The organism is Nitrobacter sp. 62-23 (assembly GCF_001897285.1).
GTDB lineage: Bacteria > Pseudomonadota > Alphaproteobacteria > Rhizobiales > Xanthobacteraceae > Nitrobacter.
The window spans coordinates 1-57,233 of record NZ_MKSM01000129.1 but is presented as its reverse complement, the minus strand read 5'-3'; the positions used below and the strand labels follow the sequence as shown (position 1 = coordinate 57,233).

The window sequence follows — 57,233 nt, the reverse complement described above, 5'->3', positions numbered from 1 at the left end:
ATATAGAAAGGAATACCGACAAGCGCCGCTTCACCCTCGACGCGAGAGTCCTTTTCGGTAAAGGCCGCCCCGGGCGTCCGGCGGTCGTCTTCGATCTCAAGGAGAGTGGGGTAAAGCCCGTCCATTCGCTCCTTGATCTTCTCATCGCTTGCAAGCACGGAAATCGCCGCTCTGTCGAAACCTGAAACCTCAAGTTCGTCAACCGCGGCTTCCAAGGCGTCGAAATCGGGAAAAACTCCCACGGCTTCGCGCACACTATAATTCACCGTTCCGCTTGTGTCGGACATTTCGGAAACTCCTATCGATTTTGTCATTTTCAGCAGCGCTGTCCCGACAACGCGCTCAGCTAATCGATAGAACTCAATGTCAGACGACAATGTTCCGCGCCGCGGCGGCAAGGAAACAGCAGGATGAACACAAGATCGTTCCCGACACCTATGGGCCATACCTGTGATCGGGACGATATGTGCTTCTATTTGATCGAGGTCGCCGGTCGCTGCCCAGCACGACAGGACCGGCTTCCATTCGTCGAACAGGAGCGCGTCAATGCCGGTATGGCGTTCCGCGCTGTCCATCCTGGTTGCGCGCGTTGCGCGAGAATCTCATGGCTGGCCTTTGCGTGGTCGAGACAGACTGTCACCGGGCCTGGCGGATCGGAAAACGCCTTTACATGACGTCATTACGCCGGCCTGCCCCGCTCATCGGGTGCACAGCCACCGCAGCAACGGAACGCATCTTAAGATTTCTGGCACGCCCTTCCCCGACAAGGTTGCGGGGCAACCCCGCATCGGCATAGGGCATTTTCGGGCCAAGCATGTCCTCGGGCTTGACCCGAGGATGAAATCCGGTTCGCGTGAAGAAAACGCGTCAAATCAAGGAACCTAATGTCTTTCACCGTTTTCATGAAACGGTGAAGGACATTAGCGACCCTGGGCGCTGTCCAGGTCGGCCAGATTTTTTCGCGATTGCGCCACATCGGGGTGATCGGGAGGGAGCGCCTTCTCCCGGATCGCCAGCGCCTGCTTGTAGAGCGGCTCGGCCTCGGCGTAGCGGCCCTCGTCCTTGTAAACCGAGGCCAGATTGTCCAGCGCCGAGGCGACGGAGGGATGCTCGAGGCCGCGTCCCTACGCGCGACGTGACCACCCGGTGCGCACTTGCGGGCGTGACTGTGGTGCCGGCATGACTGTGGCACGAGTTCTAAGTAATTAAAGCTTCACGTCTGGCAGTTCCTCTTTATTTGAGTCTGCCGGAGATGCGCTTGCTGCTTCAACCGCATCCGCGTGAGCCTTATGGTCCATAAGTATTGTTATCAACAGAGGATCGTCCGCTTCAGGGATGCGCTCGCCCGCCCGGTTCAGGGTCATTCCGGAGTATCGCGCCCGAATGGTCGGGCCGCATCGCGAAATATCGCCTTCCTGCGGCATAAAAGACCAGGGGATGAAATCGATGCGGCGTGTTGTTCGGAATTCTGCGGCGATGGCATCGTTCTGCGCCAGAACCGCACTGTCGGCACGATTTGGCCCCAGTGGCTCGCCTCGGATCACTTTAGCTGACAGCCAGGGATGCGTGTTGCTGTATCGCGGCTCGGCGCAAGGAAAGATGTCGGCGGTTTTTCCCCATACAAGATCATTCGGTGTGACCGAAGGTCCATATTTCTGGGTAAAGCTGTTGGTAAGAGCTTGCAGCGAGGGCTCCTCTTTCTTGAGATAGAGATAGCGAGCCGCGTTAAGCAGTCTATGATCCTTGCCGGGCCCGTAGACCACCTCGATCAGTTCTCGACCGTCCTGCCGTACATAAAGCCTGGAGACAGTGTCGATCCTGGCGACCGGATCAACCCGGCCTTGCAATTCGAGGATTCTGCCGACCGGCATATGTTTTGCTAGCAAATCCTCGCCCTGCTCCATTCTCATCCCGATCGTCAAACCGGCCATATCGAGCACAGGATCAGTCAACGCCGTCCGCGGCGTTGAGGGAGCGACGGGCAGCGTTGCCAACAGTTGGCGCGGCCTTACCGCCGTTTTGTCTCCCCACCAGCGGACCTCGGTCGGCAATGCATCGATCGCAACAAGAGGCAAACCCTGGGGGCCGGGTTCGGATACAATTCGAGCGTCGAAATCAACATACATCTCGTACTCGCCTTGGGCCATGTCGGGCGCGGGCAAGTCGGGCATATGCAGATAGGCGTCCGGAGCGCTGGTTGCAGGCCCGCGATTGAGCGAAAGTACGCCACCGACGAAGACCTTCCGGCCGTTTCGGTCGACGACCTGCATAGACGCACCGGATTTTGCCATCTCACTACGGGAGATGCCGATCTTCTCCAGGACCGGCGCATGAGCCCTGAGCCTCTGGCCGAAATTTCCGTCCTGCATTATTCGATTATGCCAGTAGAAAATGGCCTTGCTCGGAAGCGCGGCGATACGCAGTGCCGTCCATTTGCGGAAGGCCGGCGTGAAACGCTGAACATCAGCGTCCGTCAGTTGACGATACCCCTTGGGAAAGAACGCTCCCCACGCATTGCGGATGCCATTGTCGCCTGTGCCATGGTTACCGCCGTTGTTGTAGGGGTCGTGCTCCGCCTCGAAGCGGCGAAGGAGAAGCCAACGCAGCGTCGCGTCCGTCGGTTCTTTCCCCGATTCCTTCACGACATAGAGCATCATCGTCTCGTCGTTGAGGGGCACGCGGTCCGGCTTGATTGCCAGGGCGACCGTCTCGGGCGGCTGAAGAGCGGGAATAGATCCTTGCCCAGCCATGGTCGCCACTCCGGCCGCCGCCGCGTCGAAACGGACAATGGCCTGATCTGCGTTCTTTGGATGCAAGAGGATAACTTCTTCGATCCTGACGACGAGATTGGCCTGAACCTCATCGCGCGTCCGTGGAATCGAAGTAGCTTTGACCGGTATGATCCGGAAGAGAGCCGCGAAGGATCGATTCGGGACTCTCTCCACCATCAAACGGCCGGTGTCGGCGTTCACAGGTAAGCGGGCCAGCACCTCCGGATTTTCAATGGTTAAGACCACGGCCTTATCCGCCGGCTGTAAAGTCGCTGCACTGACCTCAACCGCGAGGTCCGATCTGGCGACGGCAAAGGAGCCCTTCCCGTCGTGCTGCCCCAGGGTGAGACTGCCGGGAAGATAAAATGCCTGCCCCGCTTTGGGTGTTGCCTGGCGGGCCACCTGCATCAGCGAGTTCTCGACTGAGGCCCGGTCGAATTCGTTGGCGGAGAGATAGGCCGGCGACCTGCGGATAACCCGGGCAACGAAATCGTCCCCCGCTCCCAGCGATTGCGCCAAATTGATCAGGGTCCAGTTCGTCAGTTTTTCCAGCCCGGAGACCGGTTGTCCGCCCAACGGATCGGGTGGCTCCGGTGCCGCAACCTTGGGACTATAGCGTTCGACCGGCAGGCGCGTGACGAATCGCGTCAGGTCAGCGTCCTCGTAAATCTGGATGGCGGAAACCCGTGCTTGCAACTGCGGGACGCGGATGTCGGCTCCCCAGCCGAGAACATGCCCAAAATTGGATCCTTGCCCTTTGTATCCGCCGCTGGCTCCAACGATCTCCATATCGATGGCCATAAACAACTTGAAGTTCATCACTTGCAGTTTTTCATTGAACGAGCGCGCTGCTCCGTCAGCCATCGGAAGGGCCTTCGGCAGGGCCGAAAGGTCGGTGACAATGGAGGAGCCTTCACCACTATTAACAAAATAAAAGTGAATCCGGTCTCCGCGTTCGCCTTGTTGGATGAAGTGGCTACTCGTAGCGCTACCCGGAGCAATTGGAAACGACTGCGTCGCGAAATTATAATTTGCGAGTTGGATACTGTTGCGGACACGCAGTTTTACTGGAAATTGAGGTGATTGAGCCACGATCCGCGGCAGGAACTTCTCCTTGAATGCGCGAACGATGTCTCGCTGCCGGAAGGGGTCCCGACGAAGGGCTTCCATTGCTCGGACACTGACCCTTGACGCACTGTCGATGAGCGCGCTGCCGAAGAGCGAGATACGCTCAGCAGATGTGAGCAGCTCGCTCAGCCTATAAACATTGGAAACTGAGTCAGCGGTACTCGGATCGCGTGCGAGTTGCAAAGCCAGCAAAGCGCGAGATATGCCTGAAAAATCAGGAGAGATAGTTCGGCCGAAATCCTCTGGGTCGCGGTAGATCAGGCGGTCGTCAACTGCACGAGCCCCGAACCCGGTCCAGCTTTGAAGCGTATTGCTCGGTGGGGTGGCTCCTGTCCGGGAACCGACCTCCGCCTGGGCCATGACCGGGCCGTTGGACTGCGCCTGCTTCTGTCGCAGCCCATCGATAGATTCAATAGATAACGTCGCCTGAGTGACTGGCGCTGCTGAAGGGCGCGCGCTCGCTGCTTCCTTGGCAACACCGAAATCAGCACGAGCGATACCGAGACTACAAAGAAACAAAACCGGTAAAGATACGATGACAACACGCGCAATACTTAGCAAACCTGACATCGTGCATGCACCTTAAGTCCGAAAATACAAGCTTAAACAATTTTTTCTCTTCCAATACGCTTTTCTCCTAATCAGCCAGCCCGTAAATCCAGCCAGAATATCTTTGGGATCTGGACTATCCCAATTTTTGAGAGCGAGAAGGGTCGACTTAGGAACTGCCGGTGCTGTCCTTCTGGGCGCTGTCCAGGTCGGCCAGATTTTTTCGCGACTGCGCGACATCGGGGTGATCGGGAGGAAGCGCCTTTTCCCGGATCGCCAGCGCTTGCTTGTAGAGCGGCTCTGCCTCGGCGTAGCGGCCCTCGTCCTTGTAAACCGAGGCCAGATTGTCCAGCGCCGAGGCGACGGAGGGATGGTGAGCGCCGAGCGATTTCTCGAAGATAGCAACCCCGCGCTTGTAGAGCGGCTCGGCCTCGGCATAGCGGCCCTGGGCCTTGTACACGTAGGCCAGGCTGTTCAGGGATTGCACGAGATCCGGGTGATCGGGCCCGAGCGCCTTTCTCCAGGTCGCCAGCGCCCGCTTGCAGAGTGGCTCGGCGTCGGCATAACGGCCCTGGAGGCTGTAGAGTTCGGCCAGATCGGTCAGCCCGAGCGCAACCGAGGGATGCTCGAGCCCGCGCGTCTTCGCGCAGATGGCCAACGCCTGCCTGTACAGCGGCTCGGCTTCGGCGTAGCGCCCCTCGGCTTTAAAGATCTCGGCCTGATCGTTCAGCCTCGCCGCAAGCATGATTTCTGATACTGCCATAACACTGGACTCCTGACTTACGGCCGGGTTTAGCAAAATAAAGGGGCGCCGGTAGCCCCTATTTCGTCACGGATTCTTCGATTCCCGGCATTTAGACACCCCAGTTTGACACGGCTAGAGCTATTTCGGCTTTGATGGAATCAAAGCCGGGCTCACTTCGCTTGAAAATATAGGGGGCAAACCAGGAATTCGAGCCAGAATCGCCCGGACGGCGCGAGCGTGCGGTTACTCCCGAACGCGGGACAACAGCGCAAGCCCGGCGACAAAAAACAGCACCAGCACCGCCATGCCGGCCTTCTGGCTCGCGGTGACGAAGGTGACGAAGCCGACCAGCAACGGGCCGACGAACGATGTCACCTTTCCGGTCAGCGCGAACAATCCGAAGAATTGCGCAATGCGATCCTTCGGCGCAAGCCGGATCAGCAGCGTCCGCGACGCCGCCTGCAACGGACCGCCGGCGCCGCCGATCAGGCAGCCGAGGATGAGATAGGCCTTCTCCGCGGGCGCGGCGAACAGCCCGCCGCCGGGCACGGGCGGCGCGACCTCCACGAACAGGATGGAATTCTTCTCGACCAGCAGGATCGCCACGATCGACAGCAACAGGACGGTCATGCTCGCGGCGATGACGAACTTCGGACCCAGGCGGTCGTCGAGCTTGCCGCCGATCCACGCGCCGAGCGCGCCGGCCACGGCGAGCAGAATGCCGAATGTTCCGATCTGGATGGTATGCCAGCCGAAGGTGCCGGCGGCATAGATGCCGCCGAAAGCGAACAGCGACACCAGCCCGTCGGTGTAGATCATGTTGGCGAGCAGGAAAGTCGCCAACGACTTGCGCTTCGGCAGTTCACCGAGCGTCCCGCGCAGTTCGCGCAACCCTTCACGCAACGCCATTCGCACCGGGCGCTTCGCCGGGAAGTCGGGCGCCAGCAGGAACATCGGCAGCACGAAGACGATGAACCAGATGCCGGTCAAGGGACCGGTGATGCGATCGCCCTGGTGGGTCACGGGATCGAGCCCGAACAGCGGCGACAGGCCGAACAGCGTCTTGCCGGTTGCGGGATCGGCGGCGAGGAAGCCAAGCACCAGGACAAGGCTGAGAATGCCGCCGACATAGCCGGTGGCCCATCCTGTTCCTGACAGACGCCCGATCTTATGGGGCGGCACCAGCGAGGGCATCATCGCGTTGTTGAATACGGTGGCGAATTCGACGCCGATGGTGGCGATGCTATATGCGATCAAGAGCGGCAGGATCACGCTGGGGTCGCCCGGCTTGCCGATCCACATCAGGCTGGAGCCGATCACCAGCAGCGCGCCGAACGCCGCGATCCAGGGCTTGCGCCGGCCGCTGGCATCGGCGATGGCGCCCAGCACCGGCGACGCGAATGCGATCACGATGCCGGCCGCGCCCGTGGCAAATCCCCACAGCGATTGTCCCTCTGCCGGCGTCGCCGCCACGAAGGTCGCGAAATAGGGCGCGAAAACGAAGGTCGTGATCAGCGTGAAGTAGGGCTGCGCCGCCCAATCGAACATGATCCAGCTCGCCACCGCGGCGCGCGACGCATAGCGCACCTCAAGATCACCGGCGTTGCCTGCGGGCATGGCTGTGGTCATCGTCATGATCGATATGTCCCACCGAGTCACAGGGCGGCTGATCGCGCGCCCAAATCCCTGTAGCATCCCTTCGATAACGAATGACAACCATCATGGCCGGACCAGATATGACACGCCGCCCATTGCCGTCCCGGCGCGTCTTTTCCGTGATCAGCTTTTCCCTGATCGCCGCATTGCTGGTTTTCCGGACGCCGGTGTCCGCGCAGGATGCGCGCGGTTCCGCGCCCGCTGCGATCCGTCCCGTGGACGCGAAACATGGCATGGTGGTGGCGCAGGAGAAGCGGGCCGCCGCAATCGGCGCGGAAATTCTGGCGCGTGGCGGCAATGCGGTCGATGCGGCGGTGGCAACCGGCTTCGCCATGGCGGTCACCTATCCCCGCGCAGGCAATCTCGGCGGCGGCGGCTTCATGGTGATTCACCTTGCGGACCGGGATCGCGACGTCGCCATCGACTATCGCGAGACCGCGCCGGGCGCGACCATGCGCGACATTTTCCTCGGCGCCGACGGCAAGCCGGATCCTGCCAAGTCACGCGATTCGGCGCTCGGCATCGGTGTGCCCGGCACCGTCGCCGGGCTCGCGCTGGCGCTCGGCCAATATGGTTCGGGCAAATTCACGCTCGCCGACCTGCTCAAGCCGGCGATCACGCTGGCGCGCGACGGATTCAGGATCAGCGACGACACCGCCGACACCTTGCCGCAATGGCACCGACGGCTCGCGCGCTGGGCTTCGTCCGTGAAAATTTTTTCGCGCCCGGACGGCAGTTCGCTGCGCGAAGGCGACCGTCTGGTTCAGACCGATCTGGCGGCGACGCTGACCGCGATCGCAGAGCGCGGACCGCGTGGCTTTTACGAAGGGCCGGTGGCGGAACGACTGGTGGCGGCGATCCGCGCCGCCGGCGGCATCATGACACTGGACGATCTCAAGTCGTATCGACCGCTCGTCCGCGAGCCGGTGCGCGGCAGCTATCGTGGCTATGACATCGTTTCGATGCCGCTGTCCTCGTCCGGCGGCACCGTACTGATCGAATCGCTGAACATCCTCGAGGGATTCCCGATGCGCGATCTGCATCAGGGGTCGGCGGATTCACTGCACCTTCTGATCGAGGCGATGAAGCGCGCTTACGCCGACCGCGCGCGCTATCTCGGCGATCCCGCCTTCGTGCACGCACCGATCGCAACGCTGCTCGCCAAGGACTACGCCGCCAAACAGCGCGCTTCGATCGACATGGTGCGCGCAACGCCCGCCGCCGCAGTTCCCTTGCCGCCACCGCACGAGGGCGACAACACCACTCATTTTTCCGTGACCGACGCCTTCGGCAATGCCGTCAGCAACACCTATACGCTGAACTTCAGCTACGGCGTCGGGCTGGTGGCGGAAGGGACCGGCGTTCTGCTCAACAACGAGCTCGACGATTTCACCGCAGCGCCCGGCGCGTCGAATGCGTTCGGGCTGGTCGGTTTCGAGGCCAACCTGCCCGGCCCCGGCAAGCGGCCGTTGTCCTCGATGACGCCGACCATCGTGCTGAAGGACGGCAAACCGGTGCTGGTGACGGGCTCGCCCGGCGGCAGCCGCATCGTTTCCACGGTGCTGCAGATCATCATCAACGTGCTCGATTACGGGACGAACGTTGCCGACGCCGTGGCCGCGCCGCGGCTGCACCACCAATGGCTGCCCGACGAGGTTCGCGCCGAGCACGGATTTCCTGAAAACGTCATCGCGGAATTGCGGGCGCGGGGCCATACCGTGGTCATGCCGATGGGACAGACGTCAGCCAACTCCATCGCCGTCTCACCGGATGGCTTCCACGGGGCAGCCGATCCGCGAACGCGCGGGTCGGAGGCGGCGGGGTATTGAGGCGGCAGACCTTAATCCGTCAAAACACAGCCGAGCTCCATAATATTACCCGGATAATATTGACGCGTAAATTATATCCGGGTAATAATGATCGGCGTAACCCATAACGGATGTTGCCGATGATCCCCGACCAGACCCCCTCTTTCACCGCGTTCGAGGGCCAGCGGCGCATCGCCTCCGGGCCGCTCGCCGATGTCGCGCTCGCGGTCAAGCACGCGGAGACGCGCGCGATGGCTCCGATCGCGATCTACAGCGACGCGACCGGGCGGCCGGTCGACCTCGATTTGCGGGGGTCCGACAACGAGATCACCGCCCGCCTGCAGCGAACCTCGCCGGTGGAAGCGACCGGACCACGCGGTCGCGGCCGGCCGAAACTCGGCGTGGTCGCGCGCGAGGTGACACTGCTGCCGCGGCACTGGGAATGGCTGAACGCCCAGCCCGGTGGCGCGTCTGTCGCCTTGCGCAGGCTGGTCGACGAGGCGCGCCGCGCCAATGGCGAGCGGGATCGCAACCGCGCGGCGCGCGACGCGGCCTATCACTTCATGTCCGCGATGGCGGGCAACCTTGCGAACTTCGAGGAAGCCGCGCGTGCGCTATTCGCAGACGACCGACGGCGGCTGGCTGGCCTGATCGCTCCCTGGCCGGACGACATCCGCGATCACATCATCAAGCTGGTGGAGCGGATTTGACATTGGCTGCGACCTGCGGTCTCGCAATGCCAAGTCAAATTCAAAGCTCCACCGGAAATCTATATAGCTGGTGGTGATGTCGTGGTTCCAACCTTCGCAAAAGCGCCCTGCTGAAACGGGATGCGAATGTTAGAACCACCGGACCACTCGATTATGTCTTGACGCATTTTTTTACGCAAAGCGGCATCCACTCCGCTTGAAATCGCTATAGCCATCGGCGGTGCCGTCAGAATTCCTGCAAGGATCCGATCATGACCATCGCGCGGCCGCTATGGCAGGCGTATCTCGCCTTCCTGATGCCGATGATGCTGAGCAACATCCTGCAGGCGTTGTTCGGTACCATCAACGGCATCTATCTCGGCCAAATGATCGGCGTCGATGCGCTCGCCGCCGCCTCGATCTTCTTTCCGGTGATGTTCTTCTTCATCTCGTTCATCATCGGCCTCGGCGCGGGCTCGTCGGTGCTGATCGGCCAGGCCTGGGGCGCGGGCGCGACAGGCAAGGCGAAGGCAATCGCCGGGGCCACGCTAACGCTGACCTTGCTCGGCGGCGGCGTGATCGCGATAGGCGGCGGCGTGTTCGCGCGCGATCTGATGATTGCACTGGCGACGCCGCCCAACATTCTCGACGCCGCGACCGACTACGCCCGCATCATGATGGTCGCGATGCCGGCAACGTTCACCTTCCTGCTCGCCACGGCGATGATGCGCGGCGTCGGCGACACTGTCACGCCGTTGTGGGGGCTTGCGATCTCGACCGTGATCGGACTCGTTGTCACCCCGGCGCTGATCCGGGGCTGGCTCGGACTGCCGCAGCTCGGCGTCGCCAGCGCCGCGGTCGCATCAGCGATCTCGTCGGTCGTGACGCTGTTGTGGCTCGGGCTGCACATGCTGCGGATGGATCATCCGCTGGCGCCAGATGCGGTGTTTTTCCGCGCCATGCGGCTGGACCGCGACCTGCTCGGCAAGGTGCTGCGCATCGGCGTTCCCACCGCGGTCCAGCTCGTGGTGATGTCGCTCGCGGAAATCGTCCTGCTCGGCATCGTCAACGGATTCGGCTCAAGCGCCACCGCAGCCTATGGCGCCGTCAACCAGGTGCTGAGCTACGTCCAATTCCCGGCGATCTCGATCGCCATCACCGCGTCGATCTTCGCGGCGCAGGCGATCGGCGCAGGCCAGACCGCGCGGATCGGATCGATCGTGCGCACCGGAATGTGGCTCAACCTGCTTTTGACCGGCGGCCTCGTCGCACTCGGCTACCTGCTGTCGCGGACCATCATCGGGTTCTTCATCACCAGTCCCGAGGTGCTCGACCTGGCGCAGACGCTGCTGTTCATCGTGCTATGGAGCACGGTCCCGTTCGGCATGGCCACCGTGTACTCGGCCACCATGCGCGCGAGCGGCACGGTGCTGGTGCCGACGCTGCTGTCGATTCTCGCCATCGTGGCCGTGGAGGTGCCGGTCGCGGTCGTGCTCAGCCGCCGGATCGGGGTCGAAGGCGTCTGGATCGCCTATCCGGCCGCGTTCTGCGCCATGATGGCGCTGCAGATGGCCTTCTACCTGTTGGTCTGGCGCAAGCGCGAGATCAAGCGTCTGATCTGAGGGAACAGCAGCACGGGCGCGGGTCAACAAATCGGTTATGACACATATGGAGTAAATCGATGCGCATTCTCGTGGTCGGAGCCGGCGCTACCGGCGGCTATTTCGGCGGCAGATTGCTCCAGGCGAATCGGGATGTGACCTTTCTGGTGCGTCCCAAACGCGCCACTGAGCTCGCAAGCACCGGTCTCGTCATCAAGAGCCCGCATGGCGACGTGACGCTGAAAAATCCTCCGACCGTGCAGGCCGACAGTTTGCGCGAGACGTTCGACACCGTGCTGCTTACCTGCAAGGCGTTCGATCTCGATGACGCCATCGCCTCTTTCGCGCCCGCCGCCGGCTCTCATACGGCGATCATTCCGCTGCTCAACGGAATGCGGCACCTGGAGACGCTCGACGCCGAATTCGGTCACGATCGCGTGCTCGGCGGCCTGTGCTCGCTCGCGGTCACGCTCAACGCAAGACGCGAGGTCGTTCACCTCGCGCCGATGCAGATGCTTCGCTTCGGCGAGCGCGACGGCGGCATGAGCGACCGGGTCAAGGCCATCGCCGATGTCTTCGCCGACGCCGATTGCGGATCGCAGGCGTCCGACGACATCATCCAGGACATGTGGGAGAAGTGGGTGTTTCTGGCGACACTGGCGGGCGCCACCTGCGTGATGCGCGCATCCATCGGCCAGATCGTCACCGCACCCGGCGGCCGCGATTTCATCCTCGGCGCACGCGACGAGATTGCCGCGATCGCCAGGGCGGCCGGGCACGCACCGCGCGGGGAAATTCTGACCTCCGCCACCGGGATCCTGACTGCGGAAGGCTCGCCGCTCACCGCCTCGATGTTTCGCGACATCGAGGCGGGCGCGCGGATCGAGGCCGACCATATCATCGGCGATCTGATCACCCGCGCCGAGGCCGCCAAGCTGCCGGTGCCGAAACTACGCACGATCTATACGCATCTGAAGGCTTACGAGAGCCGGCGGGGATGATCGGCGCTGGAGCCTTTCCGCTTCTTGATTTGACGCGTTTTCTTCACGCGAACCGGTTCTCACTTTGCTCGAAAACGCTCTAATCGGCACGACGCTTCCCATCGCCGTCGTTCGTGCGAACACGGAGACGACCGCGAGAGCTGGATTATCCGGCATTCATGGAAGACGGGCGACAATCCTCAGAAATCCAGATCGACATAGGTGCGCGACGCCGGCACGCCCGCCAGCCACTCGCTCAGCAGCGGCCGGAACGAGGGCCGCGACTTGATCCGCGCATACCACGCCTTCGCTGCTTCGTCCTCGGCCCAGGGCACGTCGCCGAGATAGTCGATCGCGGATAAATGCGCCGCGGCTGCGAGATCGGCATAGGTCAACTTCTCGCCGGCCAAATAATTCCGCGTCCGCGCCAGCCAGCCGATATAGGCCAGATGATAGCGCACATTTGCCTTCGCCGCGCGGATGACGTCGGTCTCCGGCGGGCCGCCGCCGTTCTCCTCGCGCATGAAACGTTTGTAGATGCGCTCCGTCACCAGCGGGCCGGACGCCTCCTCGAAGAATTTCTCGTTGAACCACGCCATCAGGCGGCGCACCTCGATGCGCTCGGACGTCGACGGCGGCAGCAGCCGCCGCTCGCCGGCCCGTTCGCCATAGGTCTCGTCGAGATACTCCGCGATGATGGCGGCTCCGGGGACCGCCGGGACTCCTTCGGCGATCAGCACCGGCGTGGTGCCGGCCGGATTGAGCGCGAGAAATGCTTCGCGCCGTTCCCACACCCGTTCCTCCACCGGCCGCACATCAAGGCCATGCTCACCGAGAACGAGGCGAATGAAGCGCGATTGCGGACAGAACGGATGGTGAAACAGCGTGAACATGACGCCCTTGATAGATTTACGATGCTTAAAAAAGTATCTCTATGGCATTTTCGAGCAAAGCATGGCCTCGGGCTCGAATCGGGGGTGGATATCGGTTCGCGTGAAGACGCGTTAAATCAAAATCCTGGAGCCCGCTTCCATCAGAAACGAGAACGTCTCCCACCATTATGAGGCGCGGTTTTCCCGCAGGTTCCCTGCGAGCTGGACGATCGCGGTTGTCGAACCGGATGCGTTCCGGTAGGTTCCGCGCGCATCGATCCTTGCCCGATACCACGAAGCCCGCATGTCAGGCCGCATCAAACTCGTTCTCGCCTCCGGCTCGCCGCGGCGGCTCAGCCTGCTCAATCAGGCGGGTTTAGAGCCCGATGCGCTGCGTCCTGTCGACATCGACGAGACGCCGACGCGGGGCGAACTGCCGCGCGCCTGCGCCAACCGTCTCGCACGCGCCAAGGCCGAGGCGGCGCTGAGGGCGGTGCAGCTCGACGACGAACTGCGCGGTTCGTTCATTCTGGCCGCCGACACCGTGGTCGCGGTGGGCCGCCGCATCCTGCCCAAGGCCGATCTGGCCGATGAGGCCTCGCAGTGCCTGCGGCTGCTCTCGGGGCGCAATCATCGCGTCTACACCGCGGTCTGTCTCGTGACGCCGAAGGAAAACTTTCGCCAGCGTCTGATTGAGACCCGCGTACGTTTCAAGCGGCTGACGGAGGATGACATAAAGGCCTACACCGGCTCCGGCGAATGGCGCGGCAAGGCCGGCGGCTACGCGGTTCAGGGCATCGCCGGCTCGTTCGTGGTCAAGCTGGTTGGCTCCTACACCAATGTAGTCGGCCTGCCGCTTTACGAAACGGTCTCGCTGCTCGGCGGCGAGGGATTTCCGATCCGCTCCGGCTGGTTGAATGCCGGCTAAAAAAGCCAAAGCGCCCCCGAAGAAGCGCTGTCCGATCTGCGGCAAGCCCGCCGTCTCAGCGTCATTTCCGTTTTGTTCGGAGCGTTGCCGCGATGTCGACCTCAACAGATGGCTTTCAGGCGCCTACGCCATCCCTGGTGGCAGGACCGATGGCGAGAACGAGGAATAGGCCGCGCCTCCGTGTCGGCGACTCGCCGCCCGATCAAGGATTTGAGGCCGCCGTCGCGCGGGTTCGGTCTGCCGCGGGGATGGGTGGACAGCGCCATCTGGCCTGACTATAAACCGGCGCGTCCCGGCTCAAGCCGGGACGGCGCCCAGGTAGCTCAGTTGGTAGAGCATGCGACTGAAAATCGCAGTGTCGGTGGTTCGATCCCGCCCCTGGGCACCATAACTTCCTCCGCAGCCCTGCGCCACCGTCCGAACGATGTGGGTTTTCCCCGGTAAATCGGACACTTCTTCACCGCGACGACCCGTCATCATCCGCTGACATCTGCGCGATTTGTTGGTATGATTGCTGGTAGCTGGTTGGGCGCAAGCTGTCGGATGCAAAAGGCCTATTTCTTCTGATTCAGCCCGGAGGGTTCCAAGCTGTGGCGTCAGGCTTATCGGTTCGACGGCAAACAAAAGTTGCTTTCGTTGGGCTCCTATCCAGAGGTCTCGCTTGCGGCGGCCCGCGATACTCGCGCTGCAAACAAGTCGCTCTTGAGCAACGGTATTGATCCATCGATCCAGCGACGGCTCGCCCGGACTGCCGAGCGGACTGCCGAGCGAATACCTTCAGATTGGTCGCCGAGGAACTGCTCAAGAAATTTGAACTGGACGGCGACGATCCAAAAACGCTCGACAAGAAGCGATGGATGACCAAAGTCCGATGGTCTTGAACATCTGGCATTTGCCGGCGTCGCCCAGGACGATCGCGGCATCAAGAGCGCCGGACATCACGCCCGCCGCAATGTCTGCGAGCGGCAGTTCGACCAGTTCAATATCAATATCCGGATATTGTTTTCGGAAGCCGCTCACCGCCGCACGGAAAGCTCTCGCCGACAGCGACTTGTAGAACCCGACGACGACGTGCCCGAGCGTTCCCTCACGGCTGGCCTTCGCGTGCCGGGCCATCTGCTCCGTCTCATCGAGCACCCGACGCGCATCGACAACAAAATCTTCATCAAAAGCTCCGCTTTTGAATCTTGTTTTGACGCGTTTTCTTCACGCGAAGCGATAATCCGCTTAGCTTGAAAACGCTATGGCGGTGTCAGCCGCGCTCCGGCGGTGGAGCGTTCGAACAAGCGCACGCCGAGTTCTTCCTCGACCTCCTTGATGCGCTTGCTGACGATTGGCTGCCGGACATTGAACTCGTTCGCGGCCGCGCTGAAGCTGCCGTTGCGGGCTGCGGCAACGATATAACGAAGGTGGCGCAGGTCCATCCTTCGTCTCCTTGATGCGTGGCGATGGTTAGCCGGCTCTCACGGTCTTATGTACGCCACCTCCGATATTGGAGGCGGCACAAGCGAAGTCGGCGTAGTAGCCGACACCATCCCTAGAACTGGAACGTGGTCGACAGCAGGAATGTGCGTGGCTCGCTCAAATTCATGTACCAGGTGTTTGAAGTCGCCCAGTAGTTTCTGTTCAGAACGTTGCGGATGCTTGCCCGGACGATGATCGGCTTCCAGCCCGGCTGCCTGATCGTGTAGTGCGCGTTCAAATCGATCCGGTACCAGCCATCGACCTTCTGGGTATTCGGCGCATCCCGGTATGTGAAGGATTGCCACTGTCCTGTCGCACCCAACGTAAGGCCGTCGATGAACGGCGTATCCCAATCCACGCCGAGCGTGGCGCGATACCTTGGCAAGCCGGGAAGCCATTTACCGACGTTGGTTCCGTCAGGAGTTTCGACCAGAGTCGTATCGAGGAAAGTAAAACCGCCGAGGAAACGAACCGTCTCGGTCGCTTCGCCGAAGGCCGACAACTCGATCCCCTGATAGCGCGTCTTCCCGGTCTCGCCGAAGATGAAAGTGGCGGGATCCCGGGCGTAGCTGGGGCGCGTCGTGGTGAAAGCGGCGAGCGTCGCCGCAATGCGACCGAAATCGACCTTGGTGCCGACCTCGTATTGTGTCGTCTTGTAAGGCGCAAAGATTTCGCCGGCATTCCGCGCATCGCTCGGCGCGATCTCACCGGCCTCCAGCGCCTCCATGTAGTTGGCGTAGACTGAAACGTTGTCCAGCGGCTTGACAATCAGCGCGGCCGCCGGCGACAAGGCGTCCGCATTGTATTGAGAACCACCGCTATAATAAGCTGTTTGCTTCACCTTCTGGTGCCGGATGCCCAGCATCAACTGGACGCGCTCGTCCAGGATCGACATGGTGTCGGCGAGCGCGAAGCCGAGGTTCTCGTTGCGGCTTGACCGGGGCGCTTCCGCGGGCGGAGCAAACACGCCGAAATCAGGCCCGGGGATGAAGACAGGATTGTACAGATTTGAGTCTGGAAGAAGGACCGGCGGGTACCGGTATTCACTCCCGACCTCCATGGCTCCCCATCCCGCCGCCAGCGCCACGGCATGATTCACGGGACCGGTCTGCGCGCGCGCTCGCAACCCGGTCTCCGCAACACTGCTCTGCGTGTAATAAGTGAACGCGTTAGGACCATAGGGACTCGACAACGTGCCCGCAGCATCCTGAATCGTCATGGAATTCCACGCCCCCCTCTCTCCCGCAGTGCTGCGCCCGACCGCGGCATAGGCGGTCACGTTTTCGGTGATGTCCCACTCGGCGCGCGTCGTGGCATACTTGCTCTCGACTTTGCTGAACTCCCACGGCTGCGACCAGTTGATGTGGCTGTCCGGCGGTCGTGGAACCGGAATATTGCCGGCAACCGACAACGAAGTCCGAAGTCCCTTCACGTGCTGGTAGTGATAGCCGACGTCGGCGGACAACCGGAAGGTCTCTCCCCGATAGTCCAGGCCAAGGGTCGTCAGTCGCGTCTCGCGTGACTGATGGTCGATAGGCGTATCGCCATTTCGATAGACGCCGTTGAAACGGATGCCGAACTCCTTGTTGTCGCCGAAACGTTGACCTGCATCCAGGTGCCCGCCGAACTGGCTGTTCATGGCGTATTCCGGCGTGAAGGCGATCAGCGGCTCGTCGCCCGCGCGCTTCGGCACCAGGTTGACGGTGCCAAGGCTCGCGCCCTGGCTGGGCGGGATACCGTTGAGCAGAGCGCTCGCGCCCTTCAGCACCTCGACCCGCTCCAGCGACTCCACAGCTATGGCGCCGGTCCCTGTGCCCATGATGCCAAACAGGCCGCCAAAGGATGTACTCCCAGCGTTGGCTCCGATTCCCCGGATGAACCATTGATCGCGACTGAACCCGCCGCTCGATTCATATAATTTGGCCACAGACGGGTCGTTGTTGAGCACATCGCCGATGCTTTTGGCCTGCTGATCCTCGATCAGCTTGCGCGTGTAGACGGTTTGATTGAACGGCGTGTTCATCATGTCCCGGTTGCCGAGCATGCCGAGTTGGCCGCCGCGCGCAATTTGCCCGCCGGCATAGGCCGGAGGCAGCGACATCGTGGAGTTGGGATTCCCTGCTCCCTGCACATCGATGGTATCGAGCGAGATCGCGCCCGCGACATTTGCGCCGCCAGCTTGTGCGCCGGGTGTCCCGATCACAACCGTGGACGCTCCGGTGAACCGATAGGACAGGCCGGTCCCGGCCAACAGGCGATGGAGCGCAACGGCGGGCGTCATGGTGCCCGTCGCACCCGGAGATGTCAGGCCGCGCGCAGCCGCAGCATCGACGGAAACCTGCAAGCCTGTCTGCTGGCCAAAAACAGTGAGAGCGCTCGGGAGAGGCTGCGGTCGGATTGCGAATGTCCGTTGCTGCGCAGTCTGCGCTTGCGCGGGGGCCGGCACCATGACGGTTATCGCTCCAAGTGCGGTGCCCATCAGCAGCGCAGCGACAACCTTGCTCCCCAGAGCCATGTCCGTTCCGATGAAATCGGAACGGGGCTCTGGATTCTTGACTTGACGCGTTTTCTTCACGCGAACCGGATTCCACTTCGCTCGAAAACGCTTGAAACGCCCGCCTGCCGTCTGCCCCTTCAATTCCCCTTGCATCCCCAACCCCTTCAATCCTCAGCACAAGGGGCTGCGCGGTTGCGCAGCAATCAACCCTCGCTGAAGGAACGAAGCCGAGCAGGCGCTTTTCAGAGAAAAATCGACAGATTAGAGACGTTGTAAGAAACGACAGTTGCCGCCGTCATGACCCCGAGACGACGATCAGCCAGGGGCTGACCTGACGGACGTGCACGCCAAGCGCTTGCGCGACGGCATGGACGGCCTCGACGGGCTTTTTGAGATCGTAGACGCCCGTGACCCGCCTCTCGCCAAGCCCACCACCGGCGATGATGATCTTGCCGCGGTAGTGCCGCCCGATTTCGTCGAGGACGTCGGTGATAGCTTCGTCCTTGACGGCGAGCGTGCCCGAGCGCCAGCCGCCGGCCAACTCGGGCGCGTCGGTGCCGCGCCGGACCGCGCCGCCCCATTCGACCCGGACCCAATCGCCCGCAACCAAGGGCGTCGCAAGAGCTTGGCTCGCGACCGGCGATGTCACGGCGACACTGCCCTGATTGACGGCGACCGAGACGCCATCCGGCCGCAGCCGGACATCGAAGGCCGTGCCAAGGTCCACCGTATCGACCGAGCCGGTCTCGACATGGAACGGCCGGGCGCTGTCCTTCTCAACCTCGAAATAAGCCTGACCGGACAGGAGCCGGATGCGACGACGGCTCGCGTCATAGGCGACCTCGATCGCGCTGTCGGCACCGAGGAAGGCGATGCTGCCGTCCTGCAACCGGATCTGCCGAGTCTCGGCGACGCCCGTGCTGTAATCGGCACGGAGCCAGACATTGATTGCCGGCTGAAGGATCACGACGGCCAGGGCGGCGGCGAGGCCGGCAGTCGCCATGACGAGGTGGCAGGGCCGGACGCGTGATGGCGAATGCGTCCCGGCGGGCGACCGGCGAGCGGGCCGGGTTAACGACGGTGATGTCGATTGGATTGTCTGCCTGACCGGTCCCCGCGCGTCGCCGAGCACGCCCCAGAGATGCTGCGCCTCCTCCCACGCCCGCGCATTCTCCGGATCGCTCGCACGCCAGACTTCAAAACGCGACCGGAGGCTGGCATCATCAGATTCTTCCTGAAGTGCGATCAGCCAATGAAGCGCCTCCTGGCTCGGCTTGTTATGGTCGTCGTCCGGTTTAATCAGATATCTCCCAGAACAGGTCTTACGCCGAGCCGCTTGCGGGTCGAACCGCCCGATCGGCTAGTGTGGTGGTTCAGACGTTCGCTCCCAGCATCTCGGCGAGTCCGTCAAGCGAACTTCTGAACCCAAACCACACTAGAATCATAAAGTTGCCAGTGTCCCTTTGATTCCGAAGTTCGCATCAAAGGTTGCTGCGAGGGCATGCGAACTTCGGAATCGGGGCACTCGCTCAATTATAGAACGAACGGCATCGGCGGATTTTCAGAAAACGCGTCACGACTTCCGCGCCAGCCGCTTGCGGCAGTGCTCCAGCCCCTCATAGACGAGGGAGTGTGCGCGCGCGACCGAGATGCCAAGATGATCCGCGATATCCTTGAGCTTCAGCCCCTCGAAACGATGTAGTTCCAGCGCGGTGCGCGTCCGCTCCGGCAATTCTGCCATCGCTTCCATCACGATCTGCAACTCGTCGCGATTGATGATGGCATCTTCCTGCGACGGCCGATCTTCAGCGATCGCGTCACTCGCCACCGATGTCGCCAGCAGTTTGCCCTCGGACGCGAGTCGCCGCACCCAGTCGATCGCGAGGTTGCGCACGATCCGCCGGAGATAACCGAGCGGTTCATCCAGCGGTCTGTCCGGCGAGGATGACCGAAGGCGGAGGAAAGCCTCCTGAACGACATCCTCGCCACGCCCACGGTCGCCGACGATCGCCGTGGCATAATCGACGAGTTCGCCGCGGTGGATCAGATAAAGGCTCAAATGTTTATCGGCGTACCCCAACGCGTGCGACCTTCCGAGCGGGCGTTCCCGATCTGCGTTTTAGAACTAATCTAAATTTTACAATGACTTGGCATCGCTCCGTCTGCGTCTTCCCTTATTGGAAACGCGAGCGAACGGCAACGCTGCAGATAACGCGAGGGTCGTGAGCCGGGCTTTCCTGCCTCAAGCAGATGGCGCGGCGAGCAGTACGGTGGCGGGCGGCGCTGCGATACGCGGGGTCTCCGCGCCGCCCGCCATCGGTCAGATCCGATCCTGCTACGGCAGCGACCTGTCGCGGGAGTTCGCTAGGCGATCCGCTTCGAGCGCCATCTGTCCGAGTTTCGTCCAGACGCCGCGCGCGCGTTCGCCGTCCTTACTGTTGAGCTTTTCGGCGATCCAGAATAGCGCGCCATAGATGGTGGCGCGGTTGTCGCCGGTCAGGTCCTCAAGCCCGGCCTTGACGACGAGGCCGCCAAGTTCAATCAGGTGCCGCGTGCGCTTGCGGCGCTCGACCTGCCAGCTTCGCCGTGCGCGTGCTGCCTGATGGCGGTTGTATTCTGTGCGGTTGCGCCGGAGCGCCGCCGCTCACCACCGGCAAGAGCCGGCATCGCCGCGAGGCAATCATTCCGCTCTACAGTGCACTGCGCGGCGTGCTCGACCGCATTCCGAAGCGCGCCACCACGATCCTGACCAGTAGTAAGCGACGGCCGTGGACCGCGGATGGCTTCGGCAGCTCATTCAACAAGGCGAAGATCGACGCCGGCATGTCCGAGCAGGATCTGCACTTCAATGACCTGCGCGGCACGGCGGCCACCAAGTTCTACATCGCCGGCCACAGCATGCGCGAGATCGCGGAGACGCTCGCGTGGGAAAGAGGAATCTGTCGAGAAAATCATCCGCCGCTATGTCGGCCGGGCTGCTGCCATCAAGGCGCGGATCAAGAAGCTGGAGGCCAAAGAATGAACAAACCTGCAAAACCGATGACAAAACTGCCATGTTAAATTCGGCTAAGCCTTGGAGCGGGCGAAGGGAATCGAACCCTCGTATGCAGCTTGGGAAGCTGCCGTTCTACCATTGAACTACGCCCGCCTTTTTCGTTTCTCGTCCTCTGATGTAGCTGAGACCGGGCGATCCGCCAAGACGGTTAGTCCGGACTGCGAACCATGGCTGCGGAGAGACAGCGGTAATATTCTGATGTCATCACAAGCGGGTCTCCGGCGGCCATTGGGCCGTACCGCCGAGGGCGCTGATGACCGCCAGCGGGACCAGCAGGAGCACCGCCAGCGAGACCAGCAGAGAATCTATCGGGACCATGTCGGAATCCGTCAGGTATGCGATCGCGACCGCAATCCAGCAGACGCCGATGCCCCATAACGAGACTGACAGCGAATTCGGAAGTCTGGTCATAAGCGCCCTTTCTCGGGCGCAGCGGGGAAGGAAACAGCTCCTACCGACGCGCAAGCGCCCGGTAGGAGTCATTAGCCTCGCGGCGGTTGTCGGGGGACCCCATCCCCATCGATTTCGGTCATGCTAGCCGGATCGGCGAGCTGGTCAAGCCCGCACGCGTCAATCTCACACCCGGAAATGCTTCGACAGCTTAAGGCCCTGGGCCTGATAGTTGGAGCCGATGCGCTGGCCGTACATCGCGTCAGGCCGCGTCAGCATCTTTTCGTAGACGAGACGCCCGACGATCTGGCCATGCTCTAGAATGAACGGCACCTCGCGCGAGCGCACCTCCAGCACCGCGCGCGAACCCTGTCCGCCCGCGCCGGCATAGCCGAAGCCGGGATCGAAAAAGCCGGCATAGTGTACGCGGAACTCGCCGACCAGCGGATCGAACGGCACCATCTCCGCGGCATAATCGGGCGGCACCTGCACGGCTTCTTTTGATGCGAGAATGTAGAACTCGCCAGGATCGAGGATCAGACTGCGATCCGGCCGCGCCGCGATCGGCTCCCAGAATTCGCCGACCGCATAGCGGCCGCGGCGATCGATATCGATCACGCCGGTATGACGCTTGGCGCGATAGCCGACGAAGCCGTGGGCATGCTCGCCGGAGAGATCGACGCTGAGCGCCACGCCGCTGGCAAAATCGGGATCGTCGACATCGACCAGCCGCTCCCGCGCATGCAGCGCGTCGAGTTCGTCGGCATCGAGAACAGCGTCGCCGGTGCGGAAACGAACCTGTGACAGCCGTGAACCCTCGCGCAACAGCACAGGAAACGTCTTGGGGCTGATCTCGGCATAGAGTGGGCCGTGATAGCCGGCGCCGATCATGTCGAAGCTCCGGGTGCCATCGGCGATCACGCGCGTGAACACGTCGAGCCGTCCGGTCGAGCTTTTCGGATTGGCCGAGGCGACGATTTCGGGCGGCAGCGCCAGGCTTTCCAGCAGCGGCACGATGTAGACGCAGTTGGTCTCCAGCACCGCGCCGTCGGAGAGATCGATTTCGTGCAGCTTCAATTCGTCGATGCGTTCAGCGACGGTCGCGCCCGGTCCCGGCAGAAAACTGGCGCGCACCCGATAGGCGACGGCCCCGAGCCGCAGGTCGAGACTGGCCGGCTGGATCTGGCTCTCGACGAAGGGATACTCGGGAAGGATCAGGCCGGCGTCCGCCATCGCCGCGATCATGCGGTCGGGCAGGATGCCGTTGGCGTCGGGCGGAAGCGTGAATGGCACGATGGCGTCCTGGCGGCGTGGGCGATGTTGGCCCGAAAGGAGCTTCAATCGGTTATCCGACGGCCGCAACGCGAATGTCAATTGATTGGCTTGACGGACAGGACGTGCCCGACTAGGCATGAGGCGTTCCGTGGTGATTTGAGCCGGCCGGCTTGCAGCCACGTTAAATAAGTCGCTAAACAGGCCGGGGACAATGTGATCCCGGCCTGTGGATTTTTTCCAGGCCGGTTTTTTGTGGCCGTTTCCAAGCGGCCGCGCAGGAGGTCACATGTCGCAGTCTTCACCCACCGCCCGATATCGCCCGGAGACCCGGCTGGTTCATTCCGGAACATTGCGCTCGCAGTTTGCCGAGACGTCCGAGGCGCTGTTTCTGACGCAGGGCTATGTCTACGATACCGCCGAGCAGTGCGAGGCGCGGTTCAAGGGCGACGACCCCGGCTTCATCTACTCGCGCTACTCCAATCCGACCGTCGCCATGTTCGAGCAGCGCATGGCCGAGCTTGAAGGCGCGGAGGCCGCGCGCGCCACCGCCACGGGCATGGCGGCGGTGACGACCGCGATGCTCGCCCCGCTGAAGGCAGGCGACCACGTCGTCGCGGCCAAAGCCCTGTTCGGCTCCTGCCGCTACGTGGTCGAGGACCTGCTGCCGCGCTACGGCATCGAGTCGACGCTGGTCGACGGCCTCGATCTCGATCAGTGGCGCAAGGCGATGCGGCCGAACACCAAAAGCTGCTTCATCGAAAGCCCCACCAACCCGACGCTCGACGTGCTCGACATCGGCGGTATTGCTGACATCGCGCATCAGGCCGGCGCGCGGCTGATCGTCGACAACGTATTCGCAACGCCCATCTGGCAAAGCCCGCTGGCGCTCGGCGCCGACGTCGTGGTGTATTCGGCGACCAAGCACATCGACGGCCAGGGACGAACGCTTGGCGGCGTCATTCTGGCATCTAACGCGTTCGTGCAGGATCACCTGCAAACCTTCATCCGCCAGACCGGGCCGTCGATCTCGCCGTTCAACGCCTGGGTTCTGCTGAAAGGGTTGGAGACGCTCGGCGTCCGCGTGCGCCAGCAGACCGAGAGTGCGGCGGCGATCGCGGATGCGCTGGCGCCGCACCCGAAAGTGTCCCGCCTCATCTATCCCGGACGGCCCGACCATCCGCAAGCGGCGCTGGTGAAGAAGCAGATGCGCGCCGGATCGACGCTGATCGGCTTCGAGGTCAAGGGCGGCAAGGCGGGCGCCTTCCGCTGCCTCAACGCGCTGAAGCTCGCGCGCATCTCGAACAACCTCGGCGACGCCAAGAGCCTCGTGACCCACCCGGCGACCACGACCCACCAGCGGCTCGCGCCGGAGGTCCGCGCCAGCCTCGGCATCGGCGAAGGCTTCATCCGCTATTCGGTTGGCCTCGAACACAAGGACGACCTGATCGAGGATCTCATCGCCGCGCTGGAGCAGGTGTGAACCCGCACTTCGCAACCATCGTCATCGTGAGGTCATCGGTTCGGCAACGACCACTTTCGTTTTGCTCGTCATGCCCGGCACTCGGGTCCGGCTTCGCCGGCCCGAGCACCGGCCCATTGTGCCACGCATCCACGTCTTGTGGGATTCGGTCGGAAAAGGCGTGAATGGCCGGGACGAACCGGGCCAAACCCTCAGAACGTGCGGTGCAATCTCACAACGGCCGATTGACCGCAGTGGCCGCCGGCAGCCTGACGCCCGCCTGCATCTGGTCCACCGACCTGATGATGTCGTCGCCGAGCAACTGGGCGAAACAGGCATAGCCCCAGTCGTTCATGTGCAAGCCGTCCTTGGTGACGAAGGCGTCGAACGGTAGCGACTGCCGGTCGTGCCAGTCGCGCATGACCTCGAAACGCGGGAAAATTCCGACGTGCCTGACGTGCGCGACCTTGCTCAGCAGACTGACCATCCTGCCGGCATTCTCGCCCCTCGCATTGACGGCGGGGGCGTATTGCGGATCGACCAGAACCAGATCGGCGCCGGAGGCCTGAATGGTCGCGACGCCGTCTTCGACGGTTTTCACCGTGCTCGCGGGATCGAGATTGCGCAGCACCGCGTTGGTGCCGACCTGCCAGATCACCATGTCCGGCTTGGCATCGATCACCTCCGATCGCAGCCTCTTCATCATCTCGGGGGCGTCCTCGCCGCCCTTGCCGCGATTGATCACGGTGATGGCGGCCGCTGGATACTTGCGATGCAGCTGAGCCGCCAGCCGGTTCGGATAGGTGAATTCGGGCGACGTCGCGCCGTACCCTTGCGTCGACGACGAGCCAAAGGCGACGATGACAATCGGCTTGTTGGCGGCAAGCTTGGCCGCGACGTGCGGCAGCGAGCCCATCGATTGCGAGATTCCCTTGGGCGGCAGGCAGGGGACGCGGTTGAAGATGTCGCGGACGCGGGCGGCAACCGCCTTTGTCTTGTCGATCGGGGTTTCGGTCAGGTTCTGCGTCGGCGCGCCGGGGACTGCTGCCGCAGTGCCGGTCGAGGGTGGTGCGGACAGGCCGGAGCTGCCCATCGGCAGCACGGCCGCATTAGCCGGCGCAGTTTGCGCGGTGACGCCCGAGGTCGCTGCACCCGTCAACATCAACACCATCGCCAGCACAGCCGGGCCGGCAATTCTGGAGAAACGACCCGTCATCGGCGCCGTGTCCCGAGTTCGGCAGGATTGACATGGGCGGTATCGATGACGAATGCCGACAAGGCGCGGCCAAGGCAATCGTGGACGCGTTTGGCCAGACCAACCCCCCGCACCGCGCTGAAAAGATCGAATTCGCCGGTCTCATTCCATCGATTCATGATCGCAAACCGGTCGAACAAAGGAACGTCGTGCTGCTGCGCCACCACCCGCATGTTGTCGATGTAGGAAGTCGGTGAAACCATGGTTTCGGTGCGCGGGCTGTACTGCATGTTCATCAGCACGACGTCGGCACCTGCATTTTGCAATGCAGTAACGCCCTGGTCGAGGGCATCGTGAAAGCTGTCGACGTCGACGGACCGGATGGCATCGACAGTGCCGGTCTGCCATACCACCAGCGTCGGCTTTTTCGCCTGCGCGAGCTTGCCGAGGCCGGGAGCGACATCCGCGGCGGTTTTCCGGGGTGCCAGTTCCATGGAAACGGATACGGCGATTCCCGGCAATTTCTCGCGAAGCATGGCCTGCAACCGTGCCGGATAGGCCTCACCCTCCGCCCCCGCGATGGTCGAGGAACGGCTCCCCACGACCAGGATAGCGAGCGGGCCCCCGGCCTTGATCGCCGCGGAGACACGGGGCAACGGGCTGTCGCTGGTCAGCAGATAGGCTGGAACGTCACAGCTTTGGGGCGGGTCGTCGGCGCGCGCGAGGGCGCTGGCCGACAAACCGGCCATCACGAACAAGACCGACATCCAGCCGGCCCTCATGCTCCTCCTCCTGCGAGATCCGCGTCGCCGTCGGCGGATTTAGCGCGGCCTCCGCCCTTGCCGGCGATCTTTTTGTACCACGAAAATACCCAGGCGGCTGCGGACATGATGAGGATTCCGCAAACACTGATAACGAAATGAAGCCCGGCGCCACCGGACGCCTCGGCCAGGATGAACTGTCCGGCAAAGGCCAGGAAGATGCCGATGCAGAAAATCTCCAGCGAGTGCTGGCCGCACAGGATCAGCGGCCGCAGCCACGGCGACGTCAGCCCCGGCCAGTTCCTGGGCAGGAAACGGACGGTCAGCGCCGCCAGCGCCAGAAAATGGACGAAGCGCAGCATGTCGAGATTGGTCTTGTCGATCGGATACATCCACTGTTCGGCGACGCGCGGCATGAAATGGTTGAGCTGCGGCACATGCCAGGTCAGCGTCGTGTAAAAGGCGAACAGCAGATAGGCGACGCAGATCCACAGCGTGACCCGAGACGACAGGATCCGCGACATCCGCTTCGCGCCTCCGAGCGCGCACCACGCGCCGAACAGAAACAGCAGTTGCCAGGCGAATGGATTGAAGAACCAGACCCCGTTGGGATAGGCCGGCAGCGCAAGATCGAATTGCCTGGTGAGGATATAAAGACCCACCGACAGTCCCAGCCCGAGGTCCGCCTTGCGCCGCATCAGCCACAGCATCGGCGGGAAAAAAAGCATCAGCGCGATATAGAGCGGCAGCACGTCCATGTTGACGGGCCGGAATTTCAGAAGCATCGCCTGGACGATGGTGACGTCGGGGTGCTTGAGGAAATCGAGGATGCCCATTTCCTCGGCGTAAAGCGGATTGTCGAAACTGCTCGCGACGTAGGAGATTTCCGCCAGAAAGATCGTGAACAGAAAGATGTGCGCCACGTAAATCTGCCAGACGCGCTTGAGAATGCGCGCGGCGGCGACGACGAATCCCCGCTGCAGCATGACGCGTCCGTAGACGAAGGCCGCCGTATAGCCCGAGATGAAGATGAAAATCTCGGTGGCGTCGCTGAAGCCGTAATTGCGAATGGTGAGCCAGGTCAGAAGGTTCTGCGGCAGATGGTCGATGAAGATCAGCCACAGCGCCAGCCCGCGGAACAGATCAAGCCGCAGCTCGCGTTCGAGATGCGCGGCCGGAATCGCAACGCCTGCCGCGCGCGTAACGCCATCGGCCGCCACCTTGGCGCGGGCTGCGACAACCTGATCGGCAACCGACGGCATGCGCTCTGCTTCGAGACGTCTCGATCGCCCCCGACCGAGACTGATTTACGGGACCACAGCTTCACGCTAACGGTGACAAAAAAGCAATATTGCGGCCGGACTTCTGGCCCGGAACTGCATGGTTTCACAACTAAGTGGGGGCTGGTTCCTGCGCCTGTTTTCGCTATGATTGCCTCTGTCGACTAGTGGCTTTCCGCTTCCGGTGGAATCAGGAGCGGGTGCTATGTTTTTGGTTTGATGCGTTTTCTTCACGCGAACCGGTAGCCAATTCGCGCGAAGACGCTATGAAGACGCTACAGAGAGCTTCAGATGTACCGCGCCGTTACCCGCCAGATCGAAGTCACCGTGGAGCCGAACTTCATGCCCGAGCGGTCGTCCGCCGAGCGCGGCCATTTTTTCTGGTCCTATACGGTGGTCATCACCAATGCGGGGCAGGATACCGTCCAGCTGCGCACGCGGCACTGGGTCATCACCGATGCCTCCGGGCGTAAGCAGGAAGTCCGCGGCGAGGGCGTGGTCGGCGAGCAGCCGGTGCTCGCGCCCGGCGAGCGCTTCGAATACACCAGCGGCGTTCCGCTGCCGACCGCCAACGGCTTCATGAGCGGCCGCTATCAGATGATCTCGATCCGGAGCGGCGAGCCATTCGAAATCGATGTCCCGACCTTCTCGCTCGACAGCCCCGACAGCAAGCGCGTACTGAATTAGAGCGTTTTCGAGCGAAGTGGGGACCGGGTCGCGTGAAGAAAACGCGTCCAATCAAAATCATAGAGCCCGCTTCTGATTCCACCAAAAGGCTCTGAACCGGCGGCACCTATTCCACGCCGGCTTCCTCCGGCGTGAATTCGTACACCGAGCTGCAGAACTCACAGGTCACCGCGACCTTGCCGTCCTGCACCATCCCGGAGCGGTCCTGCGGCGCAAAACTCTTCAGCATCGCCGCCACCGCGTCGCGCGAGCAGGAACATTGTGCGTGCAGGGCCTGCGATGGAAATACCCGAACCCCGCGCTCATGGAACAGCCGGTACAGCAGGCGTTCGCCCGATAGATCGGGATCGATCAGTTCGAGATCCTCGACGGTTGCGATCAGCGACTGGCCCTCGACCCAGGCATCGTCCTCCGCAACCGTATGCACCGCGCTGCCCTCCGGCGCGTCGCCGGGATCGAGATCGGCCTGACGCGCGCGCTCCGGCGCCTTGGGCAGGAATTGCAGCAGCATGCCGCCGCCACGCCAGCCGCGCTTCGGACCATTGCCGTCCCGGCGCCACTCCTCGCCGACCGCGAGGCGGACCCGCGTCGGAATCTGTTCGGAGCGCAGGAAATATTCATGCGCGGCATCTTCGAGGCTGCCGCCTTCCAGCGCCACCAGCCCCTGATAGCGGCTCATGTCCGGCCCCTGATCGATGGTCATGGCGAGATGGCCGCGTCCGAGCAGCGCACCGGAATCCTGCGCATCGTCGATCCGCGTCCTGTCGAAACGGGCATAGGCCCGCAGCCGCGCCGGCGCGCGAAAGTCGACGATCAGGAACGACACCGGTCCGTCGGTCTGGGTCTGCAGGATGAAGCGACCCTCGAACTTGAGCGAGGAGCCGAGCAGCGTCGTCAGCACGATCGCCTCGCCGAGCAGCTTGGCGACCGGAGCGGGATAGTCATGCCTGACCAGCAGTTCGTCGAGCGCGGGTCCGAGCCGGGTCAGCCGTCCGCGCAGATCGAGCGCGCTGACCTCGAACGGAATCACGGCATCGTCGACCGGAACAGCCGAAGGCGCGCGCACCGGGGTTTCAGGTGAAATGGCGGAGTCGGACGATTGTGAGGTCATGCCGCTTTATCTGGGGTCGGGGGCGCGGGATCGAAACCCCTCGAAAGCCGGATTCGGCCGGCTTCCTCTCGTTTCGCTCCAGCAATGAACACTCCAGGATCCGCGTACAGGGCCTTTCTCACACCCTTTTTATCTCGACAGACACTTTCGGTCCATTTTTGATGGTCTGATAGACGACGCAATAGCGCTCGGTCAGCTTGAGCAGGAGATCGAGCTTGTCCTGCGGCGCATCGGTCTCGACATCGAACCGCAGGCGGATCGATTCGAAGCCGACCGGCGTTTCCTTGTCGACGCCGAGCGTGCCGCGAAAATCGAGATCGCCCTCGGCGCTGACATGACCGGATGTCAGAGGCACCTCGATCGCGGTCGCAACCGACTTCAGCGTGACGCCGGCGCAGGCGACCAGCGCCTCCAGCAGCATGTCGCCGGAGCACAATTCGAGGCCGGAGCCGCCGGTGGCCGGATGAAGCCCCGCGACCGCAAGCGCGCGTCCGGTCTCCACCTTGCAGGCGATGCCTTCGTTGTCGATCGACCCCCGCGCCTTCAGCGTGATCAGCGCTGATTTCGGATCGCTCTTGTAGCGTTCCTTGATCGGGGCTTGCGTGGCGCGAAGCTCGGCGGCATCCATCAACGTCTCCTTTTCTTCTTTCTGAAATCGTTTGGCGAACGTAATCGCGGCGCGCCGGGTTCACCACCACAACGCATCACCGGCCTCGGCTGCGGCGGCCGGATCGGGCGCGGCCTGGTCGAGCGAGCGGTCAAGCGCTGTCAGGATGCGCCGCTTGGTGGTCTCGAACAACTCCGAATTGCGGTCGCGCGGCCGCGTCAGGCTGATGTCGACGCCCTCAAACAGCCGCCCCGGCCGCGGTCGCATCACCAGTATCCGGTCCGCCAGCACCACGGCCTCGTCGACATCGTGGGTCACGAGCACCAGGGTCGGGCGCGTCTCCGACCACAGATCGAGCAGGTGATCCTGCAGATCGCGACGCGTGAAGGCGTCGAGGGCGGAGAACGGCTCATCGAGCAGGAGCACTTCGGGCCGCACCACCAGAGCGCGCGCGATCGCGACGCGCTGCGCCTGGCCGCCCGACAATTCGCGCGGCCAGGCTTTCGCCTTGTCGGACAGGCCGACCTTGGCCAGCGCGGCGGCAACGCGGTCGCGACGTTCGGGCGCGGAGAGGTCGGACAGGCCGAAGCCGATATTGTCGGCGACGCTCAGCCACGGCAGCAGCCGTGGCTCCTGGAAGATGATGCCGACTTTTGGATGCGGCGCGGTAAGGGCTTCGCCGTCGAGGGTGATGGCGCCGTAGCTGGCGCGGTCGAGGCCGGCGATGGCGCGCAGCAGCGTCGATTTTCCGCAACCGGAGCCGCCGATCACGGCGACGATCTCGCCGAGCCTGATCTCGATCGAAAACCGTTCAAGCGCGTTGACGCCGTTGGGATAGGTCTTGCCGACACGGTCGAGCACCAGCATCAGAACGCCCCGCGGCTCGGCGCGAACGCATCCTGCCAGCGCAGGAACGGCATCGCCGCGATCTCGATCAGCCAGTCGGTGGTCTTGCCGAGGATCGCGAAGATCACGATGGCGGCGAGGATCTGCGCCGGCTTGCCGAGCTGCTGGCCGTCGATCAGGAGATAGCCGAGCCCTTCGGACGCGCCCATGAATTCCGCCGCCACCACAAACATCCAGCCGAGACCGAGGCCGACCCGCAATGAGACCACATAGGCCGGCAGCACCGCGGGCAGCAGAATGCGCCGGATCATCGCCGGCCCACTGAGACGAAAGGTGCGGCCGACCTCGACGATCTTGCGATCGACGGACAGGATCGCGCCCATCACGCCGAGATAGATCGGGAAAAACACGCCGACGGCGATCAGCGCGACCTTGGACAGCTCGAAAATGCCGAGCCACAGGATGAACAGCGGCACCCAGGCGATCGAGGGAATCGCACGCAGCGCCTGGACGGTCGGATCGAGTAACCGCCGCGCCAGCTCCCAATAGCCCGAGATCGCGCCGAGCACGGTGCCGGCCGCGACGCCGAGCGCGAACCCGGCGCCGACGCGCTCAAGCGTTATCGCCATGTGGCGGACCAACTCGCCGCTGCGGGCGAGTTCGTTGATCGTTGACATCACCGTCGACGGCGGCGGCACCAGCCGTCCGTTGGACCAGCCGGCAGCCACCGCCCACTCCCAGGCGGCTGCCACGGTGAGCGGCAGCAGCAGGCCGAGCGCCGGACGCGTCCAGCGTCGCCACCGCGCCGCAGACTGCGGCGCAAGCGACTGTATGCTCTCGACAGGGGTGTCCAACGTCATCGTCATTGCCAAACCCTGTCCGGCCGCCGATTGCAAGACAGAAAAACGGCGAGGTCCGGCGGTCCGGTTCTCGCCATTCGGGACGAGCCGACTGACTAGAGCCTGTCCGCTTCCGATGGAGTCAGAAGCGGAGCTCTATGGTTTTGATTCGACGCGTTTTCTTTGCGCGAACCGGCAGCCATTTCGCTTGAAAACGCTCTAGTTGGCCGGCAGCGGAATCTGGTCGTCGATCAGGCCGTCGAGCGCGGCCTTGACGTCAACCTTGGCGTCGAGGACGCCAGCCTGCTGGAGCGCCAGGCCGGCCGCGAGAATGGTGTCGCGCTGGGCCTTGCCGATCTTGCCGTTCGAGATGTCGGTGCGCTCGCGCAACTGCTTCTCGACCACGTCTTTCGGCAGCTTGGTGGCGGCGATGAAGCTCGCCTCCAGCTCCTCAGGATGGGCGACCGCATATTTTCGCGCGGTCTCATACACCGCCAGCACGCGCTGCGTGATCTCGGGGTATTTTTTCAGGAACTCTTCCCGCACGTTGAGAATGCCGTAGGTGTTGGCGTCGGCGTCGCGGTAGAACAGCCGCGCGCCGTCCTGCAATTCCGCCTGCGCCATCATCGGATCGAGGCCGGCCCACGCATCAACGTCACCCCGGATCAGCGCGGTCTTGCCATCGGGATGCTGCAGCAGCACCGGCACGATGTCCTTTTCAGACATGCCGAACTTCTGCAACGCGCGCACGAGGAAGATATGCGGATCAGTGCCGCGGGTGACCGCCACGTTCTTACCCTTGAGATCGGTTACCGCCTTGATCGGCGTATCCTTGCGGGTGACGAGCGCGGTCCATTCCGGCTTCGAATAGACGTAGATCGATTTGAGCGGATTGCCGTTGATCCTCGCCACCAGCGCCGCGGAGCCGGCGGTGGAGCCGAAATCGATCGAGCCGGCGTTCAGGAACTCGAGCGCCTTGTTGGACCCGAGCGTCTGCACCCAGCGCACGGTTATGCCGTCCTTGGCGAATTCCTTTTCGACCAGGCCCTTGTCCTTCATCAGCATCGACACCGGGTTGTAGGTTGCCCAGTCGATATGAATTTCCTTCGGCGCGTCGGCGGCGAGCGCCGCTGCGGGCAAAAACGCGGCCGCAGCGATGGCGGCGAGCACGGCGCGGCGTGCGGGCTTGAACATGATAATGTCTCCTGGGGCGGTTAAATGAGGCGAGCCGTTCGGGGCAAAAAAAGCTTTCTTATGTCAAATAGTTATGATCCGCAGTCAACGAGAAAATAGATTTTCGCGAAGCTCGCGCCGGAGTACATCCTTGCTCAAAGCCGCTGGCGCGAAGGATGGATCCATCGCGTGCGGGCGACAATCTCCGATGACAGCCCTCGTGGCGTCCGTTATCCGGGTAGACGATGGACCTTGCGACGACAAATGATGCGGCCGCAGCCGCCGACGGCTTCGACACCGCCAGGATCACCGGCGACATCGATGTGCTGGCCGAAAAACACGCCGGACACGAGGATGCCTTCCGCTCTGCGGTCGCCAGGCTGTTGAAGGCCGAATTCGCCAAGGTGCTCGATGCGGCGCAGGCAAGACTCCTGCGCGATCGTCACGGGCGGCACTGCGCCGAGCGGCTTTGCTTCGTTCAGGACGAGATCATTCGACTGGCATTTTCGGCCGCGACGCGCCACCTCTACCATTCCCCGATCCCTTCCGACGGCGAGCGCATGGCGGTGGTCGCGACCGGCGGCTACGGCCGCGGCCTGATGGCGCCGGAGTCCGATCTCGATCTGCTGTTCATCCTGCCCTACAAGCAGACCGCGTGGGGGGAACAGGTCGCCGAGGCGATCCTGTATTGCCTGTGGGACATGGGCTTGAGCGTCGGTCACGCGACGCGCTCGGTCGGCGAATCGATCCGGCAGGCGCGGCGCGATATGACGATCCGCACCGGGATTCTGGAAACCCGGTTCCTCACCGGCGACCGGGCGCTTTACGACGAACTGGTCACCCGTTTCGACAGGGAAGTGATGCAGGGCACGGCGGCGGAATTCGTCACCGCCAAACTCGCCGAGCGCGAGGAACGCCATCGCCGCGCCGGCCAGTCGCGCTACCTGGTCGAGCCCAACGTCAAGGACGGCAAGGGCGGCTTGCGCGACCTGCACACGTTGTTCTGGATCGCAAAGTATGTCTACCGGGTCCACGACAGCCACGAATTGCTGGGGTGCGGGGTGTTCGATGCCCGCGAATACCGGACCTTCCGCCGCTGCGCCGATTTCCTGTGGTCGGTACGTTGCAACCTGCACTTCGCGACCGGGAGAGCCGAGGAGCGGCTGTCGTTCGACCTGCAGCGCGAGATCGCGGTGCGGCTCGGCTACACATCCCACCCCGGGATGCAGGATGTCGAACGCTTCATGAAGCACTACTTCCTGACCGCCAAGGATGTCGGCGACCTCACCGCGATCCTGTGCGCCAAGCTCGAGGACCAGCAGGCCAAGCCGGCGCCGGTTCTCAGCCGCCTGACGTCGAGACCGCCAGGCGCGGAGCTACGGCGGGTTCCGGACAACGACGACTTCATCATCGACAACAACCGCATCAATCTCGCGGCGCCCGACGTCTTCAAGCATGATCCGGTCAACCTGATCCGCATGTTCCGCCTGGCGCAGAAGCACAACCTCGCCTTCCATCCCGACGCCTTACGGACCGTGACGCGGTCGCGGCGGCTGATCAATGCGCCGCTTCGCGAGAATCCGGACGCCAACCGGTTGTTCATGGATATCCTGACGTCGCGCGACGCCGAGACCGTGCTGCGCCGGATGAACGAGACCGGGGTGCTCGGTCGTTTCATTCCCGCCTTCGGCAAGATCGTCGCGATGATGCAGTTCAACATGTACCATCACTACACGGTGGACGAGCATCTGATCCGCTGCATCGGCATCCTCCAGGACATCGAGCACGGCAACAACGACGAATTGTCGCTCGCCAGCGAGCTGATGCGCAAGATCCGGCCCGAGCACCGGCCCGTCATCTACATCACCACCCTGCTTCACGACATCGCGAAAGGCCGACCCGAGGATCATTCGATCGCGGGCGCCAGGGTGGCGCGGCGGCTGTGTCCGCGCCTCGGCTTCAACGCCACCGACACCGAGCTGGTCGCGTGGCTGATCGAACAGCATCTTGTGATGTCCAAGGTGGCGCAGTCGCGCGACCTCTCCGACCGCAAGACCATCGAGAATTTCGCCGCCGTGGTGCAGTCGGTCGAGCAGATGAAGCTCTTGACGATCCTGACCACCGCCGACATCCGCGGCGTCGGCCCCGGCGTCTGGAACGGCTGGAAGGCGCAGCTTTTGCGCACGCTTTATTATGAAACCGAGCCGGTGCTGACCGGCGGCTTCTCCGAGGTCAATCGCGCCGAGCGCATCGCGGCCGCCGAGGCCGAGTTCCGCGCCGCTTTCACCGAATGGCCCGAGCCCGAACTCGACGCCTACATCGCGCGGCATTACCCGGCCTACTGGCTCAAGGTCGATCTCGCGCACAAGATCCGGCACGCCCGTTTTCTGCGCGCCAGCGAGGGCAGCGGCCACAAGCTCAACATCGATGTCGGCTTCGATGAGGCGCGCGGCGTCACCGAGCTGACGATCCGCGCCGTCGACCATCCCTGGCTGCTGTCGATCATTGCCGGCGCATGCGCCTCGGCCGGCGCCAACATCGTCGATGCGCAGATCTATACGACCACCGACGGGCAGGCGCTCGACACCATCGCGATCTCGCGCGAATACGATCGCGACGAGGACGAGGGCCGCCGCGTCGCCCGCATCGGCGAGATCATCGAGCAGGTGCTGGAGGGCCGGCTGCGGCTGCCTGACGTGGTGCCGAGCCGCGCCGGCGGAAAGCGGCTGCGGCCGTTCGTGGTCGAGCCCCAGGTCACCATCAACAACCAGTGGTCGGACCGCCACACCATGATCGAGGTTTCGGGGCTGGACCGCCCCGGCCTCTTGTTCCAGCTCACCGCGGCAATCTCCAAGCTCGACCTCAACATCGCCTCGGCCCATGTGGCGACATTCGGCGAGCGCGCGCGCGATGTGTTCTACGTCACCGACCTGCTCGGCGCCCGGATCACGGCCCCGACGCGGCAGGCCGCTATCAAGCGCGCGCTGGTCCATCTGCTCGCCACCGGCAATACGGCGGAACATCCCGCAGTCTGAGAGCCTGGCCGGGCGCAACCCCTCAATATTGCGTTAATTTTCGGGTAACCGTCTCTTAAACCCGGAACGCTATAGCGTTTTCGAGCGAAGTGGAATCCGGTTCGCGTGAAGAAAACGCGTCAATCAAGAATCGAGAGTTTTTCACCGTTTCCATGAAACGGTGAAAGACTCTAGTACGACGGGATCGGCGTGAGCGTTGTTGCGTATGGGATGGGGACGAAAAAAGCGCGGCGGACGCAAGGAGCCGGTCTTCAGCGGATTTGCTGCGTCGCTCGCGGAACTGCGCCTCAACCCGCTTGATCGCGTCACAGTTGCCGACGATGCGCCGGCCAAACGCGCGACGCCACGCAAAGCCACCGGTGCGAATGGCGGCTCGCACAAGCCGTCGCCTGACCGGAACAGCAAAGGGCGGACGAAGAAGCGCAGGCGCGCTCGTCTGTCCCGGGTGTTCTATTGGGGCGCGGTGCTTTCTTTATGGGCGGCCATCGCCGTGATCGGCGTGGTGGTCTATGTCGGCGCGCATCTGCCGCCGATCCAGTCACTCGAAATTCCGAAACGCCCGCCGACCATCCAGATCGTCGGCGCGGACGGCAGCGTGCTGGCGACGCGCGGGGAAATGGCAGGCAGCAACGTCTCGCTCAAGGACCTGCCGCCCTATCTGCCCAAGGCCTTCATCGCGATCGAGGACCGCCGCTTCTATTCGCATTACGGCGTTGATCCGATCGGCATCCTGCGAGCGGCCGTTGCAAACATTATGCACCGGGGCGTATCGCAAGGCGGTTCGACCTTGACTCAGCAACTCGCCAAGAACCTGTTCCTGACCCAGGAGCGGACGCTTGAGCGAAAACTTCAGGAGGTCGAACTCGCGCTCTGGCTGGAGCGCAAGCACACCAAGGCGCAGATTCTCGAACTTTATCTCAACCGGGTCTATTTCGGCTCCGGCGCTTATGGCGTCGAGGCGGCCGCGCAGAAATATTTCGGCAAGCCGGCGAAGGACGTCACGCTCGCCGAGGCCGCCATGCTGGCCGGTCTGGTCAAGTCGCCGTCGCGGCTCGCGCCCGACCGCAACCCGGAAGGCGCCGAGGCCCGCGCGAAGATCGTGCTCGCAGCCATGGCCGACGCCCGTTTCATCACCGCACAACAGGCGCAGGCCGCCGCAACCCGCCCGTCCTATGCCGTGAAGCCGGCCAGCGCCGGCACGATCAATTACGTCGCCGATTGGGTCGGCGAGGTGCTGGACGATCTCGTGGGCCAGGTCGACCAAAGCATCGTCGTCGAAACCACCATCGATCCGAAACTGCAGAGCGCGGCGGAAGCCGCCGTGATCGACGAACTGGCCGCGAAAAGCGTCAAGTTCAATGTCAGCCAGGGCGCATTGGTGGCGATGACGCCCGACGGGGCGGTGCGCGCCATGGTCGGCGGGCGCAACTACGCCGACAGTCAGTTCAACCGTGCAGTGACGGCGAAGCGCCAGCCCGGCTCCGCATTCAAGCCGTTCGTGTATCTCACCGCGATCGAGGCCGGACTGACGCCCGAGACGATCCGGCAGGACGCTCCGCTCGACGTCAAGGGATGGCGGCCGGAGAACTACAGTCACGAATATTTCGGCGCGGTGACGCTGACGCAGGCGCTAGCGATGTCATTGAACACCGTCGCGGTCCGGCTCGGACTGGAGGTCGGGGCCGCGAATGTGGTGCGCACCGCGCACCGGCTCGGCATCACGTCGAAACTGGAGTCGAACGCCTCGATCGCGCTCGGCACCTCCGAGGTGTCGCCGCTGGAACTGGTCGGCGCCTACGCGCCGTTCGCCAACGGCGGATATGCCGCCAACGCCCACATCGTCGATCGCATCCGCACCGTCGAGGGCAACAAGCTGCTCTACGCGCGCGGGCAGGACGCGCCCGACCGCGTGGTCGATCCGCGCGCCGTCGCCATGATGAACACCATGATGGAGCAGACGATCATCAGCGGCACCGCGCGCAAGGCCGAGATTCCCGGCTGGACCGCCGCCGGCAAGACCGGCACCAGCCAGGATTTTCGCGATGCGTGGTTCGTCGGCTACACGGCGAAGCTCGTGACCGGGGTATGGCTCGGCAACGACGACAACACACCGACCCGCAAGGCTACCGGCGGCGGCCTGCCGGTGGAGATCTGGACGCGCTTCATGCGCGCCGCGCATCAGGGCCTGCGGCCCGAGCCGATCCCCGGCACACAGCGCAGCCCGCTTCCCGACATCGCGCAGCTCGGCCGACAGGTCGTCGCGCCGCCGGCTCCTGTCCCCGCCGCGGCTCCGGCGCCGCTCGGCAGCCGGCCTCAGCCGGGCCGATCCGACGTCCGGCCGGAAGCCGCCAGCGGACTGGACGGCTGGCTCGTCGATCGGCTGTTCGGCGGGCGATAACGACAGCGTTTTCAAGCGAAACATGTCCTCGCTCGACGCGGGGGTGGAGACCGGCTCTCATTGAAGCGGCATCGTGCTTGCTTCAGGGTTGAGCAGCGCGCTTGAGCCTGCGGTACAAGGACATCAAGGAATTTCGCGCGGGAAACGTCAAGACTGCCAATACAGGTGGCGAGGCGGATGAAGCATTCGTCAGTGCAAAGGTGCGCCGGACGCGAGCCCTTGCAGGGCGAAACCCTCAACGATACGATTCCGGCCGAAGGTATCACTGGGAGCGGAGGTCACGATGCTGGCGGAGATCAAGGAGCAGATGCCTTCCCTGGCGGCGGCAGTGGTTGTGTCAATTCTGGCGGGAATAATAATGTACGCGCTGGGCTATTCGGCGCTGATGTACACCGAAGTGCTCCTCCTCCTCGAGACGCTGATGTACGTGGTACAGGCGGGCTATTCGGCGCTGAAAGCGATCTTCCTCGGGATCGTGGTCTTCGGACTTCTTCTCGCCTTTCTTCTGCCAATCTTGATGGTGCTATGGCGGCAAATCCAGAAGAGGAAGCGAACCGTGCTCTCGGACGCCTCAGGCCCGACACCTCAGCCCTCATCCAGCGCTACGGACGCAACAACAGACGCATACACCTTCGCGCCCCAATCACCGCAGGACAGCGGGTCTCCTCCCCTGACAGAAGCTCCAGACCACCAAGCAGACGCCAGCGTGGATAAACGACCTCATCAGCGACCAGACTGACGACATCAATGCGCGGCGTGACGGCAAGACGAGAACCAAGGCTCCATTGGGCAACAGCCGTTGACGAGTGGTCCCTGGCTTGCCTCAAGGCCGTTCGGCTCTAGCGTTTTCGAGCGAAGCATATCCTCGAGCTTGACCCGGGCGATGGATGCCTGTTCGCATAAATAAAACGCGTTAAATCAAAATCCTAAAGCTCGCTTCTGATTCATCAGAAACGGACTCCCAGCTCCTCCCCAACGACAGGAAGATGGTCAAGGCTCATAACTTCCCATGAACGCCCATGAATGGTTGTCGAACGTGACGCTGTCCTTATCAGCCGCGCCATGCGAACGGCACTGCTACCCACCGTCGTTTCTCGGTCTGGCAACCGCAACTCACTGTCAGGACTTAATTTCCTGAGAGGCAATGCTTCTACAAAATGCTTCTACAAGTTGATGGTGCCCAGGAAAGGACTCGAACCTTCACGACCTTGCAGCCACTGGCACCTGAAGCCAGCGCGTCTACCAATTCCGCCACCTGGGCACGGACCGGGTTAGTAGGCATCGGCCGCGCGCTTGTCAAATCCCTGAATCGGCATCCGAATAGCCGGCCGTCGCGTTTTCGGGTGAAGCATGTCCTCGGGCTTGACCCGGCACCGGTTCGCGTCAAGAAAACGCGTCAAAAAGCCCTTCCGGCTCCGGTCATCGCGCCGGTTGACGGGCCGCGGAGCGGCGGAATATCTCTGTTTCTGACCTGATACCAGCATCCTTGAGGATCAGACCATGGCATCGAATACGGACACCCTCGTCACGGTTTTCGGAGGCTCGGGCTTCCTTGGGCGGCATGTGGTTCGCGCACTTGCCAAGCGAGACTATCGTATCCGGGTCGGGGTCCGGCGCCCCGAACTGGCCGGACACCTTCAGCCACTCGGCAAGGTCGGCCAAATCCATGCCGTGCAGGCCAATCTGCGCTATCCGGCGTCGGTCCGTACCGCGATGCGCGACTCACATGTAGCGATCAATCTGGTCGGCATCCTGAGCAAGAGCGGCGCGCAGACCTTCGACGCCGTGGTGGCCGAGGGCGCTGCGACGGTGGCAAAGGCGGCCGCGGCCATGGGCGCGCGCATGGTGCATGTCTCGGCGATCGGCGCCGACGCCAGGTCGGCTTCGGCTTACGCCCGCGCCAAGGCTGCCGGCGAAAAAGCGGTGCTGGCGGCAGTGCCGTCCGCGACCATCCTGCGGCCATCGGTGATATTCGGCGCCGAGGACCAGTTCGCCAATCGCTTTGCCGCCCTCGCGCGTATGTCGCCGGTGCTGCCGTTGATCGGCGGCGCGACCAGGATGCAGCCGGTCTATGTCGGCGATGTCGCAACCGCGATCGCGGAGGCGGTCGACGGCCGGACCAAGGCGGGCGCCGTGTATGAACTCGGCGGTCCGGAGGTGCTGACGATGCGCGAGATCTGGCAGATCGTCCTGCGCGTCATCGGGCGCGAGCGGATGCTGGTGCCGCTGCCATTCATCGCCGCCCGATTCCAGGCGATGTTTTTGCAGTTCGCGCCGGGCGCGCTGAAACTGACGCCGGATCAGGTCACGATGCTCAAGACCGACAACATCGTCTCGGAAGCGGCGACCACTGCAGGCCTGACGCTCCAGGGGCTCGGAATCTCGCCGGACTCGATGGAGGCCGTGGTGCCGCAATATCTCTGGCGCTTCCGCAAGACCGGCCAGTTCGCGCCGAAGGGAGCGTGAGGCCTGCGCCTAGAGCTGTCACCGTTTCATGGCGTCGTTTTTTCATGGCGTCGCTTTGTGACAGACTTTTCCTCTTTTGCCCCTCGCGTCGGGGGTTACGGGGTCCCCACATCCGCGGGGACGACGGTTTGGTGAGGAATTACCATCCCAGCGCCAGCGCGATCAGGCCGAGCGTGCCGACGATCACCCGCCACCACGCGAAGAAGGTAAAACCGTTGCGCGTGACGTAACTCAAAAATGCCTTCACCACGACGATCGCGGTGATGAACGACACCACGAATCCGATCGCCACGATCCCGAGATGTTCGGTCGTCATGTCGGCGCGGCTCTTGTAGAAATCATAGACGAAGGCCCCGATCATGGTCGGGATCGCGAGGAAGAACGAAAACTCAGCCGCGGCGCGCTTGTCGGCGCCGAGCAGCATCGCCGAGACGATGGTGGCTCCTGAACGCGACACGCCGGGAATCATCGCCACGCATTGCGCGATGCCGATCCAGATGTACATCGGCAGCGGAAAGGTGGTGGCGTCGTGTTCGCGCGGTTTGTGGTCGAGTTGATCGACCCACATCAGGACCGCGCCGCCGACGATCAGCGAAAAACACACCACCCACGGATTGAACAGCAATTCCTTGATGTACCTGCCGGCGAGCAATCCAACGATCACGGCCGGCATGAAAGCCGCAAGCACACCGATGACGAAACGCCGGTCCGCGGCATTGGTGAACATGCCGAGCGCGATCCGCCACAGCTTCGCAAAATAGATAACGACAATCGCAAGGATCGCGCCGAGCTGGATCAGCACCGTGAACGTGTTCCAGAAATCTCCCGCACCGAGATCGAAAAAGCGTTCCGCCAGCAACAGATGACCGGTCGATGACACCGGCAGGAATTCGGTGACGCCTTCGATGATGCCGAGAATGACGGCTCTGATCGCATCGGAAAACATGAAATTACTGCTCCGAATCGCATTCGACGCCAGACGGCAGGCTCTTCTCGCTTATTCGCCGCATCGTCGCAATGGCGAAATTGCGCATGATCCGCCCGTCCATGGCGGGCCGGTCCGCGTCCACCCGCAAATCACTTCAAAGACCCGCTCCGCCGCCGCGCGCAAAACGTTTGCGGATGCGCGAGAGCAATCCGTCGCAAACGTCGCGGTAAGCCTGCATGCGCTGCTCGCGGTTGCCCTCGATGGCGGTCGGATCCGGCGTCGGCCAGTATTCGACCTCGGCGGCGATGGTGCGGGTCAATTCCAGGGCCTTGTGGTGAGCCTCCGGCGACAGCGTGATGATGAGATCGAAATTGAGGCCTTCCCAGTCCTCGAGCTGCTCGAACGTCATCGGCCGGTGTTTCGAAATGTCCTGGCCGAGTTCGGCCATCACGGCGACGGCGAACGGATCCGTTTCGCCCTTCCTGACGCCGGCGGATCGCACATACAGGGTTCTCGGAAACATGTGCTGCAACAGGCTCGCCGCCATCGGCGAGCGCACGCTGTTGAGTTCGCAGGCGAACAGAACCGACTGCGGCCTGTGCACGCGCGACGGCGCGTCCATGCGCTCAAACCGCTTTCGTTTCGCGCGCGCCTTCCGCGCAACCGTTTCGCATGACGCGCGACGACAGCTGGTGCTCCCTGTTCAAAACCATCGCTAACCCTTCCAGTGCAGCACGGAAATCAACGTGAACAGCCGCCGCGCGGTCTCGAAGTCGACGCGGACCTTGCCGTTCAGCCGCTCCTGCAGCGTGCGCGAGCCTTCGTCGTGGACGCCGCGGCGACCCATGTCGAGGGCCTCGATCCGGTCGGGCGTCGCGGTCCGGATCGCCTGATAGTAGCTGTCGCAGATCATGAAGTAATCCTTCACGATCCGCCGGAACGGCGTCAGCGACAACAGGTGCGTCACCACGGGGGCGCCGTCTTCGCGCCGGATGTCGAACATCAGGCGGTTGCCGGTGATCGCGATGTGCAACGTGAACGGACCGCCGCCCGCGCCTTCCGGCGCGAACAGATTCTCTTCCACGAGATCGTAGATTGCCACTGCTCGTTCATGCTCGATATCCGGCCCGGAACGCCCGATCGACTCCTCATCAAGCGTGACCGCCACGATACGATTCCGGGAATCTTCCTTTGGTGGGGACTTGCTCATTGCTTAGCGGTCCAGTTCCAACATTCGCATCCCATTTCGGTGAAGTTCCTCTGCGAATTTGGAATTTAAAACCTCGGTGCGGCGAGAGGCGAATGTCAAACTCGCTCCCTTAAGAGCCTTTCCGCTCCTGATGGAATCAGAAGCGAGGCTCTGTGTTTTCGACACGCTGTCTTTACGCGAACCGGCAACCACTTCGCTTGAAAACGCTCTAGTTGAGGCGCACTCCGACCGAACGGGCATGAGCGTCGAGGCCTTCGGCCTTGCCCAGCGTCATCGCCGCCGGCCCCAGCGCCCGCAACTGGTCCGGCCCGCATTTGAGGATCGACGTCCGCTTGAGGAAGTCAAGCACGCCGAGGCCCGACGAAAAGCGCGCCGAGCGCGCCGTCGGCAGCACGTGATTGGAGCCGCCGACGTAATCGCCGATCGCCTCCGGCGTATGCGGCCCGATGAAGATCGCACCGGCATTGCGGATCCGCGCGGCGAGGCCTTCGGGATCTGATGTCATGATCTCCAGATGCTCGGCGGCGATGGCGTCCGCGAGCGTCACGGCCTGATCGAGGTTCTCCACGAGAATGACAGCGCCGAAATCGTTCCATGAGGCCCGCGCGATCTCCGCCCGCGGCAGCGTCGCGAGCTGCGCTTCGACCGCACGCTCGACATCGGCGGCGAGTGTCGCGCTGTCGGTGATCAGGATAGATTGCGCGCTGGCATCGTGCTCGGCTTGCGCCAGCAGGTCGGCTGCGATCCAGTTCGCATTGCCGGTGGCGTCGGTGATGACGAGCACTTCCGAGGGACCGGCGATCATGTCGATGCCAACCTTGCCGAATACCTGGCGCTTGGCGGCCGCGACATAGGCGTTGCCGGGTCCCACGATCTTGGCGACCGGCGCGATCGTCGTGGTGCCGTAGGCAAGAGCGGCGACGGCCTGCGCGCCGCCGACGCGATAGATTTCGGAAACGCCGCCGAGCCGCGCCGCCGCCAGCACCAGCGGATTGATCCTGCCATCCGGCGACGGCACCACCATGACAACGCGGGCGACGCCGGCGACCATGGCCGGGACCGCGTTCATCAGCACCGACGACGGATAGGCCGCGGAGCCGCCTGGCACATAAAGCCCGACCGCCTCGATCGCGGTCCAGCGCGAGCCGAGTTCGACCCCGAGCGCGTCGATGAAGCGATCGTCCTTCGGCAGTTGACGGCGATGAAAGATTTCAATGCGATCGCGCGCCAGCTTCAGCGCATCGAGCGTCGCCGCGTCGCAAGCGTCTACAGCGGCGTCGATCTCGGCGGCGGTAAAGCGCAGGCCGTCGGCATCGACGGAAAGCCGATCGAACTTGCGCGTCGCCTCGATCAGCGCCGCGTCGCCCCGCGCCTTGACGTCCTCGACGATGGCGCGGGTGGCGGCTTCGATATCGGCCGAAACTTCCCGCTTGGTTGCGAGAAACGCCTTGAAGCGCGAGGCAAAGTCGGCGCTGCGGCTATCGATGCGGATCGGCATGAGGATGTTTTCCGGCAAATAACAAGAACAAGGCTCGTCACGAGGACAGGGCTCAATGGCGCGACCCTAAATCGCCGTCAACCCTTTGTGGCGGCGGACGAACCTATAAATTCCAATCCGGCTCCGGATGCCGCGGGATGATCCCCGCTTTAGTCCCGGATCCGTTCGATCGAGGCGCCGCACGCCGAAAGTTTTCTCTCCAGGTGCTCGAAGCCGCGATCGAGATGGTAGACGCGGTTGACCATGGTCTCGCCTTCGGCGGCGAGCCCCGCGATCACCAGCGACACCGAGGCGCGCAAGTCCGTCGCCATCACCGGCGCGCCGCGCAGCGTCCCAATGCCCTCGATGGTGGCGGTCTCGCCGTCGAGATGGATGCGCGCCCCGAATCGCGCCAGCTCCTGCACGTGCATGAAGCGATTCTCGAAGATGGTCTCGGTGATGCGGGACGCGCCCTTGGCGCGCGTCATCAGCGCCATCAACTGCGCCTGAAGGTCGGTGGGGAAGCCAGGAAACGGGGCGGTCGAGACCGTCACCGGGTCGATGCCGGCGCCGTTGCGGGCCACCCGAATACCTTCGTTGTTCGGCGTGATGACGGCGCCCGCCTCGCTCAGCACATCGAGCGCGGATTGCAGCAGTTCGGGACGCGCGCCGCGCAGCAGCACCTCGCCTCCGGTCATCGCCACCGCCATCGCATAGGTGCCGGTCTCGATCCGGTCGGGCAGCACGGTGTGCCGCGCGCCGCCGAGCTTGCCGACGCCTTCGATGAGGATCCGCGGCGTGCCCGCGCCGGAAACCCGCGCGCCCATTTTATTGAGGCAGTCGGCGACGTCGGCGATCTCCGGCTCGCAGGCCGCGTTGGTGATGACGGTGGTGCCCTTGGCCAGCGTCGCAGCCATCAGCGCGACGTGGGTGCCGCTCACGGTCACCTTGGGGAAATCCACCTCGCCTCCCCGCAGGCCGCCGGGCGCCTTCGCGATCACATAACCGCCGTCGATCGAAATCTCGGCACCGAGCTTTTCCAGCGCGACGATCAGGAGGTCAACCGGGCGGGTGCCGATGGCGCAACCGCCCGGCAACGACACCTTGGCCTCATGCATCCGCGCCAGCAGCGGGGCGATCACCCAGAAACTCGCCCGCATTCGCGAAACCAGTTCGTACGGCGCCGTGGTGTCGATGATGTCGGCGGCCGAAATGTGCAGGGTCTGTCCCTGATATTCGTGATCGCCGGGGCGCTTGCCCGCCGACATGATATCGACGCCGTGATTGCCAAGGATGCGCTGCAACTGCGCGACGTCGGCGAGTCGCGGCACGTTGTCGAGGATCAGCGTCTCCTCGGTCAAAAGCGCCGCGATCATCAAAGGCAGCGCCGCGTTCTTCGCGCCCGAAATCGGAATGGTGCCGTTGAGCTTGTTGCCGCCGACGATGCGAATGCGATCCATGCCGATTCCTGTTTTCAATGCATGAAGTATAGGGCAAATCGCCCCGCGCTCCAAAACATGGAAAATTATGGCGATATAGGGGGCTCAAGGCGCATTGGCTTCGGATAAAGCAGGCTTTCGCGGCAAGCTGATCAAACCTTGCCCCGCCGCCCACCGGAGAAACGATGGGCTTCGATGTCAATCGCCCTGACACTCCGAGTCGGATTTGTCCGCATTGCCGGCTGCAGCCTGATCGGCGCGGCCGCGGGATTGCAATTTCCGCCGCTTGAGGTTTTCGCGCAGCGCAGCGCGCAACCGCATCTCGCGCCTCGCATCTTCTCCGTTGCGATCCGTATCCGGTTTGTCGCTCATGGCGTCCCTCGGCTTGCGTGTCCGGGCATGCCCGGTCTGATTCGCCAGCCTCAGTGGAATGACGATCGCAACATATACGCCGGTGCTCTTGCCGCAACCGACGGCTGCCGGCCGGCACGCCGGCGCCTTTCCTTGTCCGCTTGCCTTGTCCGCTTGCGCGTCTTCCGGCCTTGTGGCAAGGATCGGCCCACCCTGCGGGCCTTTATTCAAGCTGATTCCCGCATTGGGGCTTGCTGCCGTAGCTCAGTGGTAGAGCACTCCATTGGTAATGGAGAGGTCGACAGTTCAATCCTGTCTGGCAGCACCATTTTTCTCGGAAAAGCAAAGCGCACCTGCAAAAACAGGCCCGGATTTCCGACCGAGCGAGAAAAAGATTTCCCGCGAGAACCGCCGCGGTCAATTTTCGCCTAGATTCCGCAGGTTAAGGCTCGATTCAGATTTGGGCAAGGTATTGTTAAACAACCAAGTTACGTGGTTCCACAAGGAGTTAGGAACCTTCCAAGTGTGTCCTCTCGGTGACAGCTTTTTGCCCAGAATCGTTTAGGGTCCGACTGACGGGGCCGACCAACGGTTGCTCGGATATAGACTTCCTGGAGAACATAAAATGAGAAAAATCCTGCTCGCCTCTGTGGCAATCATCGGTTTTGGCGCAATCGTGCCGGCACAGGCCGCCGATCTTGCTGCCCGGCCCTATACCAAAGCGCCGGCCTATGAACCCGCGCCGATCTACAACTGGACCGGGTTCTACATCGGTGGTCACGTCGGCGGCGCCTTCGGCGGCGACAACAACTTTTACTCCCCCGGCTTCACCTACAATGGCAGCAACGACGGCGTGTTCATGGGCGGTGTGCAGGCCGGCTACGACACCCAGTTCTCAGCCAACTGGGTCTTCGGTCTGGAAGCCAATTACAGCTTCCTCGACACCGGAAGCTGGTTCGCCAACCGTGGCCTCGGCTCGGTGACCGGCCGGCTCGGCTACACCTGGGGTCCGGCGATGCTGTACGTCAAGGGCGGCTACGGCTGGGCTGACTCGCGCTACACCAACGGTTTCGCCGGCGACGGCGGCCGCGACGGCTACACCGTCGGCGGCGGTCTCGAATACCTGTTCACCCAGAACTGGTCCGGCAAGATCGAATATCAGTACTACGATTTCGGGAATGTGCACTACGACTTCTTCGATGGCCTCAATAACCACTACGTCGGCAGCTTCCGCAACGACGAGCATACCATCAAGGTCGGCCTGAACTATCGCTTCAACTGGGGCGCTCCGCTCGCTCCGCATGCTCCGGGGTACTGAGTTTTCCTGACCCCTGGCGGTTTCGAATCCTGAGAGAAAGGCCGGCATTTGTGATGCCGGCCTTTTTATTTATTTCGCAAACTGCATTTCGCATCGACAGGCCCGTGGGCGATGCGGGATTGTCGCGACAGGCGACCCGCATGACCTCCGGCGCGATGATCCGGATCAAGCCACCACTTCATAAATGCGATGGCCTCCCATAAACAGGAGGATGTCCTCATTCGAATTCGCGGCGGGTCGTGGTATCTTCGCGGCCGCGGACGGCCGTTTCAAAGCCGGTCGCCCGCATAACGCTGCAACACGGGGTTGGCGACATGGATACGGCATCGGTTTCGTTCGGCGGCGGTGACGAACTGTGCTTGCAGCCGCGCCGCGACTGGACACGATCCCAGGTCGAGACACTCTATAATCTCCCTTTCGCGGATCTGATCTTTCGGGCGCAGACCATTCATCGGCAGAACTTCGATCCCAATCACGTCGAGACCGCGAGCCTGCTCAGCATCAAGACCGGCGGCTGTCCGGAGGATTGCGGCTACTGTTCGCAGAGCGCGCATTACAATTCCGGGGTCAAGGCCACGAAGTTGATGGACCATGAGGCGGTCATCGAGACCGCGCGACGGGCAAGAGACGCCGGCGCCAGCCGGTTCTGCATGGCGGCGGCGTGGCGCAATCCGAAGGACCGCGATCTCGACCGGGTCTGCGACATGGTCCGCGCCGTGAAGGAACTCGGTCTGGAGACCTGTGCGACGCTGGGCATGCTCACGCCCCATCAAGCCGGGCGGCTGCATGAGGCGGGACTCGATTTCTACAATCACAACGTCGACACCTCGCCCGAATTCTACGGCAAGATCATCACCACGCGCACGATGCAGGATCGCATCGACACGCTCGCCCATGCGCGGGAGGCCGGGCTCAAGGTCTGCTGCGGCGGCATCATCGGCATGGGAGAGCAGGTCGGCGACCGCCTCGGCATGCTGCTGCTGCTGGCCAACCTGCCCGCGCATCCTGAAAGCGTCCCCATCAATATGTGGAACGAGGTCGAAGCGGTCCCCGTCAACGACACGGCGGTGCGGCCCGACCCAATCGCGCTGGTGCGCATGATCGCGGTGGCGCGGATCATGATGCCGAAGAGCGTGGTCCGGCTGTCGGCGGGCCGGCAATACATGACCGACGAATTGCAGGCGCTGTGCTTTTTGGCCGGCGCCAACTCGATTTTCATCGGCGATGTTCTGCTGACCACGAAAAATCCGCAGACCGCGCGTGACGCCGCGCTGCTCGATCGCCTCGGCATCAGGTCCCGGCTGGATGACGCGAAGGCGTCCGCCCCCCGGCAGCGATCTCCTTCCGGAAGCGACGTCCGGGCCGGACCGGTCTGATACGCGTCCGCAGCGGGCCGGCGACCGCGATTGATTTGCGCTGAAGCAAATGAACGGCGATTTTTAACCCTCAAACCGCCGTATTGGCGAATTCCGGCTCGACAGCCCGGCTGGAAAGGCTCTAAAAAGACTTGATCGGTCCGGCGTCCCGGGCTTTTTTCCGGATGTAGTCATGGATTATAGCAAGTTCTTCAGTAACGCGCTGGATCGCCTTCATAACGAGCGGCGCTACCGTGTTTTCGCTGATCTTGAGCGTGTAGCCGGCCGGTTCCCCCACGCCACGTTGCACACCTCCGCTGGGCCGCGCAACGTCGTCATCTGGTGTTCCAACGATTATCTCGGCATGGGTCAACACCCGAAGGTGGTCGGCGCCATGGTCGAAACCGCGACCCGCGTCGGCACCGGCGCAGGCGGCACCCGCAACATCGCCGGGACCCACCATCCGCTGGTCCAGCTCGAGCAGGAACTTGCGGATCTGCACGGCAAGCCAGCGGCGCTGGTGTTCACCTCCGGCTATGTCTCGAACCAGACCGGCATTTCCACGCTTGCGAAACTCATTCCGAGCTGTCTGATCCTGTCCGACGCGCTCAACCACAATTCCATGATCGAGGGCATCCGGCAGTCGGGCTGCGAGCGGGCCGTATTCCGCCACAACGACGTCGTTCATCTTGAAGAACTGCTGCGCGCAGCCGACCCCGACCGTCCAAAGCTGATCGTTTGCGAGAGCCTTTATTCCATGGACGGCGATATCGGGCCGCTTTCGAAGATCTGCGATCTCGCCGAACGCTACGGCGCCATGACCTATGTCGACGAGGTGCACGCGGTCGGCATGTATGGGCCGCGCGGCGCCGGCATCGCGGAGCGCGACGGCGTCATGCATCGGATCGATGTCCTTGAAGGCACGCTCGCCAAGTCGTTCGGCTGCCTCGGCGGCTATATCGCCGGCAAATCCGAAATCATCGATGCCGTGCGTTCCTATGCGCCGGGATTTATCTTCACCACCTCACTGCCGCCCGCGATCTGCTCGGCCGCGACCGCAGCGATCCGGCACCTCAAGTCATCGAGCTGGGAGCGCGAACGCCATCAGGAGCGCGCGGCGCGCACCAAGGCGAGCCTGATCGCGGCCGGCCTGCCGGTGATGGTGACCTCGACTCACATCGTTCCGGTCCTGGTCAGCGACCCGGAGCGTTGCAAGCAGGCCTCCGACATGCTGCTGCATGATCACGGCATCTATATCCAGCCGATCAACTATCCGACCGTTCCGAAGGGAATGGAGCGGCTGCGGATCACGCCGTCGCCCTATCACGAGGACGCGTTGATCGATCAGTTGGCCGAAGCCCTGGTGCAGGTCTGGGAGAAACTAGGCCTGCCGTTACAGGCGAAATCGCTCGCGGCCGAGTAGCGATCTGCGCTAGCGCAGCAAAAAAGAACCGAGATAGCCGTAGATCGGAGCGAAGCGTCCGCCGTTTGTCGAACAGCGAGCCCGACCAGGGCGGATCAGCGCGCTTCAACACAAATCGCTTTATGAAGCGGAGAGCCGCCTCCGCGCGCTCGACTCTGACAACACGATCCGGATCAGATCCGCAGTGTTTTTTGCGCCGAGCTTGCCCATGATCCGTGCGCGATGAACCTCGACCGTACGCGGACTGATGCCGAGTCTGCGTCCCGCTTCCTTGTTCGAGGCGCCCCTCGCTACCTGGGACAGGACCTCGCGCTCCCGGCAGGTCAGCAGATCGCGGCCGGGAAAGTTGGCGAGCCCGTCGATCTCGCCGCCAAGCGCCTCGCGCCACACCTTCACCGCAGCGCGAACCCGCTCGACGATTATATCCGAGGAAAACGGCTTCTCCAGGAAATCGAGCGCGCCATGTTTCATGGCGTCGACCGCGGTTGCTACGTCGGCCGCGCCGGAGATCACCAGGATCGGCGCGGCGAACCGCTGAGCGGACAGCTTGCGCAGGATATCGAACCCGGTTTCGCCGGGAAGATGCAGGTCGAGAATCACGCAGCCTGGCGACACGCTCTGAACCGCCTCGAAAAACGAAGCTCCATCGCCAAAGCATTGAGCGGCATAACCCTCGATCTTCAAAAGGAGCGCCAGTGCTTCGCGCACCGACGGATCGTCGTCGATAATGAAAACCGGGACTTCCGGAACGAAGGACAGAAGCTGGCCCATCGGCGGCCCCCTCGCTGGATCACGGATGACCTTGGATCGGACCGATCCGAAATCACCACTATGATCGATTCCTGCATTTAAGAGCGGCATGCAGGCGGAATGGCTCCGCACTTCTCATCCCGCTCCGACGTCTTTCCGCTTCCCAGAACGAAGCGGCTCGCTGATTTGGCGCGACACGCTTTTTTCGCGTGGACCGGCCCTGGCTTCACTCGAAACGCTAGAGTAGATAATTAATACAACTTATACGTGTATAACTGATTCGTTCCGGTATGCAAATCATGACCTCGGCCGCGATTTCGGGCGAAGGTGTCCTTGGGCTCGATTGGGAAATGGATACGGGTTCGCGGAGGAAAACGCGTCAAAGCAAGAAGCTGGAGTCTTTCACCGTCTCGGTAGAACAGTGGATGACGCCAGGACGCAGGTGCGAGGCGCCGGCCGCCCGATTCCAGCATTTGCAGGCGGCTCATGTGTTAGAATTGGGCCGCTCGATGTCGAGCAAGGTCCCGGTGGCGTGGATCGGACATTCGCGACCCCGTTGGCAGCGAACGTGAGAAGCGCATGTCAAACCTGAAACTCCACTGGAAACCTGTACTTGCTGGTGGTTCTTTTGATTCTAACATTTGCAGAAATGTCTTCTGCAACGGGATGCAGATGTTAGAATCGCACCACTAGGCAGCGCCTGCCAGAGGAGCCAGCCGCAATGCTGCACGACTGGGGCGTGATCGCCGCCGCCATCGGCTACATCGGCTTCCTTTTCCTGGTCGCGAGCTATGGCGACCGGGCCCCCAAGTTTACCCACAGCCGCACCGGTCCGCTGATCTATCCCCTGTCGCTTGCGGTGTACTGCACATCGTGGACGTTCTTCGGCTCGGTCGGGCTCGCGACCCGAACCGGCCTTGAGTTTCTTGCGATCTACGTCGGTCCGGTCCTGTTGATCGCATTTTGCACGCCGCTCTTGCGGCGGATCATCCAGTTGGCGAAATCGCAGAACATCACCTCGGTCGCCGACTTTATCGCCGCGCGCTACGGCAAGAGCCAGGCGGTGGCGGCAACCGTCGCCGTCATCGCGATGATCGGCTCGATTCCCTATATCTCGCTTCAACTCAAGGCGGTGGCCTCCTCGCTGGGAACCATCCTGATCGATGATCAGGCGATCGCCAGAATTCCAGTGATCAGCGACATCGCCCTGGTGGTGACGATCGCGCTGGCCCTGTTCGCGGTTCTGTTCGGAACCCGTCAGACCGATGCGACCGAGCATCAACACGGCCTGATGCTGGCGATCGCGACCGAGTCCATTGTCAAGCTGGTGGCGTTCCTCGCCGTCGGCGCCTTCGTTACGTTCTGGATGTTCAGTCCCGGCGAACTGATCGAGGCCGCGATGAAATCCCCGGAGGCGGTGCGCGCCATCGAGCATACCCCGTCGATCGGCAACTTCCTGACCATGACGCTGCTGTCGTTTCTGGCGATCATGCTGCTGCCCCGGCAATTCCATGTCAGCGTGGTGGAGAACTCCCGCGACGCCGAAGTCAGCCGGGCGCGCTGGCTGTTTCCGCTCTATCTCGTCGCCATCAACATCTTCGTCGTCCCGATCGCGATCGCCGGACTCGTCACGTTTCCGTTCGGCATTATCGACAGCGACATGTACGTGCTGGCGCTGCCGATCGAGGGTCAGTCCAGACTGCTCAGCATTGCAGTGTTCATCGGAGGGCTTTCGGCGGGAACCGCGATGGTGATCGTCGAATGCGTGGCGCTGGCGATCATGGTGTCCAACGACATCGTGGTGCCATTGGTGCTGCAGCGCCGTCCGGCGTCGCGCGGCGGCCGCAGGGACTTCGGCAACTTCCTGCTGAGGACCCGCCGTCTGGCGATCTTCGCCATCATGATCATGGCGTATTTCTACTATCGCGCGCTCGGCAGCGCACAGCTCGCCGCGATCGGACTGTTGTCATTCGCCGCCATCGCCCAACTCGCGCCGGCGTTCCTCGGCGGCCTGGTCTGGCGGCGTGCGACGGCGCGCGGCGCGATGGGCGGCATGCTCGCCGGTTTCGCGGTCTGGGCCTACACGCTGTTTCTCCCGAGTTTTCTCGACGGCAGCGCCGGCGGCATGACGCTGCTGCAACACGGTCCGTTCGGCATCGCCGAACTCAAGCCGCAGGCGCTGTTCGGCGTCAACCTGCCGCCGCTCATGCACGGCGTGCTGTGGAGTCTGTCGCTGAATATCCTGACCTATGTCGCGCTGTCGCTGACGCGGCGACCCTCCTCGATCGAGCGGTTGCAGGCGGAAATCTTCGCACCCAACGCTGCGCCGTTGTCGCCCCCGTTTAGGCGCTGGCGTTCGACGGTGACGGTGCAGGACATTTTCGACGCCGTGGCCCAGTACCTCGGTCCCGACCGTGCGCTGCAATCCTTCGAGGAGTTCGCCGCCATGCGGCGCCTCAGCCTCGATCCGGCAGCGCCGGCCGCTTTCGAATTGCTGCAGCACGCCGAATACCTGATCGCGTCGTCGATCGGCGCGGCGTCGTCGCGGCTGGTGATGTCGCAGTTGCTCCGGCGCCGCACGGTGTCGGCGAAGGCGGCCTTGAAGCTGCTCGACGACGCACATGCGGCGCTCCACTTCAACCGCGAGATGCTGCAGACCGCGCTGAACCACGTGCGGCAGGGAATCGCGGTGTTCAATCCCGATTTGCACCTCATCTGTTCGAACCGGCAATTCGGAAATATTCTCGGACTGCCGCCGCAAATCGTTCAGATCGGAATTCCGCTGACCGAGATTCTTGACTTTCTCGGCACCATCGATCGCCCATCGGTCAACCGCGAGGCGGCAAAGCGGACCCGGCTGAACGCATACACGACCGAAGGTCAGCCGTATCTGGAGCGGCTCCCCGACCGCAACATCGTGATCGAGGTTCGCGCCAACCGGATGCCGGACGGCGGCCTGGTGATTACCTTCTCCGACGTGACCCCGAGTTTCGAGGCCGCCGAGGCGCTGGAGCGCGCCAACGCCACGCTGGAAAAGCGCGTGCGCGACCGCACCGAGGAACTGACCCGGCTGAACTCCGAACTCGCGCGCGCCAAGAGCAATGCAGAGGACGCCAACAACTCCAAAACCCGGTTCCTGGCGGCGGCCGGCCACGACATCCTGCAACCGCTCAACGCCGCACGGCTCTATGTCACGAGCCTGGTGGAGCGGCAGAGCGGAGGTGAGGATTCCAGGCTCGTTCAGAACATCGACGATTCACTGGAAGCCATCGAGGAAATCTTGGGCGCGCTGCTCGACATCTCCCGGCTTGACGCCGGCGCCATCACGACATCGGTCACGAGTTTCCGGGTTGGCGACCTGATGCGCTCGCTCGAAATCGAGTTCGCTCCGATCGCGCGGGCGAAACAGGTGCGGCTGACATTCGTGCCGTGTTCGCTGCCGATCGCGTCCGACCGGCTGCTGCTGCGGCGGCTGCTGCAAAACCTGATCTCGAACGCCATCAAATACACACCGCATGGTCGCGTGCTGATCGGATGCCTTCGCCATGACGAAACGCTACGCATCCATGTCTACGACACCGGCGTCGGAATCCCGATCCGCAAACGCGGCGAGATATTCAAGGAATTTCATCGGCTCGAACAGGGAGCGCGCATTGCGCGGGGCCTCGGGCTCGGGCTGTCGATCGTCCAGCGGCTGGCGCGCGTGCTGGATCACAAGATCGCGCTGGACTCAAACCGGAGCGGCGGCTCGGTGTTCTCCGTCACGGTTCCGATCGCCACGGCCGTCAATCACACCACCCATACCACCGCGGTGACCAGCAGCACGCCGCTGTCGCACGCGCCGATGAGCGGAGCCCTGATCGTCTGCATCGAAAACGATCCGGCGATCCTCGACGGCATGAAGACGCTGCTGACATCATGGGATGCGCGCGTGATCGCCGCGGTCGAGTCTGAGGCGGCAATCGAAGCGATCGAAGCGGCCGGCGGACGCGTCACCGGTCTGCTGGTCGACTATCATCTCAACCGCGGCAACGGCATCGCGACGATCCGGGAGATCCGACGGAAATTCGGCGAGACCATTCCGGCGATCCTGATCACGGCCGATCGCAGCCCGCACGTCCGCGAGGCAGCGCAGATCGAACAGGTGTCCGTCCTCAACAAGCCGCTGAAGCCGGCATCGCTGCGGGCGCTGATCGGCCAGTGGCGAAACCGGCAGATCGCCGCGGAATAAGGATGCTGTTCATTGATCTCGCGTCGGGCGGACTCGATTTGGAGCGGGATGCGGGCGGAAAACCGCTCCACACTTTTCCTCATCGCGTTCTTATCAACCCGCCGACGGTTCACTCTGACGCCACTGATCGCCGGCGATCTTTGCTGCGGCGATCACCGCCTGGGTGCGGCTCTCGACGCCGAGTTTCTGCAGGATGGCGGAGACGTGCGCCTTGATGGTCGCCTCCGACACGCTGAGCTCGTAGGCGATCTGTTTGTTGAGCAGCCCCTCCGACAGCATCATCAGCACGCGCACCTGCTGCGGGGTTAGCGTGACGAGCCGGTCGCGCAAGCGCGTCATCTCCGGATCGGCGGCGGCGGAGAGATCGACATCGGGCGGAACCCAGATATCGCCCTCGATGACCCTGAGGATCGCCGGGCGCAGTGCCTCGATCCCGAGCCGCTTCGGAATGAAGCCGGAGGCGCCGAAATCCATCGAGCGGCGGATCGTCGTCACGTCGTCGCTGGCCGACACCACCACCACCGGAATCGCCGCATACTGGGCGCGCAAATAGATCAGTCCGGAAAATCCGCTGATCCCCGGCATCGACAGATCGAGCAGGATGAGGTCGACGTCGGCTTCCCGTTCAAGCTGTGCCGTCAATTCCTCGAACGTGCCGGCTTCGCTGATTTTTGCCGGCATGATGCTCGCAATAGCCTGTCGCAACGCATCCCGGAACAGGGGATGATCGTCGGCGATCACAATATGGGTGCTGTCCGATGCGGTCATTGAATCCGTGGGCTTGCCAGGCGTTCACGTTCACTGCGATCTCAGGCCGGGGTGCGCTCCCCGGAATCATGATTGTCCCCTGCCCGAACCTGTCTTGCAAGGCGCAATGCCGGTGAATGCGTTAACGAGTTAACGCCCGATATGCCTCGCATGGTTCCTCCCGCCACGATGGGTGGCCCTGAAATCAGCGGCCGCGAAAGTCAGAAGCACGTGGCGCAATGCCGGATCGTTATACCGGGCGGGCCGCACGATTCAGATTCCGCCGGACTGATCGCGCTGAACGCGCGCGGCCATCTCGATCAGCCGCCGCCAGGCGCGCTCGACGAACGACATCACGCGATCCATGTCGCGATCGCTCGGCAATGGAACCTCGATACTGTTGCGGTTGGTGTCGGCCGATTTCCGTCCGTCGACTTTTGGCGCCGCGGCGTCGGGCTCGCCCGGCTTCGGTGATTCCGTTTTGGGCAACGCCTTCTGAACCTTGCCACTGAGGGCAGAGTCGCGCGCGGCGAGTTGCGCCCTCAGTTGCTCGTTTTCCGCCCGCAGCCGGCCGATGTCCTCGTCGAGCGCGCCATGCTGTTCCGGCAAGGTGTCGCACGTCCAGCCGTTGCCCCTGTCCGCGCAATGCGAGACTACGCCGGTCTGGGTGTCCAGCCTGACGAAGCCGCCGCTCGTCGGCGCGAGGGTATAGCGACCCTTCTCCGTATCCGGCGTCGCTTGCGCCAGCGCCGGTGCAGCGAAGCAGGCGAGGGTCGCTGCGATCGCAGAAATCCGCAATAATCCGGGAAGCCGCGTGACTGCGCTCATGCTTTGCTCCGTCAGTGCCGATCGCTCCGCCAGCGGACCAGAGCGCGTCGAGACATTCTCGAGCTATTGCGCCACTTGTCCGATTTCAACGCAACCAGCCAAATGCGATTCGGACCCCTTGCGCCGCAAACCATGGCTGGCGGCCCGGAAGGCGGACCGCGCGACCGCTGGCACCGGACGTTACGCCGCCGACAACATCGGGGCTCCCTGAGCGAGACCGCGATTTATAGAATTTTCGCATACATTCCAGTATCTTATAGAGCAACTCCGGCCCCGGCCCAGATGCGTCGAGGTGGAGAAAAGCGCGAGTCTGGCCAACTGCCGCCTTGCACGATTCCCAGGATGCCCTGCCCTCGACGTCCCGGCATCATGGCAGAAGCGGGAACCCATGAGGGTCTGCGCGCCGCAAGAGTCCGCTTTCGCAGCGCGGCAACTGGGCGCAGCCGGTTCGATTTTCCGGAATAAAATCAGTTAATTCAACGATATAGGCAGTTGCGGCATAATCTTGACTTGACCTGTGGCCGTCAGTATGGTCCGCGCGGCTTTTGAGGGTAACGGGCGTTATTTCCTGAGATCGCGGGCGTTGGTGTCGGGTGTCGAGAGCATGGCTGACGGCACGGACAAAAACAGTAGCGAGAATGGAGATCGCGAGCATTCGGCTCCCGACGAAGCTGCGCTTTCCGCAAGGCTCGGAAATCTCGATCAGCGGCTGTCCCGACTTCGGGGCGCCTCCAAGAACGAGACTGACCAATCCGGAGATGGAAGCGGAAACGGAGCCGCCAGAGCCTCGGCGATGGCGCGTGGTTTCCGCCTGTCCTCCGAGTTGATCGCGGGCGTTGCCGTCGGAGCGGTGATCGGCTGGGGATTCGACCGCTTGCTGTCGACCTCGCCCTGGGGGCTGATCGTGTTTT

The 57,233-nt window shown here is 62.9% G+C and carries 49 protein-coding genes, 4 tRNA genes, 2 pseudogenes and 2 riboswitches (1 of these 57 running past the window's edge); of the genes and pseudogenes, 21 read left to right on the top strand and 34 right to left on the bottom strand.

Annotated features, from left to right (window positions below; all coding sequences use genetic code 11):
- The 5 genes from BGO16_RS15470 to BGO16_RS15450 all read right to left on the bottom strand — a co-directional run.
- Positions 1–287, bottom strand: the 5' end (the start) of a protein-coding gene (locus BGO16_RS15470; RefSeq protein WP_292619832.1) for a hypothetical protein. 340 nt of this gene lie to the left of the window's left edge; 287 of the gene's 627 nt are visible here — the first part of the coding sequence; its start codon is at positions 285–287; its stop codon lies beyond the left edge, outside the window.
- A gap of 633 nt (positions 288–920) precedes the next feature.
- Complete coding sequence (locus BGO16_RS15465; RefSeq protein WP_292619852.1) at positions 921–1,088, bottom strand: tetratricopeptide repeat protein; 168 nt, start codon at positions 1,086–1,088, stop codon at positions 921–923.
- A gap of 117 nt (positions 1,089–1,205) precedes the next feature.
- A complete protein-coding gene (locus BGO16_RS15460) occupies positions 1,206–4,469 on the bottom strand; it encodes a hypothetical protein (RefSeq protein ID WP_292619831.1) in 3,264 nt (1,087 codons plus the stop codon).
- A 148-nt stretch (positions 4,470–4,617) separates the two neighbouring features.
- A complete protein-coding gene (locus BGO16_RS15455) occupies positions 4,618–5,211 on the bottom strand; it encodes a tetratricopeptide repeat protein (RefSeq protein ID WP_292619830.1) in 594 nt (197 codons plus the stop codon).
- Positions 5,212–5,436: 225 nt separating this feature from the next.
- A complete protein-coding gene (locus BGO16_RS15450; RefSeq protein ID WP_292619851.1) occupies positions 5,437–6,822 on the bottom strand; it encodes an MFS transporter in 1,386 nt (461 codons plus the stop codon).
- Positions 6,823–6,929: 107 nt separating this feature from the next.
- Between BGO16_RS15450 and ggt the strand changes: the two genes are divergently transcribed.
- The 4 genes from ggt to panE all read left to right on the top strand — a co-directional run bounded on the left by ggt (position 6,930) and on the right by panE (position 11,948).
- Positions 6,930–8,678, top strand: coding sequence for a gamma-glutamyltransferase (gene ggt / locus BGO16_RS15445; RefSeq protein WP_292619829.1), 1,749 nt, complete (start codon positions 6,930–6,932; stop codon positions 8,676–8,678).
- A 119-nt stretch (positions 8,679–8,797) separates the two neighbouring features.
- The gene (locus tag BGO16_RS15440) at positions 8,798–9,367 is read left to right on the top strand and encodes a DUF2239 family protein (RefSeq protein ID WP_292619828.1); all 570 of its coding nucleotides are present in this window, start codon (positions 8,798–8,800) and stop codon (positions 9,365–9,367) included.
- 251 nt (positions 9,368–9,618) lie between these two features.
- Positions 9,619–10,968: an MATE family efflux transporter gene (locus tag BGO16_RS15435; protein WP_292619827.1), complete on the top strand. Its 1,350-nt coding sequence runs from the start codon at positions 9,619–9,621 to the stop codon at positions 10,966–10,968.
- A gap of 59 nt (positions 10,969–11,027) precedes the next feature.
- Positions 11,028–11,948, top strand: coding sequence for a 2-dehydropantoate 2-reductase (gene panE, locus BGO16_RS15430; RefSeq protein WP_292619826.1), 921 nt, complete (start codon positions 11,028–11,030; stop codon positions 11,946–11,948).
- A 179-nt stretch (positions 11,949–12,127) separates the two neighbouring features.
- On the opposite strand, the gene BGO16_RS15425 is transcribed toward panE, so the two are convergent.
- Positions 12,128–12,820, bottom strand: coding sequence for a glutathione S-transferase family protein (locus tag BGO16_RS15425; protein WP_292619824.1), 693 nt, complete (start codon positions 12,818–12,820; stop codon positions 12,128–12,130).
- 283 nt (positions 12,821–13,103) lie between these two features.
- On the opposite strand from BGO16_RS15425, the gene BGO16_RS15420 reads away from it, so the two are divergent.
- The 4 genes from BGO16_RS15420 to BGO16_RS18190 all read left to right on the top strand — a co-directional run bounded on the left by BGO16_RS15420 (position 13,104) and on the right by BGO16_RS18190 (position 14,588).
- Positions 13,104–13,727: a Maf-like protein gene (locus BGO16_RS15420; protein ID WP_292619822.1), complete on the top strand. Its 624-nt coding sequence runs from the start codon at positions 13,104–13,106 to the stop codon at positions 13,725–13,727.
- On the top strand, positions 13,717–13,896 hold the full coding sequence (yacG, locus tag BGO16_RS15415; protein ID WP_292619820.1) for a DNA gyrase inhibitor YacG: 180 nt from the start codon (positions 13,717–13,719) through the stop codon (positions 13,894–13,896). The genes BGO16_RS15420 and yacG overlap by 11 nt, the downstream gene beginning before the upstream one ends.
- A gap of 143 nt (positions 13,897–14,039) precedes the next feature.
- Positions 14,040–14,115, top strand: a tRNA-Phe gene (locus BGO16_RS15410).
- A 239-nt stretch (positions 14,116–14,354) separates the two neighbouring features.
- Positions 14,355–14,588, top strand: a complete 234-nt coding sequence (locus BGO16_RS18190) for an Arm DNA-binding domain-containing protein (protein ID WP_363092220.1) — start codon at positions 14,355–14,357, stop codon at positions 14,586–14,588.
- Here BGO16_RS18190 and BGO16_RS15405 read toward each other — a convergent pair.
- The 7 genes and pseudogenes from BGO16_RS15405 to BGO16_RS15380 all read right to left on the bottom strand — a co-directional run.
- Positions 14,529–14,864 (bottom strand): LysR substrate-binding domain-containing protein, encoded by a 336-nt coding sequence (locus BGO16_RS15405; RefSeq protein WP_292619818.1) that lies wholly within the window; start codon positions 14,862–14,864, stop codon positions 14,529–14,531. The genes BGO16_RS18190 and BGO16_RS15405 overlap by 60 nt on opposite strands.
- Before the next feature lie 104 nt (positions 14,865–14,968).
- Positions 14,969–15,151: a LysR family transcriptional regulator gene (locus BGO16_RS15400; protein WP_292619816.1), complete on the bottom strand. Its 183-nt coding sequence runs from the start codon at positions 15,149–15,151 to the stop codon at positions 14,969–14,971.
- 113 nt (positions 15,152–15,264) lie between these two features.
- On the bottom strand, positions 15,265–17,706 hold the full coding sequence (locus BGO16_RS15395) for a TonB-dependent receptor (protein WP_292619814.1): 2,442 nt from the start codon (positions 17,704–17,706) through the stop codon (positions 15,265–15,267).
- Between the two features lie 277 nt (positions 17,707–17,983).
- On the bottom strand, positions 17,984–18,691 hold the full coding sequence (locus BGO16_RS15390) for a FecR domain-containing protein (RefSeq protein ID WP_292619812.1): 708 nt from the start codon (positions 18,689–18,691) through the stop codon (positions 17,984–17,986).
- A 147-nt stretch (positions 18,692–18,838) separates the two neighbouring features.
- Positions 18,839–18,988, bottom strand: a pseudogene (locus BGO16_RS18185) (DUF4880 domain-containing protein); the annotation flags it as partial.
- Between the two features lie 273 nt (positions 18,989–19,261).
- Positions 19,262–19,747, bottom strand: a complete 486-nt coding sequence (locus BGO16_RS15385) for a sigma-70 family RNA polymerase sigma factor (RefSeq protein WP_292619810.1) — start codon at positions 19,745–19,747, stop codon at positions 19,262–19,264.
- 276 nt (positions 19,748–20,023) lie between these two features.
- Positions 20,024–20,251, bottom strand: a pseudogene (locus BGO16_RS15380) (conjugal transfer protein TraD); the annotation flags it as partial.
- Positions 20,252–20,397: 146 nt separating this feature from the next.
- Here BGO16_RS15380 and BGO16_RS15375 point away from each other — a divergent pair.
- Positions 20,398–20,748, top strand: a complete 351-nt coding sequence (locus BGO16_RS15375) for a tyrosine-type recombinase/integrase (protein WP_292619808.1) — start codon at positions 20,398–20,400, stop codon at positions 20,746–20,748.
- Between the two features lie 14 nt (positions 20,749–20,762).
- Here the strand turns inward: BGO16_RS15375 and BGO16_RS15370 are convergent.
- The 3 genes from BGO16_RS15370 to BGO16_RS15360 form a co-directional block, all read right to left on the bottom strand.
- Positions 20,763–20,836: transfer RNA gene (locus BGO16_RS15370), tRNA-Gly, on the bottom strand.
- 111 nt (positions 20,837–20,947) lie between these two features.
- Complete coding sequence (locus BGO16_RS15365) at positions 20,948–21,154, bottom strand: hypothetical protein (RefSeq protein WP_292619806.1); 207 nt, start codon at positions 21,152–21,154, stop codon at positions 20,948–20,950.
- 55 nt (positions 21,155–21,209) lie between these two features.
- Positions 21,210–21,270: riboswitch (Fluoride riboswitch) on the bottom strand.
- Positions 21,271–21,319: 49 nt separating this feature from the next.
- Entirely contained in the window at positions 21,320–22,426 is a 1,107-nt protein-coding gene (locus BGO16_RS15360; protein WP_292619850.1) for a 2'-deoxycytidine 5'-triphosphate deaminase, read from the bottom strand.
- A gap of 120 nt (positions 22,427–22,546) precedes the next feature.
- Positions 22,547–22,626, top strand: a riboswitch (SAM riboswitch).
- A 68-nt stretch (positions 22,627–22,694) separates the two neighbouring features.
- On the opposite strand from BGO16_RS15360, the gene BGO16_RS15355 reads away from it, so the two are divergent.
- Positions 22,695–23,888 carry an O-succinylhomoserine sulfhydrylase gene (locus BGO16_RS15355; protein ID WP_292619804.1) on the top strand — a complete coding sequence of 398 codons (1,194 nt, stop codon included), beginning with the start codon at positions 22,695–22,697 and terminating at the stop codon, positions 23,886–23,888.
- A 211-nt stretch (positions 23,889–24,099) separates the two neighbouring features.
- Here BGO16_RS15355 and BGO16_RS15350 read toward each other — a convergent pair whose 3' ends face one another.
- The 3 genes from BGO16_RS15350 to BGO16_RS15340 are packed head-to-tail and all read right to left on the bottom strand — an operon-like array spanning position 24,100 to position 27,085.
- Positions 24,100–25,083 (bottom strand): SGNH/GDSL hydrolase family protein, encoded by a 984-nt coding sequence (locus tag BGO16_RS15350; RefSeq protein WP_292619802.1) that lies wholly within the window; start codon positions 25,081–25,083, stop codon positions 24,100–24,102.
- Complete coding sequence (locus tag BGO16_RS15345) at positions 25,080–25,844, bottom strand: GDSL-type esterase/lipase family protein (protein ID WP_292619800.1); 765 nt, start codon at positions 25,842–25,844, stop codon at positions 25,080–25,082. Before BGO16_RS15345 ends, BGO16_RS15350 begins: the two co-directional genes overlap by 4 nt.
- Positions 25,841–27,085: an OpgC domain-containing protein gene (locus tag BGO16_RS15340; protein WP_292619798.1), complete on the bottom strand. Its 1,245-nt coding sequence runs from the start codon at positions 27,083–27,085 to the stop codon at positions 25,841–25,843. The genes BGO16_RS15345 and BGO16_RS15340 overlap by 4 nt, the downstream gene beginning before the upstream one ends.
- A 309-nt stretch (positions 27,086–27,394) precedes the next feature.
- Here BGO16_RS15340 and apaG point away from each other — a divergent pair, with 309 nt between their 5' ends.
- Complete coding sequence (gene apaG, locus BGO16_RS15335; RefSeq protein ID WP_292619796.1) at positions 27,395–27,790, top strand: Co2+/Mg2+ efflux protein ApaG; 396 nt, start codon at positions 27,395–27,397, stop codon at positions 27,788–27,790.
- A 106-nt stretch (positions 27,791–27,896) separates the two neighbouring features.
- On the opposite strand, the gene BGO16_RS15330 is transcribed toward apaG, so the two are convergent.
- The 5 genes from BGO16_RS15330 to BGO16_RS15310 all read right to left on the bottom strand — a co-directional run bounded on the left by BGO16_RS15330 (position 27,897) and on the right by BGO16_RS15310 (position 32,387).
- The gene (locus BGO16_RS15330) at positions 27,897–28,901 is read right to left on the bottom strand and encodes an Hsp33 family molecular chaperone (RefSeq protein ID WP_292619794.1); all 1,005 of its coding nucleotides are present in this window, start codon (positions 28,899–28,901) and stop codon (positions 27,897–27,899) included.
- A gap of 118 nt (positions 28,902–29,019) precedes the next feature.
- Complete coding sequence (locus BGO16_RS15325) at positions 29,020–29,529, bottom strand: OsmC family protein (RefSeq protein ID WP_292619792.1); 510 nt, start codon at positions 29,527–29,529, stop codon at positions 29,020–29,022.
- Between the two features lie 60 nt (positions 29,530–29,589).
- Entirely contained in the window at positions 29,590–30,375 is a 786-nt protein-coding gene (locus tag BGO16_RS15320) for an ABC transporter ATP-binding protein (RefSeq protein ID WP_292619790.1), read from the bottom strand.
- A complete protein-coding gene (locus BGO16_RS15315; protein ID WP_292619788.1) occupies positions 30,375–31,220 on the bottom strand; it encodes an ABC transporter permease in 846 nt (281 codons plus the stop codon). Before BGO16_RS15315 ends, BGO16_RS15320 begins: the two co-directional genes overlap by 1 nt.
- Positions 31,221–31,412: 192 nt before the next feature.
- A complete protein-coding gene (locus tag BGO16_RS15310) occupies positions 31,413–32,387 on the bottom strand; it encodes an aliphatic sulfonate ABC transporter substrate-binding protein (protein ID WP_292619786.1) in 975 nt (324 codons plus the stop codon).
- Between the two features lie 224 nt (positions 32,388–32,611).
- Between BGO16_RS15310 and BGO16_RS15305 the strand changes: the two genes are divergently transcribed.
- The 3 genes from BGO16_RS15305 (at position 32,612) to BGO16_RS15295 (ending at position 38,538) form a co-directional block, all read left to right on the top strand.
- Positions 32,612–35,401, top strand: coding sequence for a [protein-PII] uridylyltransferase (locus BGO16_RS15305; RefSeq protein ID WP_292619784.1), 2,790 nt, complete (start codon positions 32,612–32,614; stop codon positions 35,399–35,401).
- A gap of 205 nt (positions 35,402–35,606) precedes the next feature.
- Entirely contained in the window at positions 35,607–37,799 is a 2,193-nt protein-coding gene (locus tag BGO16_RS15300) for a PBP1A family penicillin-binding protein (protein ID WP_292619848.1), read from the top strand.
- 283 nt (positions 37,800–38,082) lie between these two features.
- Entirely contained in the window at positions 38,083–38,538 is a 456-nt protein-coding gene (locus tag BGO16_RS15295; RefSeq protein ID WP_292619782.1) for a hypothetical protein, read from the top strand.
- Between the two features lie 435 nt (positions 38,539–38,973).
- Here BGO16_RS15295 and BGO16_RS15290 read toward each other — a convergent pair.
- Positions 38,974–39,060: transfer RNA gene (locus BGO16_RS15290), tRNA-Leu, on the bottom strand.
- 239 nt (positions 39,061–39,299) lie between these two features.
- Between BGO16_RS15290 and BGO16_RS15285 the strand changes: the two genes are divergently transcribed.
- Positions 39,300–40,265, top strand: coding sequence for a complex I NDUFA9 subunit family protein (locus tag BGO16_RS15285; RefSeq protein ID WP_292619780.1), 966 nt, complete (start codon positions 39,300–39,302; stop codon positions 40,263–40,265).
- A 139-nt stretch (positions 40,266–40,404) separates the two neighbouring features.
- On the opposite strand, the gene BGO16_RS15280 is transcribed toward BGO16_RS15285, so the two are convergent.
- From BGO16_RS15280 to BGO16_RS15255, 6 genes are all read right to left on the bottom strand, one after another.
- Positions 40,405–41,211: an undecaprenyl-diphosphate phosphatase gene (locus BGO16_RS15280; RefSeq protein WP_292619778.1), complete on the bottom strand. Its 807-nt coding sequence runs from the start codon at positions 41,209–41,211 to the stop codon at positions 40,405–40,407.
- A gap of 136 nt (positions 41,212–41,347) precedes the next feature.
- Complete coding sequence (locus BGO16_RS15275) at positions 41,348–41,815, bottom strand: low molecular weight phosphatase family protein (RefSeq protein ID WP_292619776.1); 468 nt, start codon at positions 41,813–41,815, stop codon at positions 41,348–41,350.
- Positions 41,816–41,908: 93 nt separating this feature from the next.
- Complete coding sequence (locus BGO16_RS15270) at positions 41,909–42,403, bottom strand: UPF0262 family protein (protein ID WP_292619774.1); 495 nt, start codon at positions 42,401–42,403, stop codon at positions 41,909–41,911.
- A 208-nt stretch (positions 42,404–42,611) separates the two neighbouring features.
- A complete protein-coding gene (gene hisD, locus BGO16_RS15265; RefSeq protein ID WP_292619772.1) occupies positions 42,612–43,901 on the bottom strand; it encodes a histidinol dehydrogenase in 1,290 nt (429 codons plus the stop codon).
- A 149-nt stretch (positions 43,902–44,050) separates the two neighbouring features.
- Positions 44,051–45,340, bottom strand: a complete 1,290-nt coding sequence (murA, locus tag BGO16_RS15260; RefSeq protein ID WP_292619770.1) for a UDP-N-acetylglucosamine 1-carboxyvinyltransferase — start codon at positions 45,338–45,340, stop codon at positions 44,051–44,053.
- Between the two features lie 177 nt (positions 45,341–45,517).
- Positions 45,518–45,691 carry a hypothetical protein gene (locus tag BGO16_RS15255; protein ID WP_292619768.1) on the bottom strand — a complete coding sequence of 58 codons (174 nt, stop codon included), beginning with the start codon at positions 45,689–45,691 and terminating at the stop codon, positions 45,518–45,520.
- A 232-nt stretch (positions 45,692–45,923) separates the two neighbouring features.
- On the opposite strand from BGO16_RS15255, the gene BGO16_RS15250 reads away from it, so the two are divergent.
- The 4 genes from BGO16_RS15250 (at position 45,924) to hemA (ending at position 49,766) form a co-directional block, all read left to right on the top strand.
- A tRNA-Thr gene (locus tag BGO16_RS15250) sits at positions 45,924–45,998 on the top strand.
- Between the two features lie 297 nt (positions 45,999–46,295).
- Complete coding sequence (locus BGO16_RS15245; protein WP_292619766.1) at positions 46,296–46,988, top strand: outer membrane beta-barrel protein; 693 nt, start codon at positions 46,296–46,298, stop codon at positions 46,986–46,988.
- Positions 46,989–47,302: 314 nt separating this feature from the next.
- Positions 47,303–48,364 carry a biotin synthase BioB gene (gene bioB / locus BGO16_RS15240; protein ID WP_292619764.1) on the top strand — a complete coding sequence of 354 codons (1,062 nt, stop codon included), beginning with the start codon at positions 47,303–47,305 and terminating at the stop codon, positions 48,362–48,364.
- A 172-nt stretch (positions 48,365–48,536) separates the two neighbouring features.
- Positions 48,537–49,766, top strand: coding sequence for a 5-aminolevulinate synthase (gene hemA, locus BGO16_RS15235; protein ID WP_292619762.1), 1,230 nt, complete (start codon positions 48,537–48,539; stop codon positions 49,764–49,766).
- A gap of 120 nt (positions 49,767–49,886) precedes the next feature.
- On the opposite strand, the gene BGO16_RS15230 is transcribed toward hemA, so the two are convergent.
- Positions 49,887–50,537, bottom strand: coding sequence for a response regulator (locus BGO16_RS15230; RefSeq protein ID WP_292619760.1), 651 nt, complete (start codon positions 50,535–50,537; stop codon positions 49,887–49,889).
- A 700-nt stretch (positions 50,538–51,237) separates the two neighbouring features.
- On the opposite strand from BGO16_RS15230, the gene BGO16_RS15225 reads away from it, so the two are divergent.
- Positions 51,238–54,747 carry a hybrid sensor histidine kinase/response regulator gene (locus BGO16_RS15225; protein ID WP_292619758.1) on the top strand — a complete coding sequence of 1,170 codons (3,510 nt, stop codon included), beginning with the start codon at positions 51,238–51,240 and terminating at the stop codon, positions 54,745–54,747.
- Between the two features lie 93 nt (positions 54,748–54,840).
- Here the strand turns inward: BGO16_RS15225 and BGO16_RS15220 are convergent, their stop codons facing one another.
- On the bottom strand, positions 54,841–55,515 hold the full coding sequence (locus tag BGO16_RS15220; protein WP_292619755.1) for a response regulator transcription factor: 675 nt from the start codon (positions 55,513–55,515) through the stop codon (positions 54,841–54,843).
- Positions 55,516–55,767: 252 nt separating this feature from the next.
- Positions 55,768–56,322 (bottom strand): hypothetical protein, encoded by a 555-nt coding sequence (locus BGO16_RS15215; protein ID WP_292619754.1) that lies wholly within the window; start codon positions 56,320–56,322, stop codon positions 55,768–55,770.
- 604 nt (positions 56,323–56,926) lie between these two features.
- On the opposite strand from BGO16_RS15215, the gene BGO16_RS15210 reads away from it, so the two are divergent.
- A partial coding sequence (locus BGO16_RS15210) for an AtpZ/AtpI family protein (RefSeq protein ID WP_292619752.1) occupies positions 56,927–57,233 on the top strand: 307 nt, incomplete at its 3' end.

What these genes read in the sequence shown, in the direction of transcription:
- BGO16_RS15350 (WP_292619802.1), bottom strand. Translation starts at nt 25,083, where the DNA reads ATGACGGGTCGTTTCTCCAGAATTGCCGGCCCGGCTGTGCTGGCGATG.
- BGO16_RS15440 (WP_292619828.1), top strand. Translation starts at nt 8,798, where the DNA reads ATGATCCCCGACCAGACCCCCTCTTTCACCGCGTTCGAGGGCCAGCGG.
- murA (WP_292619770.1), bottom strand. Translation starts at nt 45,340, where the DNA reads ATGGATCGCATTCGCATCGTCGGCGGCAACAAGCTCAACGGCACCATT.
- BGO16_RS15435 (WP_292619827.1), top strand. Translation starts at nt 9,619, where the DNA reads ATGACCATCGCGCGGCCGCTATGGCAGGCGTATCTCGCCTTCCTGATG.
- BGO16_RS15305 (WP_292619784.1), top strand. Translation starts at nt 32,612, where the DNA reads ATGGACCTTGCGACGACAAATGATGCGGCCGCAGCCGCCGACGGCTTC.
- BGO16_RS15280 (WP_292619778.1), bottom strand. Translation starts at nt 41,211, where the DNA reads ATGTTTTCCGATGCGATCAGAGCCGTCATTCTCGGCATCATCGAAGGC.
- BGO16_RS15310 (WP_292619786.1), bottom strand. Translation starts at nt 32,387, where the DNA reads ATGTTCAAGCCCGCACGCCGCGCCGTGCTCGCCGCCATCGCTGCGGCC.
- BGO16_RS15220 (WP_292619755.1), bottom strand. Translation starts at nt 55,515, where the DNA reads ATGACCGCATCGGACAGCACCCATATTGTGATCGCCGACGATCATCCC.
- apaG (WP_292619796.1), top strand. Translation starts at nt 27,395, where the DNA reads ATGTACCGCGCCGTTACCCGCCAGATCGAAGTCACCGTGGAGCCGAAC.
- BGO16_RS15270 (WP_292619774.1), bottom strand. Translation starts at nt 42,403, where the DNA reads ATGAGCAAGTCCCCACCAAAGGAAGATTCCCGGAATCGTATCGTGGCG.
- BGO16_RS15285 (WP_292619780.1), top strand. Translation starts at nt 39,300, where the DNA reads ATGGCATCGAATACGGACACCCTCGTCACGGTTTTCGGAGGCTCGGGC.
- yacG (WP_292619820.1), top strand. Translation starts at nt 13,717, where the DNA reads ATGCCGGCTAAAAAAGCCAAAGCGCCCCCGAAGAAGCGCTGTCCGATC.
- BGO16_RS15345 (WP_292619800.1), bottom strand. Translation starts at nt 25,844, where the DNA reads ATGAGGGCCGGCTGGATGTCGGTCTTGTTCGTGATGGCCGGTTTGTCG.
- BGO16_RS15450 (WP_292619851.1), bottom strand. Translation starts at nt 6,822, where the DNA reads ATGACCACAGCCATGCCCGCAGGCAACGCCGGTGATCTTGAGGTGCGC.
- BGO16_RS15425 (WP_292619824.1), bottom strand. Translation starts at nt 12,820, where the DNA reads ATGTTCACGCTGTTTCACCATCCGTTCTGTCCGCAATCGCGCTTCATT.
- BGO16_RS15295 (WP_292619782.1), top strand. Translation starts at nt 38,083, where the DNA reads ATGCTGGCGGAGATCAAGGAGCAGATGCCTTCCCTGGCGGCGGCAGTG.
- BGO16_RS15300 (WP_292619848.1), top strand. Translation starts at nt 35,607, where the DNA reads ATGGGATGGGGACGAAAAAAGCGCGGCGGACGCAAGGAGCCGGTCTTC.
- BGO16_RS15365 (WP_292619806.1), bottom strand. Translation starts at nt 21,154, where the DNA reads ATGACCAGACTTCCGAATTCGCTGTCAGTCTCGTTATGGGGCATCGGC.
- BGO16_RS15420 (WP_292619822.1), top strand. Translation starts at nt 13,104, where the DNA reads ATGTCAGGCCGCATCAAACTCGTTCTCGCCTCCGGCTCGCCGCGGCGG.
- BGO16_RS15330 (WP_292619794.1), bottom strand. Translation starts at nt 28,901, where the DNA reads ATGACCTCACAATCGTCCGACTCCGCCATTTCACCTGAAACCCCGGTG.
- panE (WP_292619826.1), top strand. Translation starts at nt 11,028, where the DNA reads ATGCGCATTCTCGTGGTCGGAGCCGGCGCTACCGGCGGCTATTTCGGC.
- BGO16_RS15245 (WP_292619766.1), top strand. Translation starts at nt 46,296, where the DNA reads ATGAGAAAAATCCTGCTCGCCTCTGTGGCAATCATCGGTTTTGGCGCA.
- BGO16_RS15325 (WP_292619792.1), bottom strand. Translation starts at nt 29,529, where the DNA reads ATGGATGCCGCCGAGCTTCGCGCCACGCAAGCCCCGATCAAGGAACGC.
- BGO16_RS15390 (WP_292619812.1), bottom strand. Translation starts at nt 18,691, where the DNA reads ATGGCGACTGCCGGCCTCGCCGCCGCCCTGGCCGTCGTGATCCTTCAG.
- BGO16_RS15340 (WP_292619798.1), bottom strand. Translation starts at nt 27,085, where the DNA reads ATGCCGTCGGTTGCCGATCAGGTTGTCGCAGCCCGCGCCAAGGTGGCG.
- BGO16_RS15355 (WP_292619804.1), top strand. Translation starts at nt 22,695, where the DNA reads ATGTCGCAGTCTTCACCCACCGCCCGATATCGCCCGGAGACCCGGCTG.
- ggt (WP_292619829.1), top strand. Translation starts at nt 6,930, where the DNA reads ATGACACGCCGCCCATTGCCGTCCCGGCGCGTCTTTTCCGTGATCAGC.
- BGO16_RS15275 (WP_292619776.1), bottom strand. Translation starts at nt 41,815, where the DNA reads ATGGACGCGCCGTCGCGCGTGCACAGGCCGCAGTCGGTTCTGTTCGCC.
- BGO16_RS15230 (WP_292619760.1), bottom strand. Translation starts at nt 50,537, where the DNA reads ATGGGCCAGCTTCTGTCCTTCGTTCCGGAAGTCCCGGTTTTCATTATC.
- BGO16_RS15225 (WP_292619758.1), top strand. Translation starts at nt 51,238, where the DNA reads ATGCTGCACGACTGGGGCGTGATCGCCGCCGCCATCGGCTACATCGGC.
- BGO16_RS15455 (WP_292619830.1), bottom strand. Translation starts at nt 5,211, where the DNA reads ATGGCAGTATCAGAAATCATGCTTGCGGCGAGGCTGAACGATCAGGCC.
- hisD (WP_292619772.1), bottom strand. Translation starts at nt 43,901, where the DNA reads ATGCCGATCCGCATCGATAGCCGCAGCGCCGACTTTGCCTCGCGCTTC.
- BGO16_RS15395 (WP_292619814.1), bottom strand. Translation starts at nt 17,706, where the DNA reads ATGGCTCTGGGGAGCAAGGTTGTCGCTGCGCTGCTGATGGGCACCGCA.
- bioB (WP_292619764.1), top strand. Translation starts at nt 47,303, where the DNA reads ATGGATACGGCATCGGTTTCGTTCGGCGGCGGTGACGAACTGTGCTTG.
- BGO16_RS15400 (WP_292619816.1), bottom strand. Translation starts at nt 15,151, where the DNA reads ATGGACCTGCGCCACCTTCGTTATATCGTTGCCGCAGCCCGCAACGGC.
- BGO16_RS15215 (WP_292619754.1), bottom strand. Translation starts at nt 56,322, where the DNA reads ATGAGCGCAGTCACGCGGCTTCCCGGATTATTGCGGATTTCTGCGATC.
- BGO16_RS15460 (WP_292619831.1), bottom strand. Translation starts at nt 4,469, where the DNA reads ATGTCAGGTTTGCTAAGTATTGCGCGTGTTGTCATCGTATCTTTACCG.
- BGO16_RS15315 (WP_292619788.1), bottom strand. Translation starts at nt 31,220, where the DNA reads ATGACGATGACGTTGGACACCCCTGTCGAGAGCATACAGTCGCTTGCG.
- hemA (WP_292619762.1), top strand. Translation starts at nt 48,537, where the DNA reads ATGGATTATAGCAAGTTCTTCAGTAACGCGCTGGATCGCCTTCATAAC.
- BGO16_RS15255 (WP_292619768.1), bottom strand. Translation starts at nt 45,691, where the DNA reads ATGAGCGACAAACCGGATACGGATCGCAACGGAGAAGATGCGAGGCGC.
- BGO16_RS15320 (WP_292619790.1), bottom strand. Translation starts at nt 30,375, where the DNA reads ATGCTGGTGCTCGACCGTGTCGGCAAGACCTATCCCAACGGCGTCAAC.